This is a genomic window from Flexithrix dorotheae DSM 6795, from assembly GCF_000379765.1.
Lineage (GTDB): Bacteria > Bacteroidota > Bacteroidia > Cytophagales > Flammeovirgaceae > Flexithrix > Flexithrix dorotheae.
This window is the reverse complement of sequence record NZ_KB903454.1, coordinates 173,014-230,684: the sequence shown is the minus strand read 5'-3', so window position 1 is coordinate 230,684 and position 57,671 is coordinate 173,014. Positions and strand designations below refer to the sequence as shown.

The 57,671-nt window shown below is 35.8% G+C and carries 41 protein-coding genes (2 of these 41 only partly in view); 18 read left to right on the top strand and 23 right to left on the bottom strand.

All coding sequences use genetic code 11. From position 1 onward, the window contains the following. Nucleotides 1-542, top strand: partial view of a metallophosphoesterase gene (locus tag A3EM_RS0123095; protein WP_211212009.1) — the end only. 3,253 nt of this gene lie to the left of the window's left edge; the window shows 542 of its 3,795 coding nt (coding positions 3,254-3,795); the start codon falls outside the window, past its left edge; it ends in the stop codon at nt 540-542. 193 nt (nt 543-735) lie between these two features. On the opposite strand, the gene A3EM_RS0123090 is transcribed toward A3EM_RS0123095, so the two are convergent. Then, complete coding sequence (locus A3EM_RS0123090; RefSeq protein WP_020530629.1) at nt 736-1,704, bottom strand: c-type cytochrome; 969 nt, start codon at nt 1,702-1,704, stop codon at nt 736-738. Between the two features lie 289 nt (nt 1,705-1,993). Next, nucleotides 1,994-2,755 carry a TatD family hydrolase gene (locus A3EM_RS0123080; protein WP_020530628.1) on the bottom strand — a complete coding sequence of 254 codons (762 nt, stop codon included), beginning with the start codon at nt 2,753-2,755 and terminating at the stop codon, nt 1,994-1,996. 235 nt (nt 2,756-2,990) lie between these two features. Here A3EM_RS0123080 and A3EM_RS43415 point away from each other — a divergent pair, with 235 nt between their 5' ends. Next, nucleotides 2,991-3,809, top strand: coding sequence for a DUF3108 domain-containing protein (locus tag A3EM_RS43415; protein ID WP_020530627.1), 819 nt, complete (start codon nt 2,991-2,993; stop codon nt 3,807-3,809). A 75-nt stretch (nt 3,810-3,884) separates the two neighbouring features. Here the strand turns inward: A3EM_RS43415 and A3EM_RS0123070 are convergent, their stop codons facing one another. Beyond that, on the bottom strand, nt 3,885-4,583 hold the full coding sequence (locus A3EM_RS0123070; RefSeq protein WP_020530626.1) for a mechanosensitive ion channel domain-containing protein: 699 nt from the start codon (nt 4,581-4,583) through the stop codon (nt 3,885-3,887). A gap of 3 nt (nt 4,584-4,586) precedes the next feature. After that, a complete protein-coding gene (locus A3EM_RS46150; RefSeq protein ID WP_020530625.1) occupies nt 4,587-9,698 on the bottom strand; it encodes an APC family permease in 5,112 nt (1,703 codons plus the stop codon). Between the two features lie 296 nt (nt 9,699-9,994). Between A3EM_RS46150 and A3EM_RS43405 the strand changes: the two genes are divergently transcribed. Next, nucleotides 9,995-11,275 carry a cation:proton antiporter domain-containing protein gene (locus A3EM_RS43405; protein WP_020530624.1) on the top strand — a complete coding sequence of 427 codons (1,281 nt, stop codon included), beginning with the start codon at nt 9,995-9,997 and terminating at the stop codon, nt 11,273-11,275. A 78-nt stretch (nt 11,276-11,353) separates the two neighbouring features. On the opposite strand, the gene A3EM_RS0123055 is transcribed toward A3EM_RS43405, so the two are convergent. The 3 genes from A3EM_RS0123055 to A3EM_RS0123045 all read right to left on the bottom strand — a co-directional run bounded on the left by A3EM_RS0123055 (nt 11,354) and on the right by A3EM_RS0123045 (nt 16,362). Then, nucleotides 11,354-13,780 (bottom strand): TonB-dependent receptor, encoded by a 2,427-nt coding sequence (locus A3EM_RS0123055; RefSeq protein WP_020530623.1) that lies wholly within the window; start codon nt 13,778-13,780, stop codon nt 11,354-11,356. A gap of 317 nt (nt 13,781-14,097) precedes the next feature. Next, on the bottom strand, nt 14,098-15,066 hold the full coding sequence (gene hemB / locus A3EM_RS0123050; RefSeq protein ID WP_020530622.1) for a porphobilinogen synthase: 969 nt from the start codon (nt 15,064-15,066) through the stop codon (nt 14,098-14,100). Nucleotides 15,067-15,075: 9 nt separating this feature from the next. After that, nucleotides 15,076-16,362, bottom strand: coding sequence for a hypothetical protein (locus tag A3EM_RS0123045; RefSeq protein ID WP_020530621.1), 1,287 nt, complete (start codon nt 16,360-16,362; stop codon nt 15,076-15,078). 182 nt (nt 16,363-16,544) lie between these two features. Here A3EM_RS0123045 and A3EM_RS0123035 point away from each other — a divergent pair, with 182 nt between their 5' ends. Further along, nucleotides 16,545-18,482 carry a CocE/NonD family hydrolase gene (locus A3EM_RS0123035; RefSeq protein ID WP_020530619.1) on the top strand — a complete coding sequence of 646 codons (1,938 nt, stop codon included), beginning with the start codon at nt 16,545-16,547 and terminating at the stop codon, nt 18,480-18,482. Nucleotides 18,483-18,780: 298 nt separating this feature from the next. Here A3EM_RS0123035 and A3EM_RS0123030 read toward each other — a convergent pair whose 3' ends face one another. Continuing rightward, on the bottom strand, nt 18,781-19,161 hold the full coding sequence (locus A3EM_RS0123030) for a hypothetical protein (RefSeq protein WP_020530618.1): 381 nt from the start codon (nt 19,159-19,161) through the stop codon (nt 18,781-18,783). A gap of 184 nt (nt 19,162-19,345) precedes the next feature. Beyond that, the gene (gene purH, locus A3EM_RS0123025; protein ID WP_020530617.1) at nt 19,346-20,884 is read right to left on the bottom strand and encodes a bifunctional phosphoribosylaminoimidazolecarboxamide formyltransferase/IMP cyclohydrolase; all 1,539 of its coding nucleotides are present in this window, start codon (nt 20,882-20,884) and stop codon (nt 19,346-19,348) included. A 332-nt stretch (nt 20,885-21,216) separates the two neighbouring features. On the opposite strand from purH, the gene A3EM_RS0123020 reads away from it, so the two are divergent. Continuing rightward, the gene (locus A3EM_RS0123020) at nt 21,217-22,110 is read left to right on the top strand and encodes a hypothetical protein (RefSeq protein ID WP_020530616.1); all 894 of its coding nucleotides are present in this window, start codon (nt 21,217-21,219) and stop codon (nt 22,108-22,110) included. 15 nt (nt 22,111-22,125) lie between these two features. Here the strand turns inward: A3EM_RS0123020 and A3EM_RS0123015 are convergent, their stop codons facing one another. Continuing rightward, nucleotides 22,126-23,766, bottom strand: coding sequence for an alpha-L-fucosidase (locus A3EM_RS0123015; RefSeq protein WP_020530615.1), 1,641 nt, complete (start codon nt 23,764-23,766; stop codon nt 22,126-22,128). A 389-nt stretch (nt 23,767-24,155) separates the two neighbouring features. On the opposite strand from A3EM_RS0123015, the gene A3EM_RS0123010 reads away from it, so the two are divergent. Further along, complete coding sequence (locus A3EM_RS0123010; protein ID WP_020530614.1) at nt 24,156-27,452, top strand: WG repeat-containing protein; 3,297 nt, start codon at nt 24,156-24,158, stop codon at nt 27,450-27,452. A gap of 61 nt (nt 27,453-27,513) precedes the next feature. Here A3EM_RS0123010 and A3EM_RS0123005 read toward each other — a convergent pair whose 3' ends face one another. Beyond that, nucleotides 27,514-28,197 (bottom strand): 3-keto-disaccharide hydrolase, encoded by a 684-nt coding sequence (locus A3EM_RS0123005; RefSeq protein ID WP_020530613.1) that lies wholly within the window; start codon nt 28,195-28,197, stop codon nt 27,514-27,516. A gap of 213 nt (nt 28,198-28,410) precedes the next feature. On the opposite strand from A3EM_RS0123005, the gene A3EM_RS0123000 reads away from it, so the two are divergent. From A3EM_RS0123000 to A3EM_RS0122980, 5 genes are all read left to right on the top strand, one after another. Beyond that, nucleotides 28,411-32,196, top strand: a complete 3,786-nt coding sequence (locus A3EM_RS0123000; RefSeq protein WP_020530612.1) for a hydantoinase B/oxoprolinase family protein — start codon at nt 28,411-28,413, stop codon at nt 32,194-32,196. A gap of 11 nt (nt 32,197-32,207) precedes the next feature. After that, nucleotides 32,208-32,429 (top strand): hypothetical protein, encoded by a 222-nt coding sequence (locus A3EM_RS0122995; protein ID WP_020530611.1) that lies wholly within the window; start codon nt 32,208-32,210, stop codon nt 32,427-32,429. Between the two features lie 183 nt (nt 32,430-32,612). Then, a complete protein-coding gene (locus A3EM_RS0122990; protein WP_020530610.1) occupies nt 32,613-33,008 on the top strand; it encodes a hypothetical protein in 396 nt (131 codons plus the stop codon). Between the two features lie 2 nt (nt 33,009-33,010). Further along, on the top strand, nt 33,011-34,666 hold the full coding sequence (locus tag A3EM_RS0122985) for a hypothetical protein (RefSeq protein WP_020530609.1): 1,656 nt from the start codon (nt 33,011-33,013) through the stop codon (nt 34,664-34,666). 37 nt (nt 34,667-34,703) lie between these two features. Next, a complete protein-coding gene (locus tag A3EM_RS0122980) occupies nt 34,704-35,045 on the top strand; it encodes a hypothetical protein (RefSeq protein ID WP_020530608.1) in 342 nt (113 codons plus the stop codon). Between the two features lie 51 nt (nt 35,046-35,096). On the opposite strand, the gene A3EM_RS0122975 is transcribed toward A3EM_RS0122980, so the two are convergent. The 5 genes from A3EM_RS0122975 to A3EM_RS43400 form a co-directional block, all read right to left on the bottom strand. Next, on the bottom strand, nt 35,097-36,875 hold the full coding sequence (locus A3EM_RS0122975) for an energy transducer TonB (RefSeq protein ID WP_020530607.1): 1,779 nt from the start codon (nt 36,873-36,875) through the stop codon (nt 35,097-35,099). 93 nt (nt 36,876-36,968) lie between these two features. Then, complete coding sequence (locus A3EM_RS0122970) at nt 36,969-37,592, bottom strand: hypothetical protein (RefSeq protein ID WP_044239482.1); 624 nt, start codon at nt 37,590-37,592, stop codon at nt 36,969-36,971. A 90-nt stretch (nt 37,593-37,682) separates the two neighbouring features. Continuing rightward, complete coding sequence (locus tag A3EM_RS0122965; RefSeq protein ID WP_020530605.1) at nt 37,683-40,376, bottom strand: TonB-dependent receptor; 2,694 nt, start codon at nt 40,374-40,376, stop codon at nt 37,683-37,685. After that, on the bottom strand, nt 40,367-41,386 hold the full coding sequence (locus A3EM_RS0122960) for a FecR family protein (RefSeq protein WP_020530604.1): 1,020 nt from the start codon (nt 41,384-41,386) through the stop codon (nt 40,367-40,369). The genes A3EM_RS0122965 and A3EM_RS0122960 overlap by 10 nt, the downstream gene beginning before the upstream one ends. A 127-nt stretch (nt 41,387-41,513) precedes the next feature. Continuing rightward, complete coding sequence (locus A3EM_RS43400) at nt 41,514-42,125, bottom strand: RNA polymerase sigma-70 factor (protein WP_020530603.1); 612 nt, start codon at nt 42,123-42,125, stop codon at nt 41,514-41,516. A gap of 245 nt (nt 42,126-42,370) precedes the next feature. Here A3EM_RS43400 and A3EM_RS0122950 point away from each other — a divergent pair, with 245 nt between their 5' ends. Further along, nucleotides 42,371-44,068 (top strand): SpoIIE family protein phosphatase, encoded by a 1,698-nt coding sequence (locus A3EM_RS0122950; RefSeq protein WP_020530602.1) that lies wholly within the window; start codon nt 42,371-42,373, stop codon nt 44,066-44,068. Here the strand turns inward: A3EM_RS0122950 and A3EM_RS0122945 are convergent. The 3 genes from A3EM_RS0122945 to A3EM_RS46145 form a co-directional block, all read right to left on the bottom strand. After that, a complete protein-coding gene (locus A3EM_RS0122945) occupies nt 44,042-45,718 on the bottom strand; it encodes a DUF4836 family protein (protein WP_020530601.1) in 1,677 nt (558 codons plus the stop codon). The genes A3EM_RS0122950 and A3EM_RS0122945 overlap by 27 nt on opposite strands. 6 nt (nt 45,719-45,724) lie before the next feature. Continuing rightward, complete coding sequence (locus A3EM_RS0122940) at nt 45,725-47,539, bottom strand: DUF4836 family protein (RefSeq protein ID WP_020530600.1); 1,815 nt, start codon at nt 47,537-47,539, stop codon at nt 45,725-45,727. Between the two features lie 64 nt (nt 47,540-47,603). Next, on the bottom strand, nt 47,604-48,239 hold the full coding sequence (locus tag A3EM_RS46145) for a hypothetical protein (protein ID WP_169513398.1): 636 nt from the start codon (nt 48,237-48,239) through the stop codon (nt 47,604-47,606). A gap of 270 nt (nt 48,240-48,509) precedes the next feature. Between A3EM_RS46145 and A3EM_RS0122930 the strand changes: the two genes are divergently transcribed. Then, on the top strand, nt 48,510-49,628 hold the full coding sequence (locus A3EM_RS0122930; protein ID WP_020530598.1) for a hypothetical protein: 1,119 nt from the start codon (nt 48,510-48,512) through the stop codon (nt 49,626-49,628). Between the two features lie 24 nt (nt 49,629-49,652). On the opposite strand, the gene ppk2 is transcribed toward A3EM_RS0122930, so the two are convergent. Further along, a complete protein-coding gene (gene ppk2, locus A3EM_RS0122925) occupies nt 49,653-50,456 on the bottom strand; it encodes a polyphosphate kinase 2 (protein WP_020530597.1) in 804 nt (267 codons plus the stop codon). A 79-nt stretch (nt 50,457-50,535) separates the two neighbouring features. On the opposite strand from ppk2, the gene A3EM_RS0122915 reads away from it, so the two are divergent. From A3EM_RS0122915 to A3EM_RS0122900, 4 genes are all read left to right on the top strand, one after another. Continuing rightward, a complete protein-coding gene (locus tag A3EM_RS0122915; RefSeq protein WP_020530595.1) occupies nt 50,536-51,654 on the top strand; it encodes an acyloxyacyl hydrolase in 1,119 nt (372 codons plus the stop codon). Between the two features lie 204 nt (nt 51,655-51,858). After that, entirely contained in the window at nt 51,859-53,511 is a 1,653-nt protein-coding gene (pgi, locus tag A3EM_RS0122910) for a glucose-6-phosphate isomerase (RefSeq protein ID WP_020530594.1), read from the top strand. An 86-nt stretch (nt 53,512-53,597) separates the two neighbouring features. Then, entirely contained in the window at nt 53,598-54,473 is an 876-nt protein-coding gene (locus tag A3EM_RS0122905) for a hypothetical protein (protein WP_157638039.1), read from the top strand. A gap of 15 nt (nt 54,474-54,488) precedes the next feature. Next, on the top strand, nt 54,489-55,121 hold the full coding sequence (locus A3EM_RS0122900; RefSeq protein WP_063745033.1) for a GDSL-type esterase/lipase family protein: 633 nt from the start codon (nt 54,489-54,491) through the stop codon (nt 55,119-55,121). A gap of 5 nt (nt 55,122-55,126) precedes the next feature. Here the strand turns inward: A3EM_RS0122900 and A3EM_RS0122895 are convergent, their stop codons facing one another. Further along, the gene (locus A3EM_RS0122895; protein WP_020530591.1) at nt 55,127-55,678 is read right to left on the bottom strand and encodes an acyl-CoA thioesterase; all 552 of its coding nucleotides are present in this window, start codon (nt 55,676-55,678) and stop codon (nt 55,127-55,129) included. A 244-nt stretch (nt 55,679-55,922) separates the two neighbouring features. Here A3EM_RS0122895 and A3EM_RS0122890 point away from each other — a divergent pair, with 244 nt between their 5' ends. Beyond that, nucleotides 55,923-56,159 (top strand): hypothetical protein, encoded by a 237-nt coding sequence (locus A3EM_RS0122890; protein ID WP_157638038.1) that lies wholly within the window; start codon nt 55,923-55,925, stop codon nt 56,157-56,159. Nucleotide 56,160: 1 nt separating this feature from the next. On the opposite strand, the gene A3EM_RS0122885 is transcribed toward A3EM_RS0122890, so the two are convergent. Together A3EM_RS0122885 and mpgS are read right to left on the bottom strand one after the other, a co-directional pair. Continuing rightward, nucleotides 56,161-56,973 carry an HAD-IIB family hydrolase gene (locus A3EM_RS0122885; protein WP_020530589.1) on the bottom strand — a complete coding sequence of 271 codons (813 nt, stop codon included), beginning with the start codon at nt 56,971-56,973 and terminating at the stop codon, nt 56,161-56,163. 81 nt (nt 56,974-57,054) lie between these two features. Further along, nucleotides 57,055-57,671 carry the end of a mannosyl-3-phosphoglycerate synthase gene (mpgS, locus tag A3EM_RS0122880; RefSeq protein ID WP_020530588.1) on the bottom strand. Its footprint extends 682 nt past the window's final position, so the window shows 617 of its 1,299 coding nt (coding positions 683-1,299); the start codon falls outside the window, past its right edge — the gene reads right to left on this strand; the stop codon is at nt 57,055-57,057.

Below are 57,671 nucleotides of genomic sequence, written 5' to 3'. Positions count from 1 at the left end.
TTAGAGGATTTTATTTTAACCTGGTTGGAGGAAGTATTCGGGAAACTGAAAATGAGGAAGGCACACCTAACGAAATTAATTATGAACATTTAAGGGCGAATCTTGCACTGTACTTAGGAGTTGGTCACCGATTTAGGACTGTTTATGCCACCAGAGTAGGAACGGCCTGGAATTTTGGTTCTTATCAGGATATTTACCAATCCAATAAACTAGGTGGATTAAGAAACCTTAGGGGGCACAGAAGAATGAGGTTTTCGGGTGATAAAAGTTTCTATTGGAATAATGACATCAGGTTTAAGTTATTCAATCTCAGAAGTTTGATTATCAACGCTCAGGTGGGAATAAATGGATTTTACGATCTAGGAAGAGTATGGGTAGATAATGATCCTTCTACCGAAAATGGAAGTTCCATAAAATGGCATAATGGCAAAGGTGTAGGGCTTTGGATGGCTCCCTTCGATAAAACAGTAATTGCCTTCGACTTTTCATTTTCAGAAGAAGAAAGCTGGTTACCCTTCCTAAGGTTTGGGTTTTTATTTTAATTTAAGTAATGATTCAAAATTAATCGTGTTTTTTTTGCTATAAAAGACTGATAGAGAGATTATTGTTTCTCGGTAATAATAGTTCCCGGTGCTCCACACCCGGTGTGGAGCACGGGTGCTTATAATGCCAAAAAAGCCAACAGCTTTTTAATATGAAGAACTGTTGGCTTTTATATTTTCTTAGCCTGTATATTTAGTTAGCAGTGAACTTTTCTACTTTATTTTGCACCGGGTTGATAGTTTGCAAATAGGTGAAAATTGCTCCGAGATCTTTTTCTGGCAAACTGGCATAGTAAGTCCAGGGCATGAATGTATTGTATTCATTTTCAGGGACTTCATAGGCAACGAATCCAGAATCTGCATAACTTTTAAATTTTTGAATAAACTGTGCTTTAGTCCACTTTCCTATGCCTGTTTCCAGATCAGGAGTTATATTAGAAGACCTGACAACTCCACCGGTTTCCAAGGGAAATTCCATTCCCCCGGCATAGGCCATTTCCTCAATGTATTGCCCTTGTTCTTGTTTGGTATGGCAATCGTAACAAGCTGCTGCAGTTAAAAGGTATTTTCCATATTCCACCTCATTTCCCGGATCGAGCTTTAGTTGGTGTTGGCCTTCAGTAGGCATGGTATTCACGATGATATTTAGCGGGAAATCCAGCTCTCTTTCAGGAACTTCATTTTCTTGTGGTTCTAGTGTTCTCAAATAGGCAATTACTGAATAAATATCTTCTTTTTCCAACTGACCATAGGTGAGATAAGGCATTATGGGAAAAAGTGGTGAGCCATCTTTGCTTACTCCATTTGTAATTGCCCTGTAAATTTCCCCATCAGACCAGTCTTGTAATTTGGTAATATTTGGAGCATATAATTCTCCGGGAAATCCCATGGAATGTGACCATTTTTCACCACCACCACCTCTGGTGTTCACAAAAGTTGGTCCGGTGAATTTACTCCAATCCCGCTGGGCATGGCAGTCCATGCAGCCCATTAATTTATTTGCCAGATAATCTCCCCGTTCAATTCTTTCCGGGGTAAGTTCTACTTTAAGCTCTGGGGGATCAATGGAGGGAAGAAATATTAAGAGGTAGCCAATAAAAGCTAAAATCAGTAACAGCAACCCTGCAACTACCGATAAAGTAATTTTGATTAGTTTTTTCATAAAAAATTGATTAGCAGTTAGTTTTTCGTAATGTAGCAAATTTGGCTAATAGAAAGCAAGGAGTCACCCCCAAAAAAGGGGATAATTTGTAGGTTGATGCTTTGTTTTTACTGAAAAATGAGGCTTCCCTGGGGGAGAATGTTCTTTGAAAAACAAAATAGAATGGGATTTGGAATAAGCTTTATAGCCTATGAAACTAAATAATTTGTAGAAAAGAGCTTTCCCAAATAAAAATTATTTGGGCGAAGCGGCAAACTTCGCCCAGCTTTGTTCACGGAAAATGAAACTATTATAATTTAAAAAGCTTCAAACAATTTTCATCAGTTACCTGGCTTACTTCCTCAACACTAATATTTTTTAAAGTGGCAATCCTTTCTGCGATTATTGGAATGTAAGATGGTTCATTTCTTTTACCTCTGTGTGGCACTGGAGACAGGTATGGACTATCCGTTTCCAGCAAAAGGTGTTTCAAATCAATTTCGGGAAGTACTTTGTCCATTCCCCCATTTTTAAAAGTAGCTACACCGCCAATACCAAGATAAAATCCCATTTCAGTAATCCTGTTGGCATCTTCCACTGTCCCCGTGAAACAGTGTACCACACCTGTTAACTGATCATCCTTAAGCTTTTCCAATAACTCGATGGTTTCCTGCATGGAATCCCTGGTATGCACTACAATGGGCAGCTGATGCTTTTTAGCCAAATCTACCTGAATCGTGAACGCCTCCTTTTGTTGCTCGAAAAATTGCTTGTCCCAATACAGGTCAAGTCCCATTTCGCCTACAGCCGTAAACTTTCTTTTGTCAAGCCATTCTTCTACCAGATACAATTCCTTTTCAAAATGTTTATCCACAGAGCAGGGGTGAAGGCCCATCATGGAATGGCATTGCTGCGGGTACTTCAACTCCAGTTCCATCATTTTATCAATAGACTTATGATCAATATTGGGCATGAAGATTTTATGTACATTCTGATCAAAAGTTCTGGCTAAAACATCGTCAATATCTGCTTTGAATTTGTCTGAATATATATGAGCATGACTATCTATCATGGTTAATTTTTTTTCTGATTATGGATTAATTTTAAATTTTGGCAAAAGTAATACAAGAAGGGGACTATACGAATTGAAAAGGTGTTTGATAAACTTTTGCAGGTAAATACTCGTTTAAAGACTGGTAATTTACTTTTTAGATTTATTCAATTTTTTAAATAAATTTGGGTTTGAGAATCCAAAATGAATTTTTTTATAATCATTTATCCGTCAGCCAGACACAACAACTAAACTTATGAAAAGAATCTCAATATTATTAGCGGTTCTATTTACCGCCACAGCCTTTGTGCTTAAACAGGATAATGGAGGGAAATTTCGTAGCTTAAAAAATAATGATTTTGCAAGAGGGGAAAGATTTAAATATGTAGCGCATTATCTTGGAATTAATGGTGGGGAAGCGGTAGTAGAGCTGGATAAAAACTTATATGATGTTAATGGAAGAAAATGCTACAGGGTAAATGTGGATGGAAAAACAACCGGAGTAGCTTCATGGCTTTACAATGTAAATGACCGATGGGGCTCTTATATTGATACCGGTGCAGTTACTTCACATAAATTTTACCGAAATATTGAAGAAGGCAAAAACTATAAACTGGATGAAACCATCATCTTCGATCATAAAAACAAGATTGGGAAATTAGTGCAAACCATGCCTGATAAGGAAGAAAAAAAACAATTTGAATTTCCCGATTATCCTCAGGATATGGTAAGTGGGTATTATTACCTGAGAACTATCGATTTTGATAAGAAATACGAAGGTGATACCATTCAGATGTATGGGGTTTATGAGGATTCTGTTTACGATATGAAAGTTCGCTATCTGGGTAAGGAAGTTTTGAAAACCAACTTTGGAAAAATCAATTCTTTTGCACTTTCCCCAATTATGCCAGAAAATGAATTGTTTGATGGTGGGGATGCGATTAAATTCTGGGTATCGGATGATAAAAACCGTGTGCCTTTATTAATTAAAGCCAAGATGTTTATTGCCAATGTGAAAATTGAATTGGTAGAACACGCTGGACTTAAGCACGATTTTAATTTTGCGGAGGACTAAAGTTTTATTCTTCAATAATAAAAACAAAAAAGCCACATGAAATAGTGGCTTTTTTGTTTTCGGATGAAAAGAAAATTATTCAAACTTCTCTCTGAGTCCGGCTTCAAGATAATTGGAGTGTTTCTTTAAAATGGAGTGTACTGTTATTTCAAATACGAACTCTTTTTCTGTTTCCTCTTTAAAAGAAATTACAGGTGGTTTTTTAAACGAACTCCAAGGAGAGTTTAAAATAAAAACTTTAATATTCCTGCTTGTTTCTTCCTTTGAGTATTTCTTCCTGGCTTTTAAGTGTATTTTTGAATGTTCTGAACTTTCAGCTTTGGAAACTTCTGTCACAATGCTGTTGGCAATCCTTGAATAGGGAATACTTGCAATATCACCACCTAGGGTTTCTACCTTTAAAAAAGTGTGGCCAAATCGGATTATTTTTCCTGATACCTCACTAGTTTGGATAATCTGGTTAAGTTTTAAATCATTTTGAAGACGGAAAATGACCCCGGCAATAAAATCCTTAATTAAATAAAGGGAAATAAAAATGGCAAGGATTAAAATCAGGGTAAAATTGAGATAAGGATAAAAAGGTTTTTGGCCCATGGTGAATTGACAAGCCCAAAAAAGGTAGCCAACCAATAATACAAACTGTACGATAAAAACAAACTGTTTTGCTTTTTTCCATTTTCGGCTGAGATAGGTAAACTTTCTCAGTAAAATTTCCAGTAATTTTCCGATGAGGAAAAGTCCAATTCCCACTAATATCAAAACAATTAGATTCATGCCTTAAATAATTCCTTTTTGTTTTAAAATTTTGATGATTAAGAACTCCACATAGGGATTAATAATGAGAATTTCAGATTTATTCTCCTCCACCAGGCCTGTCCTTTTAATGTTTTCAATTAAATCTTTAATTTCTTCCTGTGGTATGCCCAAAATTCTCCTTAATTTCGGATAGGTGAGTCTTTTGTGCAGGATAAAGTTTTCCAGTATGATAAGCCATTCAGGTTTCATTTTATCCAGTACATCTATTTCTGGGCTTTCAGGAGGTACAATTTCTATGGTATTGAGATAAACCTTTTCTATGGCAGAAATCCAGGTATTGAGGGCAACTCCCGGATTTCCCTGAGAATAATTGAAAAACTTATTGAATAAATTCGCCATTTTTATTTCAGAAATATCCTCTTCTGATTTTTCATTCAGGCTAAATTTAATCCCACTGGATTGATGACGGGAAATGACCAGGTTTTTCAGGCTTTCCGCATCAAATGGCGTAAAACGCATAACTTCCGTAAAACTCTCCTGAAAGGTGCAAAGTTGATTTAATAGCTCAAAAGTGAAAGGATTCATATTCACCAAAAAGAAAAACTTGTGGCCATAATCATAAATCAATTGCTTTACCAAAAGGACTACTTCCAATCCTTCCTGTTGTCTTTCCCACCACATTTCCATATCGTGGATAATGAATGCCGAGCCTGCAGGAACCCGGTTGAGGATTAGCTCCAAAGGTCCGTCAATCTGGGTGACTTCCTGAATGGTATTCACAAAATCCTTTGAATGTACTGATCCTGATTTTGGAGGAAAAATGTGAAATGTTTTTTCTTTTTTAAACAACTTTGTGCTGATATGTCGACAAAAGGCCGTCTTACCAGAATTGCGCTCTCCCAATAATAATACTCCTCCGGGAACACCTCTTTGCAGGCGATTGAAGGATTTTTTCAACAACTCTTCTTCCTTTTTTCGGGAGATCCAAAAATCGTCACTGATACTGGACCTGCCACTGAATAGATTTTTGTAATAATGAGGAAGGTTAGCCAACACTTCTGCATCCGGACTGACCACCTCTACTAAATCCAGAATTTTGCCATTAAGTGGTCGAAGTTGTTCATCTTCAATTAGTTTTTTGGCCAGCAAAATTCCCCCGCTTCTGGAATATAATAATTTTGCAGAAAAATTTCTGATAGTTTCCTTAATCTCCTCCCTGAAAGCTCCAAATTTCGAAAGCACTCTTTTGCTTTGATAGTCTCTTAAGAACTGCACAAATTCCCCTGCACTTTCTACAATCGTATAAGATGTTAAAGGCTGAAAAGCACTTTCAATATTTTCCTGTATTTTTTGATGTAGTACACTTTTGATTTCCTTCAATTCATTTTCTTCTGATTGAATTTTTTGGAGTGTTCTTTCTTTAATATCGCCATTGGTTTTTCCGACATCATCATTTTCAGCATCAATGTTTTCCATATTAAACCTCATCAGACTTAAATGGTCTTTAATGCCCAGCATTTTATTTTTAATGCTTTCATTTACATCTTCAAAATAATCCTGAGTTGGCCCAAAAAACCTGGATTCCATAAAATGATTGGTGATTCTGGCCGCTGGAATATTGGCCACTTCATCCATTTGGTTCTCGGATTTTTGTCCTGTAAGGGAAGTGTGCTCAGAAATTGAAGGAGACGCGATGGTAATAGATTCCGGAAGTGACTGGATTAATTTTCCAATTTCTTCCTGTTTTTCAGCAAAGCCATGTAGCAGGTTAATGGATTCACTTTCAAAATCCAGTTTTAGTTCCGGCAAAGATTCATTCGAGCTCTTTTTTACCGTTTTCTTTACCGCCTCAATTTCCTTAATTACCTTATTATCAAGAAGCATATTCATTTCCCTGAGGTAATCGTCCATTTCTTCCTTTATCCTGCTTTTTGTGCCTGCCATCACAGTTTCCAGGAAGATTTTATTGGTGAAATTGTTCACCTCCTCATACCATACCTCGGGAAAATCAGTGATGTCGGTTTCCAGTTTTTTATAAAAGGTTTTTCCCTTACGTTTTTCTTGGATTAATGTATTGATATTCAGTTGTTCCATACTGCTTACCATAAGTTGGAGGTTTTTCCTAAACTCTACCTGTAAGCGGTTCTGAAACAATTTCATATCTTTTCCCTGATTTTCAATCAGGTTTTGAGTAAGGCTTTCAATGGCTGCTTTTTTCTCCTCCAAAATGGAGGTGCCACTTTCTGTAGAAAGTTTCTTTTCCAGTTCATCAAAAAGATCATTTATCAGATTATTGAACTTTTTAATTCCCGATAAATATTCCATCGAAAGTCTGTCGAATTCTTCAAGGAAGGCATTAAAAAACAAAAATCTATTGTCCTGCAAATAATATCTGGCTATTTGCCTGTAACTAATCAGTAAATTTATGCTGTGCTTGGCAAAAGGATTACCTGCTCTTTTTCGTATTTTAAGGGTTTTTAATCCAAATGGATCGTCTTTTTTCAGCATAAAATCCTCTTTATTAAAAGGCACATTGAATCCTTTCGGAAATCTTAAAATATCACTTTTCAACCTGGAAATATACCAGTTAATTCCGTTTGTTAAGGCTTCCCTCTGCTGTTCTAAGGCCTGATTCTGCAAACTTTCTAGCAATTTCCTTGACCTGAAATAGAAATCATTTTTGGCTTTGTAAAATGCCCGGGTTCTTCTGTAGGAATCTTTGTAGGCGATTGCTTTTTTCAACAAACCAAATAAGGCAGAAGTTACGGTTTCCAGCTCTTTATTTAACCTGGCATTTTCCTGAAAATAGGGAACAAATGTTTTCTGAAATAAGAGTTCCAAAACTTTTTGACCATTGGTGTCAATTTTTTTGACTTCGTTATTGATCACTGGATATTTGGATTGCTGGAGTTCGGGCAAAACCAGTATTTCCTGGCCAAAACTATCTGCCAGATTTAATAAGTTAGATTCTTTTTCAAAACCAAGGGAATATTCCTCAAAAGAGCTGGATGCGTGTAGTATTAGGGTAGTTCCCAGATGATTGATCAGGTGATTGATTTCGGCAATGGTTTCATTTATTTTTTGGTAATGTTTATCCTGTATCCCAATTACCGTAAGGTCTGTGTTTCCCGATTCATTTAAAATGATTTCAGGTTTCGGTAATTTATCTACCGCATTATTAATGATTTTTATTTCCATATCTACCCGGTAATTATCCAGGATTTTTTCAATAGATTTAAATACAGTATCTTTTTGAAAAGAGACATTGGCTATTACCAAAAGTCGAATTTTTACGGATTTCCATTGGTCTCCGGAAGTGATATGCCTGATGAGGTTGATGCTTAAAGCCAGGTTCCTTCCCATACCACTCCACCAGATATCTATGGTTTTGTGTGCCCCAAATTTCTTTTCAGGCTGGTAATGTAGGAAAATGGCATTGTAATTATTGAGCTCGAAACTTTTAACTGCACTCACGAACTTTTCCTTATTTTTTTCCTGTTTGCTCCAACCCATTAATACGGTGTTAGGTTGTACTCCGGAAAATCCGTAGAGCCGGGATACTTCATCAATCCCCGAATAAATGTCTTTGCAAAAATGCTTGTGATTAAAGTATCTTCCTTTGGTGGCTCCTTCGGTAAGAATTGGCTTAGCCTTAGCCAACATTTCTCCATCAGACTGAATGAGTTCGAATCCTGTTAAAATGCCCAGTTTCCCTGCTACAGCCTGTCCCATTTCTACCAGATGAGGCCTGGCTTCATCCTTTCCCTTAAACATGATGATATTTGGCCTCCAGTTTCTGGCATGCAGATTAGTCTGATCAAGGCGTTCCAGACCGGTTTTTACCAGAGAGGCCCAAACTCCACTCCAAGCATCTCCCGATTCCAGGTTCAGTTCCCTTCTTTTTAAGAAAAGGAATAAAGCCCCCAGAATTAAAGTTGCTCCCAGCATAGCCAAAAAGTCCAGTTGAATCATTACAATGATACAGGCAACTGCACCAAGTAAGCTAACCCAGATAGGGGTTTTAAACTCCGGACGAAAATCGGCACTGGTCCAGGCCTCAAAAGCGCAACTGAGGTTTAAGAATCCGTAAGTAGTAATGAAAAATATTGAAACGATTCTGGCGATTACATCCAGTTCTCCTATCAAAATTCCGAACTCGGCAATAGCAAAAGTGAGCAAAAGTGCATTTCTGGGCTCATTGGAAGCACCAACACCTTTTGCAAATATTTTCCAGCTAATTTTATCCACTGCAGTGGCCTGCAGGATTCTTGGCGCTCCCAAAATACTCCCTAATGCAGATGATAAAGTGGCGCCCCAAATTCCGGCTACCACTAACTGGGGAATCCAGGAAATTTTCAATAAAACCTGAGAATCATTGGCCAGTAAATTGGCATCCACCGTGTATGAAAAGAAAAAAGCCAGGGCAATGTAAACCACAAATCCTACTATTATGGCACTGATCGAACCAGTTGGAATAGATTTTTTAGGATCCTGTAAATCCCCCGACATGGAAACTCCTGCTTCAAACCCCGTTACTGCCGGGAAAAAGATTCCAAATAAAACCATTAGGGGCACTGTGGATGAATTAGAAGAAATTAATGGTTCGGTAGGCTGATATTCGTGCTGCCCAAAGATGATGGATATTAAGGATAAAATAATGGCAGCCATAATGAAGTACTGTGTTTTTATGGCCAATGAAGTACTTATAAAAGTAATGGTAGTTACTGCAATCAGTATTAAAGTTCCTGTTATCCGAATGGCATCCTTAGTTACTTCAAAATCGAAATAATTTAAAAAACTCTCCGAAAATCCTATCAGGTATAAACTGACACTGAAGGAAAGCCCAACAAAAAGTGCAAGTCCTAAAGTGCCTCCAATGGGCAATCCTAAACTCCTGGAAATCATGTAGTAAGTACCTCCTGCTTCAACCTTTTTATCGGTGGCAATAGAGGAAACACTTAGCCCGGTGGTGGCAGAAATAATATGTGCAATTACAATAATACCAATAGTAGCCATTAAGCCTGATTCCCCAATAATCATGGGCAGCCTTAAATACATGATTACCCCCAGAATGGTAAGAATAGAGGGGGTAAAAACGCCACCAAATGTTCCGAATTTTTTTAGTTTGCTCATTAATGAAATCCAGCTTCTATACTAATTTATCCTCTAAACCTCATGTTTTAAGGTTTGTTTAATTTAAAATACTTTTGAGCCAGAGGATTAAAAAATCTTCATCTAATTTTAAGTGCTCAAATTACAACATAATTTGTGAGTGCTAATAATAAAAAAGTTACTTTTTTCTGAAAATATTCTTTAAAAAGTGACAATTACATTAATTTTCGTCTATATAATTAGTTTGATTTTTTACCTTAAAATACTTCTTTAAAATCAGATTAGCCTTTATTATACTTTTTTAAAATTTTGTGGAAATGGTTGTAGATAATTCATATTTGTTGGTTATTTCAGTTTGCGTGATCATTATTCTGTCATACATTTTCAACCAGGTGGCCAAAAAAACCAATGTGCCCAGTGTGCTTATGCTGATTGCCCTGGGGGTGGGGATAAAGGAAGCCTTAAAATATTTCAATATTTCTTTGGGTAATCATGTTTTCGATATTTTGGAAATCATAGGGATTGTAGGGTTGATAATGATAGTATTGGAAGCAGCTCTCGACCTGGAATTGAAAAAAGAAAAAGCACCATTAATTATTAAGTCTTTTTTGGTTGCTTTTTTTGCCTTAATTGTGTCCTCAGGATGCATTGCCTATATCATTCACAGGGTTTTACTTTATGATATTTTTATTTCTCTTTTATATGCTGTTCCGCTTTCCATTATGAGTAGTGCGATTATTATTCCCAGTGTGGGCTCACTGGTGGACAGCAAGAAGGAATTTCTGATTTACGAAAGCACTTTTTCGGATATTCTGGGCATTATGGTATTTTATTTTCTTCTGGGAAGCACAGAAGCAAGTGGTACAGGTTCGATTGTAGTGGGAATTGTAGTGAATATTTTAGCCACAGTTGTTTTGTCAGTGGTAGCGAGTTATGCCATTGTTTTACTTTTCCAGCGGATGGAGTCTCAGGTGAAATTATTTTTGCTGATTGCAGTTCTGGTGTTGCTTTATGCTGTGGGGAAAATGTTCCATTTATCTTCCCTGGTAATTATTCTTGTTTTTGGGTTGTTGCTCAATAATTACAAGGTCTTTTTTAAGGGAAAACTCAAATCACTTTTAAAGGAATCTGCTTTAAAATTGGTAATTCATGAATTGCATATTGTGACCTTTGAAACAGCCTTTATTGTACGTACTTTCTTTTTTGTAATATTTGGAATTACCCTGGATCTGCTTTCTCTTCTGGATGTTCAAACAGCTTTAATTAGTTTGTCTATTGTAGCTACTTTATTTGTTATCCGGTTTTTAATGCTGAAAATTTTTGGCAATAAAAGTATTTTACCAGAGCTGTTTGTGGCCCCTAGGGGATTAATTACTATTCTTTTATTTTTTGCCATTCCAATAGAATTTCAGCAGGAAAGCTTCAGTTCCGGGATCTTGTTATTTACCATTTTACTCACCAGTTTAATCATGACCATGGGATTGATATTTAAGGGGCGTGAATCAGAATATGTGGAAGAATTAAACTTTACTGATTGGGAAGAACTGGATAAGGAAATAAAAGTAGTTTCTGCTAAAAATATGGAAGAAACTACTTGAGAGTTGGCTAGAGAAAATGCTTCAAAAGTCATTACAGGGGTTCCCCATGAACCCTGTGATGACTCTAAAACTTAAGGATTAAAAATCAATTCGGTAATAAAAAATTGGTAAAAAGCCCAATTGATATTCCTCCCGAATCGGACTGGCGGTGGGATCACTTTCATCTGGAGCATAAGTAAGTTTCAGGATATTCTGAGTATCGAAAATATTGACAAAATCTATAGCTATTTCATGGGAAACTTTTGGGCGATCAATTTTGTAATTGATTTTTAAATCTGCCCGGAAATAATCATCAAATTGAAGGCTGTTTCTGGTTTCATCCACATACACAATTTCCCTTTGCTTTTCAGAGGCTTCCTCATCTACAGGACCATATCTTCTTCCACCAGATAGTGTAGCCTTACCGCCAAGGGATAATCTTTTATTCGTCCTTAAGACAAACTCTTTAGTAAATAATCCATTTAAAATGTAATTGCCATTAAATTCAGTATCTCTTTCTATGCCATCGCTTCCTTTATACTTGGCATCATATAATGATCCGGTGACCATGAATAAATAGTGATTGCTGAAGAATTTTTCCAGAGTGATCTCCAGACCATAATTTTTACCCGTACCTGTATTTTGAAGGGTATCTGGAAATAATCTTGAAAAGCCCGAGCCTGTGTTCAGATATGAAAGAGAGGACGATTTTTTCTCAACCGGTATTTCATATAAATCCTGGAAATAGGTTTCCACTTTCAATCTGAAATTACTGCCCAACAATTTATCATAGGAAAGTACATAGTGGTTACTTTTGCTGAAACCGATGTCCAAATTATGGGGAAGAGGATTGCCGTTTGCATCATTTTCCTGTCCATAAAAATAAGTGTAAAGTGGCTGGTGCTGACTGTGTTTTCCAACCCCAATTCCGAATCTGTGACCTCCTGTCAATTCCCATTTTAAGCCCAGTCTTGGCTCAAACGCAGAAAGGGCATTACCAAGTGAAAAATACTGGGCATGAATTCCGGCCACCACATAAAAATTATCTGTAAACTTGTGTTTCCATTGAATATAGGGTTGGACTAAATATTCTGTGGATTCCGAATTCCACCGCATTCTCCAGCTATAGTAATCAGGAGAATCTTCATCGAGATTTCTGAGACTATCAATATAAAAAAGTCCATAGATATCGGTATTTACCCCAATATCCAGCGCGTTTTTATTGTCAAATTTTTTATAGAGATAAATTGGTGCAGATAGTTTGTTTTCCCTGAATTTATAATCTAGCATATCTGTCAATGAATCCAATATGTACATCCCGTTTTCCACATGTCTATAGACCAACTCATGGTGGGCCACTACTTTTTGATGTGAAGCGGCTAAAGATGCCTGGAGGTAAGTATTTTTATTTATAGGATGTTTATAGGTAAGTCCTGTAATTCCCATATTGGAAGTGAAATACTGGTCCCGGTCATTATCTCCATAAATGTTCACTTCTGGTTCTTTCTGATCGCTAATCAGGATGTCTACATCACTCAACCCGCCCATTCCAAAGAAAGATAGCGAAGCTCCGTTTTTTAGCGGGAAATTCATTTTAAAATTAATGTCCTGGTATTTGGGAATGGCTGAGGTTCCTATATTAAATCCTACATTTCCAAAAAGTGCCAGGGTAGAATATCGGTAAGAAAACATCATGGATGATTTCGATTTTTTAGATAACGGCCCTTCTGCAAAGACTTCTGTTCCCAGGAATCCCAACTGGAAGCTGTATTCCCATTTTTCGTTATTGCCATTCCTCATTTTTAAACCAAAAACTCCGGCAATACTATTTCCAAACTCGGCCGGAAAAGCTCCGGTATAAAAATCAGAGTTTGCAAGCACTTTGTTATTTAGAATTGTGACCGGCCCACCAGTGGTGCCAGGTATATTGAAATGGTTGGGGTTGGGGATATTGATACCATCCAATTGCCACAATACGCCTAGTGGGGAATTTCCCCTGATTACAATATCATTTCGGGAATCGTCTGCCCCCTGAACTCCTGCAAAATTAGAGGCCATTCTGGCCGGATCTCCCCGGCTTCCGGCATATCTTTCCGTTTCTTCTATTGAAAATTCTCTGGCACTTACGGTTACCATTTCATTGCTTATTTCCCCATCTCTGGTGGCGGTAATTTCTACTTCCGCAATGGATAAGGCAGACTCTTCCAATTCCACATTAAGTACTACTTCTTTGGCTGAGCTAACTACTATATTATTGAGAACAGCATCTTTATACCCTATGGAAGTGATTTTAAAAGTATGCCGTCCTATGGGTACATTACTGATTCGGAAATCTCCATTGATATCGGCAGTGGCTCCTTTTAATTTTCCTGTAGTAGAATCTGTAAGTACCACAATAGAAGCCCCAATAAGTGGGAATTTGGTGTCTCTATCCAACAGAGTTCCTCTTACGGTTTGTGTAAGGCCTTGTGCCAAAGCGGCCTGGAAAAGACACCATGGAATTAATGTAAGTAATAATTTTTTCATGAAAGTAAATCTTCAGAATTGAAGCAGTTTAAAAAGTTTAAATTCATTCAGTTTAAAAAGCAAGCTAATTTCTACAACTTCCATTTTCAGTAAATCTTGTTTTAAATCAAAAGCTGTTTTATTAATTCACCATATCAGTTGTTGTGAAAGGAAGGATAAAGAGGTGAGTATTGTAGATATTTATGCTGATTCCATCTGTTGGAAAGAGCCCCTGGTTAATAGTATTTCTTTTCAAATTAGTATAAATCGGATGAAAATCCAATCCCGGAAGTAAGTATAAATACTTGTTGATCGGGATTGGGTTTCAACCAAAATATTTACTGTTGCAACATGGCAAATTCTTTAGCGAAATAGGTAAGGATAATTTTTGCCCCGGCTCTTTTTATACTGGTTAGCATTTCCACCATGGTTTTTTCTCCATCGAGCCAACCCATTTTATCGGCCGCTTTAATCATGGCATATTCTCCGCTCACATTGTAGGCAGAAACGGGCAAGTCAAAATTATCATTAAGCAACTTTATGATATCAAGATAAGACAATGCCGGTTTCACCATTAAAAAATCAGCTCCTTCCTCAAAATCAAGTTCTCCTTCAATTAAAGCCTCTCTGGAATTGGCAGGGTTCATCTGATAAGTTTTTTTATCCCCGGCTTTAGGGGCAGAATCTAAAGCATCCCTGAATGGGCCGTAAAAAGCACTGGCATATTTAGCCGTATACGACATAATGGATACATGAGAAAAACCTGCCGCATCCAGGATTTCTCTTAAAAATCCAACTCTGCCATCCATCATATCGGATGGACCCAGGATATCCGCTCCGGATTTGGCTTGTTCCAATGCCATTTTTCCCAAAATATCCAGTGTGGCATCATTGAGAATTTCCCCATTTTCGTAAATCCCATCATGCCCATCAGAACTGTAAGGATCCATAGCGATATCAGTCATAATACAGGATTCTGGAAACTTGTTTTTTAGCTCTTTTAAGGCCACATTATATAAACTATCAGGGTTGTAGCCTTCTGTAGCATATTTGTCTTTTTTTGCATCCGGAAGGCTTGGGAATATACAGAAGGAATTGATACCCAGGTCAATAGAAGCTTTTACTTCATCCATTAAATTGTCCAAGGAATATCGGAAGATCCCAGGCATTGAAGTGACTTCTTCTTTTTGTTTTTCCCCTTCTATCAGAAAAAGTGGATAAATTAAATCGTTTACAGTTACCTGAGTTTCTTCTACTAAAGATCGGATCACTGGTGATTTTCTGTTTCTTCTTGGCCTTCTTAACATCTTTTTATTTTATTTTTTTGATAACTTAACTTTTACGATAATGGGCTCAGCCACCAAATCTTCCTTAAGGTTTTTATCTTTATCATAAGCTGCCCATGGACTATTTGCCACAAAAATAAAATCATTTTTCACAATTACCCCTAAAGTAGGTTCTTCATAATGCTCAACTGCCCGAACCAGCGGAACAGCCTTTTTTACCTTTTCAAATTTATCATCCAAAAAGAACTGGCTTACTCTTTTGGGTTTAATGCCATTTTGAGTGATGATCAGTGCGTTTTTATAGAAGTAAAGCCCGTCAATTCCCTTAAGAGACAGTTCTTTCGGGCAATTGATACGTTTTAGCGCCTCGGGGTTTGAAATGGGAAAACAGAAAATTCCATGAAGGTAATCGGCCAGGAATATTTGTTTTCCATCCTTCGAAAAAGTTAAGCCCTGAAGAGAAACCAGGTTTTTAAAGTGATGGTATAGTTGCAGTTGATTTCCTTTTGATTCTAATTTATAAATGGCAGGAGTACCACTATCAGATACATAAACATCTCCGTTTGGATGTAAAACCAGGTCACCGAAATAATGTGTTTTTCCATCATTTTTTAAATGATAGGTGGCAAGTAATTTTCCCTTATCCAAATCATATTTCAATAGTTTTGCCTTGCCTTTATCTTCCTCCATATAATTTTCCATTTCGGGAAATGCTGCGGAACAGGCCCAAAGCAAACGGTTTTTTTTGTCTATTTTCATTCCGGAAACTGACAAGAGGCTATCCTCAGGATGGGAAAAATCTTTTGTGTTTCCATCTTTCGATCGAACCACAATTTTTCGTTTTCTTATACTACTGATAAAGTACCGACCCGTTTTCGAATCATAGGCTACAGATTCCGGATGAAGGAATTTATCTGGTAATGTAAACAGTGTATTTCCCTTATTCTCAGGTTTGTTGAGTGAATCAATCTTCTGAAGAATGGTGTGGAATTCAGGTAATTCTTTTAGAGTATTAAAATCCTTATCCCTGGCAATTTCCGGGTTCGCATTGATCACAATAAGCTGATCTAAAGTTTCCAGTGCTTTTATTGAAGAATCATTTAAGGCAAATGCTGCAGCAAGGTTGTATAAAATGGTTGGATGATTAGGCCTGATCTCATGTGCCTTTTTAAAACTTTTCAGAAATCTGCTGAAATCTTTTTCTTCGTAAGCTCTCATCCCATCCTGGTAAAATTGAACTAGATCGGATTGCTGAGCAAACAGGAAATTAAAATTAAACAGTAAGAAAGCTGTTAAGTTGAGTTTTATTTTCTTCATTTTTTATGGTAGCAGAAACTCCGGTGATCGGATAAATTCAGGATTTGAAATTACAGTTTATTCTTATCACATTCTAGCAAAGGAGGAAGAAAAAAACAGCCTTTTGTGTAAAAAACAATTTAACTCCACCAATAATTAATTAAACTTGGGAAAACACAACTACAACATCAATTAAAAACATCATGAAGAGAAAAACTTTATTGCCCTATTTTCTGGGGCTACTTGGAGTACTTTTTATAGCTACTGCCAGCCTGAACCTCCAAAGTTCAGGCAATCAGCATTTACTGATCAATGAGGATTCGGTTTTTATTGCTAAAAATTATGATAAAACAGAGTATCAGATTCCCATGAGGGATGGGATTAAGTTGCAAACAACGGTTTATACTCCAAAGGACAAGAATGAAAAATATCCTTTTCTTTTAAAGCGTACTCCTTATTCGGTTAGGCCTTATGGGGAAAATGAAATGCCAAAAAGGTTAGGGCCGTCCAGTTACCTGATGCGTGATAAATATATTTTTGTTTACCAGGATGTAAGAGGACGGTATATGTCAGAAGGTCTGTATGATAATATGAGGCCTCATATTCCCAACAAAAAGAATAAAAAGCAAATTGATGAAAGTTCGGATACTTATGATACCATAGAGTGGTTGCTGAAAAATGTAAAGGGAAATAATGGTAAAGTAGGACAGTGGGGGATTTCCTACCCTGGATTTTATACCATAGCCGGAGCAGTTGAGGCACATCCAGCCTTAAAGGCATCTTCTCCTCAGGCCCCTATTTCCGATTTCTTTTTCGATGATTTCCACCACCACGGAGCGTATTTGCAAAGTTATTGGTTTGCTACTCCAGTTTTTGGCTATCAGAAGGATGCACCAACTGCCGACAACTGGTTTGAAATGGTAGATCCGAAAACCAACGATGGTTACGAATTTCATATGAATTTAGGACCATTAAAAAATGCTGACAAATATTTTGGGGAAGATAATTTCTTCTGGCAACAATTAAAATCTCATCCCAACTACGATGAATTTTGGCAAAAAAGAAGTATTCTACCGCATTTGAAAGATATTGATCATGCCGTGATGACCGTGGGTGGTTGGTTTGATGCTGAAGATTTATACGGGCCATTAAATATTTATAAAACGGTGGAAAGAGAAAATCCTTCCGCTTATAATACCATTGTGATGGGGCCTTGGAGTCACGGAGATTGGGCCAGAGATAAAGATCCGCAGGTTGTTGGAAATGTTGATTTTGGTGCTGGAATTAATGATTTTTATAGAAAGGAAATCGAATTTAATTTTTTTCGTCATTTCCTGAAAGGAGAGGGTGATGGAAAAACAGGCCTGCCAGAAGCTTACCTTTTTGATACAGGATTGAAAGAATGGAAAAAATTACAGGAGTGGCCTTCAAAAGAAATTCCACAGGTCAATCTGTTTTTTACTAAAGATGGAAAAATCGAGTTTACTAAACCACAAAACAGTGAGGATTACAACTTCACTTATTTATCTGATCCGGCAAAGCCTGTTCCTTATTCAGAAGATATTAAAGTGGTCTTTACACCAAGGAAGTACATGACAGATGATCAGCGATTTGCATCCAGAAGACCTGATGTATTAACTTTTGAGTCCGAACCATTGAAAGAAGATAAATTGCTGGCCGGGGAAATTTTAGCTGCTTTGAAAGTTGCTACTTCAGGAACTGCGGGAGACTGGATTGTAAAATTAATTGATGTCTATCCCTCTGATCATCCGGAATATGCCCACAATGAATCAAATATTAAAATGGGAGGTTATCAGCAAATGGTAAGAAGTGAGATGTTTAGAGGGAGGTTTAGAAATAGTTATGAGAAACCGGAACCTTTTGAACCTGGAAAAATCACGGATTTAAATATTCCCCTACAGGACATTTTCCATACTTTTAAAAAAGGGCATAAAATAATGATCCAGATTCAAAGTACTTCATTTCCACTGATAGATAGAAATCCTCAGAAATATGTAGATAATATATTCGAAGCGGACGAAGAAGATTTTATAAAGGCAACCATTACTGTGTATGGGGATTCTTATGTAAATATTGGAGGAAGTAATGGCATGCAAAATCTGGAGATTCCAAAAAAATAACCAGACTTACAGATTATTGTTTTGGTAATGAATGAAAGGAAAATATAAAAAAAATTTAATAAAATATTTGATTTTTTATATTCCGTTTATAAATTGCAGTACTTTAATAAACGTTAACAGACGTTCGCTTCATAGACAGACAAACAACTATCACTTACTCTATTAAACTATACAAACTGACTTCGGTTAACAGTACGCAACTTTTAACTGAAACATTCGGATTTGGTTTTGCTTAGGCGAATCTTTAAAGAAGAATGAAGAAACTTCGAATGCCCAACTTTTAAAAGTTGGGCATTTTTTATTGCATTACTTTTTTCAAATAATTGCCATTAAAATCATAATAATTTACGTAATTTCTGCTATCCTTTATTAGAATATTTTTATCAGTGATTTTAATTCCTTTCGTACCGGAAGGCACAGCCATCTTTTTGCGGAACTTTCCACTATTGTCATAAATAGACAGCTCTTTTTTATTGTCAATCACCACATACCTTTCATTAAATCCCGTAAGTTTTACATCCCCAGCCACTTTAAATTTCACATTGTGTGATGAGTTCTGGTTGTAGACAAAGGCAGTTCCATTTTGTATTTTCACATTGGTAATCTGGGCATTTGCGGATAAGTTAAATCCTAAAAAGAATAGTAATATGAAGGAAAATGGCAAGATTAAGTTTTTCATCTGGTTTATTTTTGATTATGTAAACAATTGTTAATGAGCGTCAAGACAAAAACTATACAAAACCAGCATTATGCGATTGATTTTTAGAAAAAACCTTTTAGGCGAACGCTGTTATTTTCAGGGCATAAAAAAATCCCCAGGCTTTAAACCCGGGGATTTTCTTTTTATTCGTTTCAGGTAAATATTAATGCTTAAAGTGTCTTACACCAGTCATTACCATAGCTACCCCGTTATTATCACAAAATTCAATAGAGTCCTTGTCTCTGATAGAACCACCTGGCTGAATTACAGCTTTGATTCCTTCCTCGTTGGCAATTTCTACACAATCCGGGAAAGGAAAAAATGCATCAGATGCCATTACCGCTTCCTTCAGGTCAAATCCAAAACTTTTTGCTTTGTGTATAGCTTGTCTTAAGGAATCAACCCTGGACGTTTGTCCTACACCACTAGCGAATAATTGTCCGTCTTTTGCCAATACGATTGTATTGGATTTGGCATGTTTCACCAGCTTGTTTGCAAACAAAAGGGATTTAATTTCTTCAGCAGATGGCTGCCTTTTGGTTACTGTTTTTAAATCTTCCTCAGTTTCAGTTTTCAAATCTTTATCCTGTGCAATTACCCCATTAAGTAAAGTTTTGTAGAGTACTTTGGGCATTTCAGTTTCCTTCTGAATCAACAAGATTCTGTTCTTTTTGCCTTTCAAAAGTGTTAAAGCTTCTTCATCATATGAAGGCGCAATTAATACTTCAAAGAAAAGTTTGTGTAATTCTTCTGCAGTAGCCAGATCAACTTTAGTGTTGGTAATAATTACACCGCCAAAAGCAGAAACAGGATCAGCTTTTAAAGCATTTTTGTAAGCATCAACAGACGTTTCTGCGGTAGCCAGACCACAAGCATTATTGTGTTTTAGAATTGCATAAGTAACTTCCTTGCCGGCTGGAAATTCATCCATCAATAAAACCGCAGCATCAATATCTACAAGGTTATTATAGGATAATGCCTTTCCATTTAATTGTTCAAAAAGATCATCGAGGTTGCCATAGAATACACCTTTTTGATGAGGATTTTCTCCATACCTCAGAACCTTGCCATTTCTGATACTTTCCTTATAATTTAAGATGTTTTGTTCCTCAGGCAATTCACTGTTGAAATAGTTGAATATTGCCGAATCGTAATGACTGCTGATATCGAAAGCTTTGGCAGCAAATAGTTTTCTATCCTCCAGTTCAGTTGCACAATTTTTTTCATTTAACAAGGTCTCAACCTCCCCGTATTGTTCTCTTGAAGAAACAATTAATACATCCTTGTAGTTTTTGGCCGCTGCTCTGATAAGTGATATTCCTCCAATATCAATTTTCTCGATGATATCTTGATGGGCGGCATCTGAAGCTACTGTTTCTTCAAATGGATATAAATCTACAATTACAAGATCAAAGGCAGGAATTACATATTCTTCCACATGTTTTTGATCGTTTTCCTCATCCCTTCTGTATAGAATTCCTCCGAATACTTTTGGATGAAGGGTTTTCACTCTTCCTCCAAGAATAGAAGGGTATCCGGTTACATTCTCCACTGCTTCTACAGGAATGCTCAGGTCTTCAATAAACTTTTGTGTTCCTCCAGTGGAATACAATTTTACTCCATTTTCGTGAAGTAATTTTACAATTGGCTCAAGATTATCCTTGTAAAAAACTGAAATAAGGGCGGACTGAATTTTCTTCATCTTAATTATTTGTTTGTACCATTTTCACTTTATTAAACCTCAAGGTTATGGTAATTGAAAGTGAGTGAACGGAAGCTTTAAAAAGGTGATTCTTTTTGAAAGTGCGAAGGTACATTTTTTCATTAAAATCTATAAATAAACCTGACCCTTTTTATCAATAGAATAATTATTTAAATTCTTTAACTCAGAATTATCCAGTAAGGAGACAAGATTACCCCCCGGGAATCGTTCATGAACCGACATTCCTATAGTATTCACAGGTTTGTTTTCATTTTTTTGATTTTTGAAATCGGTAAATATCAGGTAATTAATTAGCGAAAAAACAAGTTCATATGCATATCCGGGTTGCCTTTTACATTTTTATAGCATTTATAGTGGTAGCATTTGCTACAAATCAAAGAAACACAGCCAAAAAAAGACAGTTGGTTCATGAGGCATTAATTGCCATGGCGGAAGAAGAAGAAGCCGATGATGAAATATTCACGGTTTATCAGGATAGCCTCGAAGCTTATTTTGGCCCGCTTGAAATTAGCTTGATTAAAAACTATAGGAAAAGTTATAAAAAATTAAAAACAGATCAGGATTTCCAGGAATTTCTTAGAAATGCCAATACTTTAAAAACTTCAATTGCAGGCATCTTCCAGAAAAATGCCGAAAAATTGAAATTGGAGCAAAAGCCCATTTATGAAGTAAAATGGTTTAATGAAATTACTCCGGGTATGGAAGTGAAAGTAGTGGGAGAAGGAGATAATTATAATTTGTTTTTTGATTATAAAACCCTGAATCAAAAAGCAGGTGAAACCATGGGAAATGCTGATAATGAATATTTGAAATTGCTTTCAATTTGCTACGATGAAAAAAATTATTTCCCTACCTGGCTTAGGAAAATAAATGGGAAGCAGTTTTGCAGTTTATTGGGAACTGGTAAACATTTCGAAATTCTTAGCCAAATGGATAAAGCCCTGGAACATGGCGAGGTATTCAATAAAGAAATCCACAAAGTAAAAAGTCTGGTAATGAGTGATATTTTGTTTGCCAGATTTTATTATAAGAAAATTCCTTCGGTAATTGGGGAATTAAAAGATATCAAAAAGAAAATTAACCTGAATGATGAAGAAGTTAAACTTTTGGAAACCAGAATAAACTATTTTAACCACGATTTAACTTCTCCAAAAATTCAGTTTGGTCTTGAAGAACTGGATGCTACGTTACTCTCTTCAAGGTAATTGTAATTTAAAATTTTAGAACTTAAATCTTAACACATCCCCTGGTACTACTATCTGGGGATGTATTATGATAGCCCTAAACTCATATTCTTTCCCCTTTTCCAATTCACTTAATTCTACCTGGAAGGTTTTTTTATTCTTAGGATTTAATAATTCGGTTTTTTTCCATTCTCCTGCATATAAGGCTTCTGCAAATCCTAAGTATGGTCTGTATTCAAATCCCACACTTATTTCCTCAGCATCACCGGTTTTAAGTACTTCCCCATTTAAGACAACCATTCCATTATTTTTTGTCTCTTTGAGCGTTTTTACAAACGGAGGATCTAGAGCCTGTTCCACATTTTCAAGCTTAATAACAATTGGATTATGCCATTTATGGTTGTTATAAATCCTATGGGCCCTTACACAAGAAATATGTAATCCATTTTCCTTTTGTTCGAAATAGGTTTTTCCATCAGCATCAGGGTTATACTCTACGACTTCTCCAGTTTGTCCTAATATAGATACTTTTGTATTCTTGGTCGCTTTCACCGATTTTAAGACAAATTCTTTTCTTTCACCCCTGGGCCAATCAGGCAACTTTGTGATATAGGCATATACAGTACTAGCATCTTTTTTTCGGGTAAACCAGATGTTTTCTTCATTGGTAATAATCCATGGCCTTACACTCTCTATAGATTCCCTGTTAATAAATGTCCAGGCAGCTACTTCTCTAATTCTTTCTTCCTGTTCATCAGGAAGCTCCCCGTTGGGTTTTGGGCCAACATTTAACAATTGAGTACCACCCTTAGCTCTGGTTTCAATTAAGACTTCAATGAGTCGGGTACCCGATTTATAATTATCATTGGTTGGTTTATATTGCCATTGGGTTCCCATGGTTAAATTTCCTTCCCAAGGTTCGTCTATGGCTAAACCAGGTACAAATTGCTCCGGGGTGAGCATGGCTCCTCTTGTGACCAAAACATCCGGCTGAATATCCCAACAAACTTCTTTTGACTTTTCCTGTAAGGGACCTTCACCACCATCAAAAAACAGTACATCAATTTTTCCATAATTACTCATGAGTTCGGTTAGTTGCTTTTCTGTTAGGTCCAGATATTTTTCCATTATACTTTCTGATAGGGGTTCTGGAAATCTTCTTCTAACTGTTTGTTTTTGTTCGTGTAAAAAATTGAAATCTTCCGGGGAAAAGTAAAAACCAACTCCCAACCCCTGTGCCCTAACTGCTTCTACATATTCATTGACTAAATCCTTTCCGTAAGGGGTATTCATGATGTTGAAGTCGGTAGTTTTGGTATCCCAAAGGCAAAAACCCGAGTGGTGCTTTGTGGTAAGGACGATATATTTCATGCCTGCAATTTTGGCCAGCACAGCAATATCTTCAGCTGAAAAATTTTTAGGATTAAATGTTTGTGGTAATTCATTGATAAACCTGTCGAGATAATCTTCTGAGGCTCCAACCATAGAATGACTAATGACTATGCCCAATTGGCTGTCAAAACTAAAATGGATGAACATTCCAAATCCGGCATCCTGAAACCATTCCAGTCGTTCTGGTTTGTTTAAGTTTAGGATTCCCGTTCCGGATTGATCCTGGGAAAATAGAGGGTTAAAATAAAAAAGGGCAATTATGAGTGTGATAAACTTTGTTTTCATTTTCAAAATAGATTTTTCTTCTAATTTCCCTTGAAAAACCCGCTTATACAAGTTAAACGATGTCCCCGAATTTTTTTCCTTTAGTTTTTATGGTGTACAGACATTCCATGGCAAAGAAATTGAGTCTTAACTACTTTTTTGAAATCATACATTAAATTCGTTTGTAAATTCTATTAATTTATTAGTATTATCTCAAAAAATTAGCGTTATAGCGATATACTTTTAGTCGGCAAAAATCTTCGTTTTGCCATTTTTTCAATATTTCAATGGAAATAATTTTTTGAGTTTAGTTTACAGTACTATTTTTTATTCAGAAATATCATCTCATTATCATACACTTATAGTACAATTGAATGTATTTAATTTTGTCCAAATACTTAATGCCCGCAATGAACCAATTAAAATTCTATTTATCTTTTTGCTTCTTCTTTGTTTATTGTTTTTATGCTCAATCCCAAGATCTTTATCCGGTAAAAAAGGACAATAAATGGGGAGCTATCAATAAGGAGGGAAAGCTAATAATTTCACCTGAATTTGATTTTATCAGTGATTTTAAGAATGGTTATGCCATATTGAAAAAAGACGGAAAATCAGGTATGCTGGATGCCTCTGGCAAAGTTTTATTCCCGCCAACTTATGATAAAATAAAACCTGTTGGAGAAAAACACTTTGTGGTGTGGAAGGGTTTTAAGGCCGGCCTGATCGACTCTGAAAATAAGGTGATGATTCCGGTAGATTACGATAACCTGATTCAACTCAACGACAAAGTTTTAGCTATTATAAAATCAGAAAAATACGGAATTGCCAGAATGGATGGTCAGGTGGTTTTGGCTCCTGAATTGGATAAAATAGAGCTGTTTTCTAAAAATTCTCTTGCCACCAAAATTATTAAAAATGGCAAACAGGGATTATTGGGAAATGGTGGAGATATATTGCTTGATCCCAAATTTGATGAAATAGAGGTAAATGGTCTTCAGGCCATTGGGAAAATCGGATATGCCCTGACAGTTGTAAAATTCGATGGCAAGGGAGAATTGATCGATAAAAAAGAGTATCCCAACAAAACAGCTTTGGAAACAGCCCAAAAAGCTGAATTCAGGAAGCTCCAAATGAAAGAATTACAGGAAAACCCAGAGGCTAAAAAGCCAAGATGGGTCCAAACCAAGTTTAGATATACTCTTGAAAATGGCGTTGGAAAAAATTTACTTGGTGGAAAGGAATTTTATGAAATTGGTATTGATGAAAAACTAAATCTTACCCTGGCCAAGGAAGTGATATTACCCAAACAAAAAGGGGAGAAGGAGATTATAAAAACCTATCTGATTGATCAGGAAAAAGCCAGCATAATCTTCCAATCCGATCTGAAGGATATCATCATCAGCGATTTTAATGAAAGTGAATTTGCCCGGGCCACTCAGGATACACTTTGGGATGCATTGGTAAATAAGGCAGGGGAAATAACTAGTGCTATTGAAGGAAAAACCATTACAAATATTGGTAATTTCAATTCAGAAAGGGCTTTGGTAAGATCGGGAAATTCCTTTGGGTATATCGATACAAAAGCCAATCTGGTAATTCCCTTTCAATATGAGGTTGGAAGTGATTTTAAAGCTGGTTATGCCATTGCCCGAAAATCGGGAAAGTTTGGTTGTATTGATCAATCCGGCAAGGAAGTTCTGCCATTCATTTATGATGGTATTGATGTGCCTTCAGATGGAATTTGCAGGGTGAAAAAAGGTAGAGGACGAGAAGGTAAATGGGGAGTGGTTAATCTTCAGAATAAGGAAATTGTTCCTTTTGAATATGCATTGATTTATCCTTTTAAAAATGGAGAAGCCAGAGTAAGAAAGAATGGGAAATGGGGGTTAATCAGTAAAACCGGGAAGCTAGTACTTTCTCCATCCATAGATGCAGATTTCCTAGAGGATTTTAATGATGGAATTGCGGCCATTAAATATGATCGCTGGGTGGAGCAAACCGGGGTAGGGCCAGTAACACGATATAGAAGAATTGGGTATATCAAAAGGGATGGTCAGGTATTAATTGAACCGGAGTACGACAAAATTTTGGGCTTTGAGGAGGCTTGGACAAATAAGCAGGGAATTGCCACTTTGATAAAAGGAGGAAAAATAGGTTACGTAAATTATAAAGGGGAAATTGCCCTTCCTGCCAAATATGATGAGGTGGCCCGCTTTGATACCATTTGGAGAAATAATTATGGTATTTCCCGAGCAAAAATTTCCAATCAATTTGGTTTTATTGATCATCATGGAGATGAAATTGTGCCGGTAGTATATGATTTCATAGATACAGCTTTTGTGCAGGCCTGGAAAGACAGTACTGGCTATGCTTTGGCGAAAAAGGAGGGAAAAGCCGGTTACATTGATTATAAAGGAGAAATTGTAATTCCCTTTCAATATGATGAACTCAGCGAAATTTCGAAAGAGGTAGTAATTGCCAGAAAAGGGGAAAAGTGGGGAGTGCTAAATCTGGATAAGGAAAAGGTAATGGATTTTGAATATGATGGCATTCGTTATTTGCCTCAATCTAAAAATCAAATTCTTGAAATTTATAAAAAGGATTCTATTATTCATGAAATAAGCGCTGATGGTGAAATCCAGGCCACGCATACTGAGTTTAATGCAGAAAAAAATCAAGTGGCTGGAAATTTTACAAAATCTTCAAAACTGGTATACAAATCGGAATTTGATACGGAAGGATTTGCCATTGTGGAGAAAGGCGGGAAATTGGCCATGGCTGACGGGAAGGGCAATTTAATTACCAAATACAAATTCAAAGAAATTAAGCCATTTAGTGACGGTCTCGCTCTGGTTCGGCTAGATGATAAGGACAGAAGTAAACAGCTATATGGATATATTAATAAGAAGGGAGAAGAAGTAATTGCGCCTAAATTTAAACTGGCAAAAGATTTTGGTGATGGAAAAGCTGCAGTTTTACAGAGGAGCACCTGGGGATATATCGATAAATCTGGTAAAATGATTATTCCCCAACAGTATAAAAGTGCAGGTGCATTTTCTGGTGGGTATGCCATTGTAAATGAAAATCAGATTATTGATAAAACAGGAAAAGTAGTTGGCTCATTTACCCTCAATGGGAAAGTTGAAAAAGGTTTTTCCAATGAAAGAGCAATAGTCTCTTCTACCACAGGCTCATTCCATATCAAACCGGATGGTTCTCCTGCTTATTTTAATAAATACGATGAAGTAACCGAATTTTATGGAGCAATTGCTTTTGTAAAAAAAGGGGAAGTCTGGGAGTTAACCCGAAAAGCGGGAGAACAGGAAATAACCATTAGATTTAATCTGGCCAACAAAAACCGCTATATAGAAAAATATACCAATAAGCGGAAAGAAAAACTAATGGATGGTACCGTAATTCAGGATTTGAAATGGACTAAAATTTATGATGGAAAATGGAGAATGATTGATAAAGAAGGCAATTTAATTGGGGATATAATTTACGATTGGGTGAAAGTTTTACCAAGTAAAAACTTTATGGCTAAGATGGAGAAGATCAGAGGGTTGGCCGATTTGAATGGAAAATTCCTGACTGAGCTGAAATATGAAAAAATTACCACCCTGGGTGGAGGAATAATTAAACTTGAATCGGGGGGAAAAGTTGGTTATCTGGATTACAATGGAAAGTGGATTTGGGAAGTCCAATAAACTAAAGGGAAAAAGCAGATATTGAAAACATTCAAGTCTGCTTTTTCTGTTATCTCAAAAATTAAATTTCAGTTGCTTTAATGTTTTTATAGTCAATGGTCATGTCTCTGTTTGGATGGAGTTGAATACCAATTTTTCCTTCTTCCAAGGCATCTTCAGAGTGAAACTCCAGAACTTGTTTGCCATTTAGCCAAATGGTATAATCTTTCCCTACCGCTTTTATTTTAATGGTATTCCAATCATCCTTTTTAAGCAAATCGGCTATGCCTTCTGCTTCTGCAGGATAGCCTTTTCCCGGGATATATGGAGAGCAGGTCATGTCTCTTTTTAAGGACCCGGATTCTCCTATCTGAATTTGTTGTTTTTCATCTCTAATAAAAATTCCTGAATCAACCCTGCCATCACCTAATAGAAAATCTGCCTGGATGATAAAGTCTTTATAAACCTTTGAAGTCCATAGAATGGTTCCGGTTTGATTTGGTCCACTTTTCACTTTTAAAATACCTTTCTCCACTGACCACCAAATGTTATTTTCCGGGACATCCCAGCCTTTTAAGTTTTTCCCATTAAAAATTTTCTTTAATTTGACATTGTCATTTTGAGCCCAGCTATTTCCAGCCATAAGTAAAATAGCAATTAAAAAGGTAGTTAACTTTACGTTTTTCATAAGTTCAGAATTTTCGAAACTTCCTTTCCAATTTCCCAGTGAATCTCTTTCTCTGATCAATTTGTTAGTACGTTTCATTTTCAATTTGTTAGATTTATTATTTGGCCTAAAAATAACTATTTGTTCAGGGAATCAAGGGTTTTGTTCAAAAATTAATCAATACCATTTTTACACAAAGCCTCAATTTTTTTATCCATCGAATACTTCCCGGGTTGAGAAATTAATAAAAGGAGAATAATTACTAATTTTCCATTTTTAAAAAATTATTGAGGATTACAAGAGGAAAACAATATGTCGAACTGGAAAATTTGGGTGGATACGGGAGGAACTTTTACAGATTGTCTGGCTTATTCCCCAAAGGGCGAATTAAAAAGAGTTAAGGTGTTGAGCAGCAGTGCTCTCCGGGGGAAAGTTATTCAAAAAACAGGACCGACTACACTAAGTTGCCAATTTAACTGGTCCGTAGAAAAAGATATTTTTGAGGGATATGATTTGAAAATATTAGGTGAGACGGATTTTCATTTCAAGGTGGCATCAATAGATCTTGAGGCCAATACAATTGAGGTAAACTCAACCATAACAGAAGATTTTGACTATAAGGAATTTGAGATTTTTGCTAATGAAGAAGCTCCTGTTTTAGCGGCAAGGTTAGTTACTTCAACTCCTCTTTATAAGCCTTTCCCCTCTATGGAAATGAGACTGGGTTCTACCAAAGGCACAAATGCATTATTGGAAAGAAAGGGCGCTAAAGTAGCCTTTCTGGTTACCAGTGGTTTTAAAGATTTATTGAAAATTGGTACACAGGCCAGACCAAATATTTTTGCACTCAATATCCAAAAATCACCGGTTTTGTATGATGAAGTTTTTACCGTAGAAGAAAGGATAGATGCCAATGGCTCGGTATTGAAAAAGATTGATGAAGAAGCGCTTGAAAATTCGATTTCAATAATTAAAAGTAAAGGGTTTGAAGCTGTGGCTGTTGCTTTAATGCACAGTTACCTTAATCCGGCTCACGAAATTCTCATAAAAAGAACCTGTGAAAATGCGGGTATGGAATTTATTTCTCTTTCTGCAGATTTATCACCTAATATTAAAATCCTGCCAAGAGCCGAAACGGCAGTGGTTGATGCATACCTGGCTCCAATAATTCATAATTATTTGAATAAAATAAAAAAAGTATTGGGAAATGGAAGTCTGAAAATAATGACAAGTGCCGGGGGGTTAATTGGAGCAGATTTTTTTCGTCCGAAGGATAGTCTGTTGAGTGGGCCTGCAGGAGGAGTAGTCGGTGCAGCTGAAATTGCCAAAAAGTCGGGGTATCATAAAATCCTTACCCTGGATATGGGAGGCACGAGTACGGATGTTGCCCGATATGCGGATGAATACGATTACCAATATGAATCCAAAGTGGGAGATGCAACGCTTTTAAGCCCTTCTATTGCCATTCACACGGTGGCTGCAGGTGGAGGGTCCCTGTGTTCCTTCGATGGGTTTAAAATAACGGTTGGTCCTGAAAGTGCAGGGGCAAGTCCCGGACCTGCCTGCTATGGTGCCGGAGGAGGCTTAACCATTACAGATGTCAATTTATTATTGGGAAGGCTGGACCCTGAAAATTTTGGAATTCCGGTAATCAGGAAATTTGCCGAAAATGCATTTCAGGATATTTTAAATGAGCTTCATGAACAGGATGTTTCCAGTCAAAAATTACTTTCCGGATTTCTTGAAATTGCCAATGAGAAAATGGCTGAAGCTATCCGAAAAATATCGGTTGCCAAAGGTTATGATCCCAAAGAATATGCTTTACTGGCTTTTGGTGGTGCCGGTGGACAACATGCCTGTGCAGTGGCCAGATTATTAGAAATAAATGAGATTATTATTCCTTATGATGCCGGTCTGCTAAGTGCTTTCGGGATGGGACAGGCTTTGGTTGAAAGATTTGCCACTCAACAGATTTTAAAATCTTTACCTGAAATAACCACAATTCTTCCTGACATTATTTCAAATCTAAAGGAAAAAGCTATCCATGAATTGCTTCAGGAAGGATTTCGAAAAGAGGATACCCAATTGAAACTAATCCAGTTTTATCTAAGATTTAAAGGACAGGACAGCCCGGTAGAGGTTGAATTCAGTGAAGGGGAATCGCTGGAGAAGCTTTTTGAAAAAAAGTATCAACAAATCTACGGACACTGGCTTGAAGGAAAGGTAATTGAAGTTGAATCTGTGAAGGTAATTGTATCTTCCAAGCCAGTCCAGAATGCTCGAAATCTATCTAAAGTTGAAAATTACGTACCAGAGAGTTCCCGAAACCTTAAAGCATTTATAAACGAAAAATGGAAGGAGATACCAGTATTTAGATGGGAAGATTTAAAACCGGGTGCTTTAATTCACGGGCCTTCATTATTGGTAAGTATAAATAGTACCACTGTAATTGAGGAAGGCTGGAAACTGAATATTGATGAATATAATACTGCGATTCTAAAATATCAGCAGGATAAAAAGAACAGTCTGACAAAATTGGATGAAAAACCTGAAGCTATTCAATTGGAGTTATTCACCAATAGGTTTAGTGCCATTGCAGAAGAAATGGGTGCATTACTTCAGAGAACATCCTTTTCAGTTAATATTAAAGAGCGACTTGACTTTTCCTGTGCGCTATTAGATAAAAATGGTGATTTAGTGGTTAATGCACCCCATATTCCTGTTCATTTAGGAAGTCTTGGGATTTGTGTTCGTATGCTGAAAGCACATATTTCCATGGAAAGGGGAGATGTAGTGATTACCAATCATCCTGGGTTTGGAGGTTCTCATCTTCCTGATATCACTTTGGTTTGTCCAGTTTTTACAGCGGATAATCAATTGGTGGGCTATCTGGCCAACCGTGCACATCATGCTGAGTTGGGTGGGAAAAGTCCGGGGTCTTTTCCTGCCGATGCGAAGTCTTTGGCAGAAGAAGGGGTGGTGATAAAACCGATTTATTTGGTGAAAAATGGAGTGCCGGACTGGAAGAAAATTGAGGAAATCCTAACTTCCGGGCCTTATCCTACCAGATTGCTATCAGAAAACCTGGCTGATTTAAATGCTGCGCTTGCTTCCTTAGAAGCTGGGAATAAAGCATTGCTTTTTTTATGCCAGTCTTTTGGGGTAAGTCAGGTGCAGCTTTATATGCAAAAATTGAAGGATTATGCAGAAAAGTTGATGGAACAAAAACTCTTATCCCTGGAAAACCGAAATTATGTTGCCAGGGAAAAACTGGATGATGGAACACCACTGGAAGTTAAAATTAAGCGAGAAAATAATAAATTACTGGTGGATTTTTCAGGCTCTTCTGAACATTATGTGCGGAATCTGAATGCCAATCCTACTATTATTAGAAGTGCGGTGATTTATGTCCTTCGCTTATTTTTAGATCAGGATATTCCATTGAATGAAGGGATTATGCAAAATGTGGAAATTAATATTCCTAAAGGTATTTTAAATCCTGTTTTTCCTGATAATCCTGCCGAATGTCCTCCTGTGGTAGGAGGAAATACTGAAACCAGCCAAAGAGTGGTTGATTTGTTGTTGAAAGCTCTGGAAATGGCTGCATGTAGCCAGGGAACTATGAATAATATCCTTTTTGGAAATGAAAAATTTGGCTATTACGAGACTATTTGTGGAGGAACTGGAGCCGGAAATGGATTTCATGGAGTCGATGCGGTGCACCAGCATATGACTAACACCAGGATTACTGATCCGGAAATTTTAGAATTCAGGTATCCTGTGAGGTTGGAAAAATTTGAGATAAGAAAAGGATCCGGAGGAATTGGGAAATGGCATGGTGGAAATGGCATCACCCGGGAAATTACCTTTTTAACAGCTATGGACCTTACTGTTTTAACCCAGCATAGGGAAGAAAATCCTTATGGTTTGGAAGGAGGAAAACCTGGAGAAACCGGAGCACAATTTATCAAAAGGGAAATAGATAAAAAAATTATTAAACTGGGTGGAATTGATTCTCACAAGTTAAACCCTGGGGATAAACTGATTATCCATACGCCTGGTGGAGGAGGATACGGGGATCCTTATGGAAAAACGTAATTATTTTCAGCATGGAATTGTTTATCAGGAAAATCTGGAAAATCTGGTTGTTGGCAAGCCTTTCTTTAGGGCTTGCACCATTTTTACCAGAACCCCATGTTTGGGGTAAAATCAGGTGGATTGCAGGTGGTGCAGTAGGAATGTCTACTTTAGACTGGCTTGATTTTTTATTTCATGGAGCCCCCTGGGTTTTACTGATCACTTCTATAATTTTAATAGCCACCAGGAAATAAAGAAAGCTACTGGGAAGCTGCAATGGCCTGAATGCTAGGAATTAGTGGCTTAAAAAATATAGAATGGGTACTTCATAATCTGAGTTTTATTTTTATATTTAGGATAAATAAGTGATTGGGACCTTCTGTAATATTTTTTATGGTCACTTATCCTAAACTTCCAAATTTTTTAAACTTAAAAGAATGGCTGACAATGACAAGGTAAATACCGGGTTTGGTAAATTTAAAGACAAGATTGCAGCAGCAATCGAAGATCTTTCTTCCCTCCAGGTATCCACTTATACAGGGGATTTGGTAATTGAAGGGAAAGATCTGATAACCACCGGAGATGGAAAGCCTGTAAAATTCAATACCAAGAGTATTTTGGATCATGTTCAAAAACAAGGGAACATTAAATTTAAACTGGTGGGCTATACATATATTGATGTAGATAGCGATACTGTAAACTTTGTGAAGGAAGATTTGACAGAGGATGATAAGGTTTTAGTAGAAGCGCACAAAACGATGGTTCAGGCTTCTCAGGAATCCAGAATGGCCTTCCTAAACCTTGTAAAAGAATTGATTAAGGGTAAATTTTAGAGATGGTTGAAGAAATTCCCGGATTTGCTAAGGTAATTCCTTTGGAAAAACTTTCGAAGTTGGAACAGGGAAGGGAAGAGGAAGTGATCCAGCCTTTGATAGAATTAGGCTATTTGCAGGCAAATGCTGTTGCGGATTTAAACATTGCAAGTGCAATAAAACAATTCCGGCTGGAATATACCCTTGCTGGTCTCCAAAGAAGCTTCTTGAACTATTATTATGAGGGGCATGATGATGAAATTGATCTTTCTAATTCACTTTCGGGTTTTGAACTTAAGTTAATTCATCAGCTGACTAACCTGGATGGGGAATTTAATATTCGGCTTCAAAATGGCATTGGAGATTTAAACATATTCACCAGAGTAATCCATTACAGACTTAACATTCTGGGCTTGTTTCCCTTTCCTGTAGAGGAGCCATTTTCCTACCATACCCAAAAAGGACTGGAGAAATTGAATTCCTGGGTGAATGCTTCCAATGTCCTGGATTTAATTAATATGGCTGGGGATATTTCAAGGCTATCAAAAGCGGTTTATTTCAATCCAAATTTTGAAGAAAAGATAGTTTTTTTTGAATACCAACATAAAGGACATGCGGAAATTTTTGAATTGAAACAGGACTTTTTGAAGAAACTTGATGATGTACTTCCCCGGAAAACTGAAGCTTTCAAAAAATTTAAAAAAGATATTTATAACAAAAGGGAAAAGAAACGGGATTATGCCTGGATTGATCTGCAAATAGCCGATGAATTTAATAGTTTTTTATTGCGTCTGTTACAGGTAAATCAATGGATAAAAGGGTATTACCTCGGTGCTTTGGATAGTGAAATTCGGGAGCTGACATTTGCCAGCATCCTGGACTTTTTCAAAATTGAGGTGGAATCAGGTAAAGTTCATCTTCGGTTTTGGGAGTTTGTGGCACATTTGGGAAAAGGTTACTGGGCATTTAATATTTTGTATTTTTTTCAGGAAATGCTTGAAATTGAATCAGAAGAACCTACGGAAGAACAAAGCTTTTATCTGCTGGAAAATGAACTGGCCAGACAGGATGATAAAAACAGGGCTGAACTGGAACAGAAAATGGATATGGCCTGGGATGAAATAAATTTGGAGGTAAAAAACAGGTTGTTGATATCCAATAATTTAGGCCTCAGAATTTACATGGGAGCTAAAAGTATCATGAAAACTATTGGAAAGAAAATCCATAAACTGTTTTCTTGGATAAAAAGTAAGGTGGAAGCGGCTTTCAATTTGATTAAAAATCTTGTAAAAACTTTATATAAGGAAATTCGGGAAGGTATTAAAATGTTTCGACACGGAATGGAATTTCTTTTTGGAAGGAGAAGAATAATTACACCGGATTATAATAATAAAAAACTGGCTATAGCTGATTTCGATATTGACTGCGATAGTGTTTTTATTCTTTCCAATGGGATTTCAGCACAGGTAATTGGAGAGCACACTGAGAAATGTCTTTATTATGCTAAAAGTTTGAATTTTAGTTTGAAATTGGTTGGGAAAGTGATGAATTGGGCATTAAATTTATCTAATCCCCTAAGCTGGTCAATATTATCGGTAAAAATAGCCTGGTTATTTAAAGATTTAGTAAAGGAAATTTTCAATAAAATAAGCCATACAAAAAAATACCAATTTGTTTAAGCCTAATTTTTTAAATTATCAATAAATACCATCTTATATGAGCCTAAAAGACGATTTTATAAAAGAAGCAAGTAAACTGAAAACGCTGGAAATTCAAACTATCGTAGGAGAATTTGATATCAATGCCGGTAAGGTAGCTTTTCAGAAAAATTACAAAAAACCAGATGCCATTTATAGTGAAATAGATTTGCTTACAGGAGATATCCGGACTGGGATGACAGCCAAATTTTTGGAAGAACCTTTCGAGAAATTAAGAGAATATCATGCTTTGCGGGAACAACAGGCTCACGATATTATGGAAAGGAATATTGGAGTTTTACAAAAAGTTTTTGCACTCCTAAAAGAAGTAAATGATGAAGGTGAAGAAAAACCTGCCTAAGTGTGAATAGAAAACTGAGGATTTAATGTAAAAAATAAAACGAATTATTTATTAATTAAACCAAATTGGAATGGAAGTCTGCGTATTGACCTGCCTTCCTTTAAGTTCACCTGGTGTCCATCCAGGATAGATATTTATTAATCTGACAGCCTCTTCCTCAAGCCCAAAACCCAGGTTTGTGGTGGTGGTTACATTATTGACATTTCCATTTTTATCCACTACAAATTGCACATAAACCACTCCGGAAATATTGTTTGATTTGGCTTTTTCCGGATAGTTCAGATTTTCCTTTACAAATTTCCCGAACGCCCGATAACCACCCTCAGGCTGAGGTCTTTTGTCCACCGCCAGGAATGTTTTGGTAGAATATTCTAGTTCCTCATTTAGTTTTTTAGACAGCTCCTCTTTTACTTCCTCTTCCACAGGTAAATCTGCTAGTTTTAGGTCCAGGTTCTTGGGATCAATTTCAGCAATAGAGGGAATGTCTTCCGGAACCGAATCCATACTTCTTTTTAAGGAGTCCAGTAGATTTTGTTCCTCAAGTTTTTGCACAGGATCATCATTGAGACTGTCAGGTTGTGAGTGAAGGATGTTTTTTGCAATTATTATTTCTGTGGATTCTTCTTCCACGGCAGGTTCTTTAGTAATTTCTTTTTGAGTTTCTTCTATGGGTTCTTCCTGTATTAAAGTATTGTTATCCTCAAAATTTGCACTGGTATCTGCTGGAATGGAAATTGGATTGTTGACAATGATGGCCTCGTTCGCTTGCTCTTCCTCCATCGGGATATCAATATTTTCCGTGATTTTTTCAGTTGAACCTTTGAGTATATTGGCCTCATTTTCCGTAGCTAGGCTTTGTTTAATGAGTAAATTACAGACTTTTATTTTATTTGCAATTTCTTCATTATCAGGCCGAAAGGCAATAGCTTTATTGTATTCGATAAGGGCTTTGATGTAATTCCCATCATCGTACAACTCATCAGCAGCATTTTTAAAGTCCCTAAAGGTTTTTGGTTTGATTTTCTCCTTGAACATGGCATTGTACTGCCTTTCAATTTCACTCTGAAAACTAAAAGTAAGCAGGGCAATTGAAGCTAAAACCAGAAAGCCTACAAATAAAGCAACTTCCATTTTTTTTGAAAGCTTAAATTTCTTTGCCTTTTTAGGTTTTTTATAATTTTTAATACTGAGATTAAAATTCAAAAAGTAATCTTTTCCAGGGAGTTTACTTGTATTTTTATTCTCCTGAAAATGACCATTCAGCAGATTTTCCTCTACCCATAAATCATCCTCTTTTTCCTTTAATTCGTGTTGCCTTTCGGCATTTATGATGATATCATGAAACTGCTCCTCCTTTTCTTTTTCCTCTCTTATTAATTCTAAATCCTTTGTGATCACTTCACATTCATCTAGCCTGTAGGTAACATAAGGGTTTTCAGGATTAATCTTTTTCGCTTTTTTATAAAGTATAGTGGCAGTGTGGTATTTCCCTTTTTTAAATGCATTGTCAGCTACTTTCACTAACTCCGTGAAATCAATCTCTTCCTTTTCTATCTTTTTGTAAAGCCTTTCATTGGAAGTTAAAATTTGGGAAATTTCTTTTTCAAGGGTTTTATGGTCAAGTTCCTTTGATTCCTTTTTCTTTATTTGTTTGTAGGCTTGTTTGTAATTGGCCAAGGCAACTAAATAAAGCTCCTTAAAATGATCTGATGAGGCATTTGCAGCTAATTGTTGATAATCTTCAATATAACCCTTATACCTTCTTTCCAATTGTTGGAGAGAGGTATTCTCTTTTCCTTCGTACAATTCCAAAGCTTCATGCAATGTCATTATTCAAATAGATAGATTCAGGTTATAAATTTTAATTATCTTGTGTCAAAGTTATACAAATTAAATGAAAGCAATTTCATCTATTTTGGGTAATTACGTACTTATTTTAGGAGTTTTAACATTTAGGAAATACTCAAAAGCACCTACCAGAATGAAAAAATACCCTAATAATTCAACGCCCTCTTCTGCACCATTGGCAATAGCTCTTAAATAACCATCCATTACTGAAACCCAGAAGTCTAACCTGCCTAAAACTGGTGCAAATACAAAGGTGGTTAGAAATCCGCAAAGAATAATTCCAAAACTTGGTTGTTTGATAAAATCCTTGATTGAAAATGATAATAAATCTCTTTCCCGATAGCTGTTAATCGCAAAGAAAGTAAAAATAATTAAGGCAAGAATTTGCCAGGAACCATAAAAGATATAGGATTCAAAGAACCAATCCACTTCTCTGATAAATACAATTAGGGTAACTCCAATTAGGATATTTACAAAGGGTTTTCTTACCTTGGATGCGTTTCCGGCCAAAAAGAAAAAAATTAAAATAAATGCCAGGAAAGTAAGCTGCATCCATTCCGTCAGGGTTGCTTCCTGTACTTCCTCCGGGTCGTAGGTGATAGAGGTATCCACAAAAAGTAGTTGTGTAAGTCCCAGAACAAGAATAATATAGATCAAGAACCTGACGATTACATAAAAAATAGAACTTGAATTATTCATATTATACCTTCAATTTATCCTGCAAACTACTATTTAATTTGCTAATTTCAAATTAAGGTATTGTACCTGTTAAGAATTGTTATAAGTATTTTACTTCCTTTTCCTGTATTTAAAATTCCAGGTAAAGGAAAATATGGCAGCATCAAAAAATGATATTTTTTGGGGAGTCAGCTTATTGGGATTTTGATTATCCACTTCGTAAAATACTGAGAATACATTTTGACGGGAATACAGATTGTATATAGAAACTGTAAAACTGCTGTGTAATCGTTTGGGTTTACCTTTGTTCTTTCCTTTCTTTTTTATAGTACCGCCTAAATAAGTTCCTGATAAATCAACTCTGTGATTGGCTGGCAACCTTTCCTGATTCCTGTATTTATAATTTGGAATTACTATCCCGTTGTAGTCGAACTTAGTATATGGAACGGAGTAGGGGCGGCCTGAATCAAAATTGAAACTAGCAGATACATCCAGTCTTTTGGAAATCTGGTAAAAGCCTACAATCCTCAAACTATGGAGTGCATCAAAATTGGTTGGGAAATAATTTCCTTCATTAATAGTTTCCTCTTCGAATTTACTATCATATTTTTTTTCAGATCTACTTAGTGTATAACTTAACCAACCGCTTATTTTTCCCAGATTTTTTTTAGCAAAAAACTCAATTCCATATGCCCTGCCTTCGCCCTGAAGAATTTCCGTCTCAACTTGAGGGTTTAAAAGCAAACTAGCTCCATCTTTAAAATCCAAAAGGTTATTCATCTTTTTGTAAAATACTTCAACTGAAGATTCAAAATTGAACATATTGATGTTCTTGTAATATCCCAGGCTTATCTGATTACTTACTTGTGGTTTAAGGTAAGGGCCGCTAAGTTTCCACAAATCGGTAAGTAATGGGGTATTGGTATTTGAAAGGAGATGGATATACTGGTTGGTTTTGTTGTAATTGAATTTTAATGAACTTTCCTCACTAAGGCTGTATTTTATGGCCAACCTGGGCTCCAAGGCATTATAGAAATCTTTGAGTTCGAATTTATTAAAGCTTTTTACCCCGGTGGTGGTTTGTTGGGTTTTAGGAAGATCTTCCATGTATTGGTAAACTTTTCCTGGTCCGGTCAAGGCAAAAAAGGAATATCTCATACCATACTGAATGGTAAATTTTGGACTCAGAATATCTTCTTTTTCAAAATAAAGGGCCCCTTCCAGGCCTTTTTCTCTATCCAGTTTTACATTATAACCGCTGCTTGCACCCTCAACTGAAATTACCTGTCCCGGGTTTATTCTTCTAAAAATTAAATCTATTCCAAAATCCATTTTAGTAACTGAAGATTTAAAGAAGGAAAAGTTTGATTTTATATTGTAATTCTGGATGGAGGCCTGGATTAATGAAAGCTCGTTGCTTTGAAAGCGGTCAAGGCTATATTCATAATTGCTAAAAATGGCTGAAAAATTTGAAAATAGTCTTTTGTCTTTGAAAAGATGATTCCACCGAAAAGAACCAAGGTTATTGCCCCAGTAAACTTGTTCATTAAATGCCTCAACGTTATCTTCACCGAAATATCCGGAAAGAAAAAACTGATTGTTATCATTTAACTGGTAATTAAATTTGGTGTTGATTTCCGAAAAAGTATTGTAGCCAGAGGAAAAGGCAGTGTTTTTTAAGGTGAATGAAGAAAGTCGTGGAAATGATTGTCTGCCTGAAATTAGGAAGGAACTCTTATCCTTAATTATTGGAGCTTCAATGGTAAGCCTCCCGGAAATTGCCCCAATTCCTCCACTAATTAATAATTCTTTATTGTTTCCTTCCTTTTGTCGAACTTCTGAAACGGAAGATAAAAAACCTCCCTTGGAGGCAGGTAAACTCCCTTTGTTTATTTTTACATCTTTGACTACATCCGGATTAAAAATTGAAACCAGGCCATAAAGGTGGGCAGAATTAAAAATAGGAGCTTCATCAAGCAGCAAAATACTTTGGTCTATATTTCCTCCCCGTACATTTATCCCAGGCGTGCCTTCCCCCATGGAATTTATACCAGGAAGCGTTTTTAATGCTTTTAACACGTCTTCTTCTCCATAAATAAATGGAATCTGTCCTAATGTTTTCTTGTCAATCTGATAAACTGAAGTTTCAGGAGAACTTACATTTTTACTCTCTTCTTTACTTGAAACCACTATTTCCTGTAATTCAGCAACATGAATTTTTAATTCTTTGTCAATTTGAATATCATTTGTCAGATTAACTTCTATGGTGTCGTTAAGATAGCCGATATAAGAAAAAACAATTTGATTTCTGCCTTCAGGAAGGGAAATAGAGTAAAAACCATAGGGATTTGTGGTAATGCCAAATTTCACTTTACCCTCATTTTTTTCAAGCAGATAAACACTGGCTCCAATCAGGGTTTCTCCGGAATGGGCATCTGAAATAATTCCATTTACAACAAAAGTTTTCGGTTGTTCTTGCTTGGGTCTGGCAGGGGTTAGAATGATATAATTTCCCTGGACCGTATACTTAATCGCGTTTGGAGGGAAAAGAATATCTAAAATTTCCTGAAGGCGATAATATGTTTTGTTCAAGGTAACCTTTTTGGAAGTATCAAGAATTTGCGAACTATAGGAAAATTGAACCCCACAATCCCTTTCCAGTTTATTCATGACTTCTCCAATAGAAAGGGAGCCTTTGAAGTTATTTACAGGTTTTTGTAGTATTTCATTTTGAGAATATCCAAACTTTATGATTAAGATTAATAGGGCAAATACAAGAGTTATTCGCTTTAAATCTACAGACATTTTCCACCTTTAAATATTATTTTATTCTCCTCAATTGCCAAATCAAAACCATAACTCTTTTTGATAATATTTGCCACTTCCTTTAGTTTGAGATTGTCAAATGAGGAATTATACTGGCAGTCTTTGAGTGCAGCATTTTCAAGAATAAACTTTTTGTTATAATGTTTGGATAAAGTTAAGAAAACCTGATTTAAAGGCGTGTTTTGAAAAGATAATTTACCAGTTCTCCAGGCAAACACGTTAGTGTCAAGTTCATTTTCTAAAGAAAAGGTTTGATTTTTAGCTTTGTAAATTCCCTGGGTTTCTTTTTCAAGAATCACAAACTTTTCCTTGTCCAGTTTTTTTCCAAACTTAACTTTTCCGGAGGTAACACTCACCACAATCTTTTCTGAAGGACTGTTGGCATTTACATTAAAGGAAGTTCCTAATACTTCAATTTTGGTTTGATTTTCCAGATGAATAATAAATGGTTTTTCAGGATTTTTGGTGATCTCAAAATAACCTTCTCCTAATAGATGAATCTCCCGGGAATTCCCACTAAACTTTTGTGGAAATTTTAAGGTAGATTGATTATTCAGCCAAACTTTTGAACCATCCGCCAGGGTAATGGTTTTCCTTTCTTTATGGTTAGTTTGTTGAATGGATAATTCCTGGGGAAAAATATTTGAATCTTCAATATAGGAGTAATAGGCAAAAGTAGCACCGATTAATAATAGAATTACTGCTGCAATATTTCTTACATTAGAATAAAAGGAAATCCTTTTTTCAGGAACAAAAGGTACAACTTTGGGTTCTTTAAAATTAATTTTTTGATTTACCTGTTCCAGGGCCTGATTTACATCAGGATTGAAAGATCGGGGATCATTTTCTGAATTTTCCCACACCTTTTTGATTTTTTTCAAAACCTGGCTATTCGCTGAACTTTCCTTTTCCCAGTTTTCTATTTGGGTAATTTCATCTTCAGAGGCCTCTCCGGCTATATATTTTGCGATTAAGTCCCATTTTTCCATAATAACTCCTTGTTGGGTTGGATCTAATTTTCTTCTGGTATCTAAATTTTTTCATGTTTGGGGAAAATGTCTGTTTTATTCATTTACACCATATACACATAGAAGTCAAAATTTAAGCTTGATACCCCTAAATTGGGTTATTTTTTTTCATAATTTCAAAAACAAATAGGATAAACAGAATTTTATCCCAGTGAATTTCGAGAAATGACCGTAGTTTTTTTAAGGCTATGCCCATTTGTGCCTCCACGGTTTTTTTAGAAATATTAAGTTCTTTTGAAATCTCTTCATAGGTAAGTCCTGTATGCCGGCTCAATTTAAATATTAATTGACATTTGTTGGGAAGTTGATTTATCCCCCTTTTTATAATTAGTTCCAATTCGCTGTTTTCAATTTCTGAGTGGCCTGAAACTTCATCTGACATAGTATGTGGCTGAATTTCCTCAAAATGCTGATTGGCCAACTGGCTTTTAAGGTAATTGATGCTGCGGTTTTTGACTGCCTTAAGCAAATAACCCTTAAGGTTCGTTTGGATATTTAACTGATCTCCCTTTTCCCATACATAAACAAAAATATCCTGAACTATTTCTTCTGTAACTTCTTCATTACCAGTTATTTTTAGTCCATATCTACACAGTTCTGTATAATATTTTTTAAATACATAATCAAAAGTACTTTTCTCTTTTTGAAGAAGTTTTTCAATTAAACTGGATTCATTTAGTTGTTCCGGTTGGTTTTCCATTTAATTATTTTTCAATAATAAAATCTAGCTAGTAGCCTTGAGTATTTTGGTAATTATTAGGGTTTAACTTTGAGGTAAAAATAGAGTTAAAATTAAAACTTTCTAATTTTTTCAAAAACAAAAAATGTGTTTGAGAAATTCTGAAAAATAACACTTCTAAATTCACTTTAAAATCCTAATAAACCATCGTTGTTTGCGTTATTAAGCCATTAAAATACAAAGCCATTTTTTAATTGCATTCCGAAATGGAAAATAATATTACCAATCCAAAAAGGAAATTAACCATATCCTATGTTGCAGCGCTTGTTGTAATTGGGGTTTTAACTATCCTTACCCAGTTAATCTTTCACTATGTGATTAATATGCATTCTATTGACGAAAGTATAATTGACATCACAAGGGAACAAATCTTTTTGACAGAGCGGATTAATAATGAAGCCAACAGGTTAATTGGGATAGAAGAGGAAAAAGAGTTCTCCAGAGAAATGGATAATTTTAAGGTGCTTTCTTCCACCTGGTCGCAAATCCAGGAAAATTTAAAAGATCTGGAATATTCACCAATTTTTCCGGATGCTCATATAGCAGAAATAAGAGGAACATTTCAAAAAATGGCTCCACATTATAATTCCATAAAAATTTCGAATGATGAAATCTCAAAATTTTACTTTGATCAGAGAGAAATAGACAAGGAATCATTTGAATTGAAAATAAACACAATTGCAGCGCACAAAAATGACTTCCAGGGATATATGGAAGAAATCTCAGGACTTCTAAAGACTGGTTCGGAATTGCATAAAGAAACAGTGAAAAAATTCCAGATTGGTATTTTTAGTGCAAATATTCTGGTCCTATTGGTTTTGGGACTTTTTATTTTCAAGCCGGTAGTATCAGATATTTCAAAACATGTAAATCTGATTGATAAACAAAATGAAGAATTTGAAAAATTAACTTCTGAGTTAATTGTTACAGAGGAACAAACCGTGGAAGCTAGTCAACTTCTTTTGGATAAAAACAAGGAATTAGTTTCCCTTAAGGAACAGTTGGAAAGTTCTTTAAAAAGTGAGCAGGCCAGTAAGTCCGAGTTTGAGTTTGCAAATTCTGAACTTACTTCAGCCTATGACGAAATCCAATATAAAAACAAACAAATAAATGCGAGTATTAACTATGCTCAGCGAATTCAGAGCGCTCTTTTACCTCAATTAGGATTTGTGGAGAAGGCTTTTCCGGATTCTTTTATTCTTTTTAAACCAAAAGATGTGGTAAGTGGAGATTTTTACTGGTTTTTTCAGAAAGATTATAAAACCATTATAGCTGCGGTTGATTGTATGGGACATGGTGTGCCAGGAGCATTTATGTCGTTGATTGGAGAGCGATTACTTTATGAGACGGTTTACATCAGGGGTATAACTGAGGCAGATATTATTTTAAATGAATTACATGAGAAATTCAAAATCACGCTTAAAAAAGATATTACTCATAATGACGATACTTTGGACATTGCTCTGTGTGTAATCGATAATCACCCTCAGCGTCTTGAGTTATTTGGAGGTTTACCCAAAGTGGAATTTGCCGGTGCAAGGAACCCTCTTATTTATATTAAGGATGGTGAAATACACGAAATAAAAGGGGAGAAGCTTTCGATTGGGGGGAATTTACGGTCTGGTACAGAAAAGTTTACTAAACACGTAATTGAATTAGATACCCCGGCAAGGTTTTACATATTTTCTGATGGTTATCAGGATCAGTTTGGAGGGCCGGGACCAAGGGGTAAAAAGTTTACAAAAAAACGTATGATGAACTTATTATTGGAGAACAAATATATGCCAATAACCCAACAAAAAGATTTACTGGAAAAGACTTTGGCTGATTGGATGGCTGAAGCAAAAGAGGAACAACAAGTTCAGATTGATGATGTACTAGTAATAGGTTTTAGTGTTGGCTGAGGTGAGTTTTTGTCGGTTTTTCTCCTCTCTTTTTAAAATGATATTAATAAATTTAACCAGACCGATAAAACCATTTTCATTTTCATTGTCAAAATCAATTTGAATTCCGGAATTAATTTCAGTTCCGGAAATTGGATAAGTATAAAATGAAGTGCTTTTTAAAACCTCCGACAAAGAGGTAATATCCTTCCTTCTCAATTTTGAATAGCTAATATCAGGAAACTCTTCATTAAATTTATCAAAATCTAAATAGGCAGAAATAGGAAATTTGGAGGCCAGCTTTTGAAAGTTATTGAGCTTAGGCGTGAGGTTATCATCATTAAAATTCTTTACCACCACAGTATCAGTTGTAATGAGTAATTTACTGCCTTTATGGGTGATATAAGTATTGTATCCCAGGATTTCTTTTAAGTTGTACACATCTCTATCTTTTAATAACAAGCCGTCTTTTTCAAGACGGGCAAGGATATGAGACATTTTAGGCCCCGTTGAAATACCAATTACAAAGTTGGGTTGTGAAGTCTTTTCGATTTTAGTAACTTCTGTTTTCTCGAAATTATCATCAAATTCATACGAGATTACTTCCTTCTCAACGATTGTGTTTTCAGAATAGCTGATAAACAAATCCCCATCTGAAAGTGTATAAAGGTCTTTTTCCGGAATCCCGGTAATTATGGATAGTGCCTTTACTGCCAACTTCAGGTTGTATGCTTTCACAAATTCCGGTACAACCCCTTTATTGTATTTAAAATTTATAAAACCTATTAATTTATCTCCATCAATAGATTGGCATAAATCAATATGAGAATTCCCATTTAGTAAGTTTTCATAATATCCCACACTGTTTTTTTCCAATACCTGAGTAATGTCACACTCAATGGTACCTTTTTCAAAACCAACAGTAAAATTGGCATATTCGATATCGTCACTTAGAAATTCCGTTGGAAAAACTTCTTGGGTAAATCTGGTTATGTTTTCAGGTTTGATATGCAGGGTCAAATCTTTTTCATTTACAGTAAGGTTTGCATAATTTGTATCCGCTAAAATGGATTTATCTTCCGATAAGGAAAAAATTGATGTGATTTTTTCTTCGATGTATTTTGACTGGGTTTTTTTATGAAGTGGGAAAAAAGTTACCAAAATATCTTCATTCCATGCAAACCTCATTTTTCTTTCCCCTAGTTCTCCAATTTTAAAATCATCTTCATTGGTTATTTTTAAGTCAATAGAAGGAGGGATTTTGTTTTCCAAAAAAGATTCAAAATGTTTTGCATTAGACATTTTCCAATAAATTCCTCCTACCCATTCTTTTGGTGAATTATCATTCCCAATGTATAGATAAACATTGTGCATTAAATCTATCCCCAAATCTGTTGGGTTTTCCAAAATGGCATTCCCCAGAGGATATTGATTGGCCGAATCAATCTGGGTACCAAAAAAGGATTCCAGTATACTTTTGAAATCCAGATCATTTATGTTTTCAAAAAGGAGCTTTGTGGCGATATTCTTATTGTTGATTATCAGAACTGCACCTGCATCGGAAGGGATGTAGGCGTCAACTGTATTTTTAGATTGGCAGGAAAATATTGCCTGGAGGAACAATATTATTCCTGCTAATTTTATAAAATTCCGAAATGAAGTATCTGCCATTAAAAATTAATTTCCACTAGCGGAAAGATAAACACTATTAAGCATTTCGAGAAATGCGGTAAAACTATTTTTATTTTTGTCCTTAAAATTACTAATAAATTCCGACTCAAAAGATTTATCTCCAACTTTCACTCCTTTAAATTCCCAGTTATCCAAAGTAGTGCTTAATTGATCCATCGTTTCCAAATCTTTTGGCTTCATGTTGTCTTTACCTTCCTCCTTCACTACCTCAATTATATTACCCAAATTCATAAACATTGAAATACTGTTTTCAGTAATCAGGGGCTGTAAAGATTTGTCCATTAAATCTTTTTTCTTGATGCCTTTTTTCAATCTTTTGGAAACCAGGGAGGCATCGTTGGTCACCAGGACCATATCATCAATGATTGCCAGGTAAGGATTTATGGGTGCTTTGGGAATGATTAAGTCATAATATTTTCCTTTGGAATTATATCTGGCGATCTCAAAATTTTCTAATCCTTTAATGATTTTATTAAAGTTTTCTTTGTTGCCAATAGTGGCCAGAGCGGTAAAAATTGGCTGGGTTTCTTTTTTTGTTTTTTGCGTTTCATTTAAATTGAAGTTGTCATCATATTCATAATCTGTGTATGTAATTTCTACTTCCTTCAGGTCAGTTACTGCAAAAAGGATATCTCCTTTAAAAATTTCGGTTATGGCATCTTCATCAAGAATAATTCCCAGTAAATCTTTCCCTGTGGTGGCATACTTTCCATACTGAGGAGCTGCTTCAATTATTGGCATATACATTTCAATGATAGCATTAAAAAGCGCTTTTTGGTCTATGGAAAGAGCCATGAATCCTAATAAATTTTTCCCGTTTATGTATTTTACAAATTTAGGATTCACACCTTCTTTATAAATATCCTTTGTGATGTTGAACAGTTTATCACTTAAAAATTGTTTTTGGGCCAATCTGATTTGTCCGTTTTCAAAATACATATTAATATGGTAATAATTATTCTCTAACCATCCATTAGCCCAATCTTTCAATGCTTCCGGATCCATGGCCATAGGAGAGCCTTCCAGTGAATTAAAAGCTGAAGAAAGCTGACGAGAAAATCCCTCAAAATTAACCCATAACCCGATATCAGAGTTATTTTGTTGATGAAGTGAAAAATTTGCATTCTGGGTAATATTCTTTTTTTTGTTTCCGGAGAAATGTGATTCTATTTCGGATCTGAGCAACCTGGCTTTCATAATTTCCTGCTGTTCTATTCTTGCTTCATAGGCTTCATCACTCTCTTCATAATAGAGGTAATTCGGTTTTGAATTACTTTCTTCTACCACCATAATAATAGCATGATCACTGTTCCATCCTATGCCGAATGGTCCGTTCGTAATTATAGAATAATTCCCTTTTGTTTCTATTTCTCTTTGTCCGGTTTGAGGCAAAATGACTTCCTGTGCAAATTTTTGAAACTTATTACCATCTTTAATTTTGATCAGGTATGCCGTAGAAATCATACTGTCCAAAAATTGTAGGTAACCAAAAGAGGACGGCTGGAATGTAATCCCGGATTCATTCGGATTTTTATATAAATTGATGATAAGTTCCTGATTTTCAGGTTGTGATCTCTTTATTTGTGCATCGAGAAAACTGAAAATATCTAATTCCAATAAGTGGGGGATATCTGCCTTTTCTGAAATGGATTGGGAATTAAGTGACAATACCACCATAGCCTCTGAAGGTATATATTCCTCAAGTTTTTGGCTAAATGATACTGAATTGAAACCTAAAATCAGACTGAGTATCAGGAGGTTTTTTAGATTGAATTTTTGAGTAGATTTTATCTTAATCATTATTCTCTTTTGATGTTATTAAATTAAAATAGTAGGGTTATATAAAATTCACCATAGCAATTTACTATTCCAGCATAATGGTGTTTTCAATACTTTTATTACCAGTGGCAATTTCCATTAATTTATATCTAAGCATTGTGGCACTTCCGTTTTTGGAAACTTTACAATCGGGATTGGTTACTTTTTGTACCGCCTGAGGAAATCTGTAAATGGCAATAAATTCTCCTTCTTCTAATATTTCCTTTTGTTGTTGTTTGATTTTTTGATAGTCGTTGGAAATATTGTAAGGGATATTTCTTTTAAATTTATTTCCTGAGAACATAAAGTTATTTAATTGAAAAATCCGGGATTGTTTATCATATCGTTGGACTATTTTTAAAACTCCTTTGTCAAAATTTTCGATTTTATCGAAATCACAGGACATGGAAAAAATAAATTTTTCGAAATCGAGGTGTGGAGTTACATTAGATATGCCTTGGTCACTTTCCAGCCAATTTGTGATTTTTTGAGTTTCTTCCGTGATAAATTTTTGACTGGGCACCTTAAAACCATTGATGCTATCAAGCGTCATTAGGGTTTTTAGCTTGGTTTGGCTTTGACTTAAGTTGACCGTAAGTGAAAATTTCCCCGAACCGTTTTCATAAAAAGTTATTTCTTCAATTATTTCCAGACAGGATGTCATTGGTAGAAAAAATACCAAAAAAAGACCTTTTAGAAATAGTTTGCTGAAATATGAATTGTAGAAAAAATTCCTTTGAAAGGGATTCAATTTCATTGATTTTATATTAGGTATCTGGATTATTGAAAGCGCAAAAAAATAGAATAAAAAATAATATGGTGATTTAAATGTCAGATAATTCTTACATGATCTGTCCTTTGACTAACAAATTAAACAATTAATTATTTCAACAATTTTAAGCATTAGTTTACATTTTTTAGGTAAGGATTTTTTAAAATGACCATCCAACGAATGAAAACTATTTTTTTTAGCCTGATTTCCGGGATATTTTTTCTTTTTTCCGGGTGCCAACTGGAAGATACCATCAACCCTGATATTCAACCAGAACCCACTATTGAAACAAAGGAAAGTGAGGAGCTTACACGGGCTATGTCAAAGAAAATGATAGAAACTAATTCATCTATCCAGTTAATTAGCGGAGATTTGCCTGGAAAGTCAAATATTTCTTCTGCTCCAAAATTAGTGGATTGGGCTGATAGCGATACCCTACATACCATGAATGGGAAAATAACGGGTATGCAATTGGATTTTGAATATGAAGGTCATGAAATTGCCGGATATTATTTAAAAGTAGGAGATGCTTCAAATTACCTGGATATTCCAGTGGAGTTAGCCAAGGATTTTAAAAAGCAAAAAGGAAGTGGAAATTTGGGCATACTTAATCAGTTCCAGACAAATACTGAAGATGATTATATTATTACCTTTTACATTCCTGCTCAAATTAAACCGGGATCTTTTTCAATATCTATTGCTGTGTATGATTCAAAGGGATTTGTGAGTAATACCACCACCAGAATGGTTAAAGTGGTACAATTGGGTGGATTAACCGAAAGTGCCTTTTTATTGCAAAAAAGCTGGGATTGGAAATATTCCTTAAGTTTTTATGGAGAAGAGAAAATTGAAAAAAGGGCTGGTGAAGCATGGAACCATCATTATAAACTGGTAATTCCATGCCAGGAAGGAAAACTTCAGGAAATCGATGTCCAGGAAGAATTCAAGACAGATTATCTGAAATTGGATTTTGCCCCTAATGGTGATTTTACTATGTTGGAGGAAGGGGAAGAGAAAAGGTTTGATTTCAAAAATACCAATTGTAATGAGGTGGCCTATTTGCGAAATTCATTTTATGATAAACGAAAAGGTTCATGGAGCTACGATCATTCCCATAAAAATCTGATCCTGATTTTTGATCCCAAATATTCCGATGAAGAGGAATTATTTCAGGAAAGTTCCATTTTATCTTTTTCCATTGAAGGCACAAATGGAAAAGAAATTATTTTTACAAACGAGTCCTACAATGTGAAGTTTGCCCAAATGGTAAAAACAGCCAATATTTTTTCATTTGAGTAGATTTTTCATGCCCCTGATTTAGATTTAATATACTTCAGGTACAAAAGTCTGGTCTGACATTGGGGGACGAATATAGTTCTCTTCATCATTTCTTTTACTCAACACTACTTTCTTTCTTGGAATGACTTCATAATGAATCATGGAAAGTAAATGGGTAATACAATTAAGTCGTGCTCTTTTTTTACTATCAGACTGCACTACATACCAGGGGTTTTGCTTTGTATCGGTAAAGGAAAACATCTCATCCTTTGCCTTGGAATATTCCCCCCATTTCGTTCGGGAAATTAAATCCATATCGCTTAGTTTCCATCTCTTTGTAGGGTTGTTTAAACGCTCCACAAAGCGTCTTTCCTGTTCTTCCGGACTTACTGAAAACCAGTACTTTATCAGAATAATGCCAGATCTAGTGATCATCCTTTCAAATTCAGGACAAGACCGAAGAAATTCTTCGTGTTCTTCTTCAGTACAAAATCCCATTACCCTTTCCACTCCGGCTCGATTATACCAGCTCCTGTCAAACAAAACCATTTCCCCTGCAGCGGGAAGATGTTCCACATATCTTTGGAAATACCATTGTGTTTTTTCCTTATCAGTAGGTTTGCCCAAAGCCACTACCCGGCAAACTCTTGGGTTAAGCAGGTCCGTAATTCGTTTAATAGTACTTCCTTTTCCTGCAGCGTCTCTTCCCTCAAATATCACCACTACTTTCAATTGTTTTTGAACAATCCATCGCTGGAGTTTCACCAATTCAATTTGAAGTTTGGGAAGTACCTTCTTATATGTTTTATTTATTTCATTTTTTGAAAGGTTATTCTCCTTTTTTGCCATTATTTACAATATTTAAGTGATTTTTTCTATTTGAATTAAAGATCGGCATTTGTTTTTTACCATTCGGCAATAGAACCAAATGAATTTTTTTAAATATACTTTTTTTCAGGTTTTTATCCTCATTTTCTCCCAATATACATGTGCACAGGACCTAAAGAAATCCAAAACCTACCTTGAGTATGGTTTAAATGGGTATTATGGGGCTTTATTTAAACACCGACTTGATCAGGAAAAAATTTATTTTCCCGGAGCATTTGGAGTAGAAGCAAACATCCAGAAATTTACAGATGGGCGGAATAATTGGGAAAGGTTTTATAATTATCCAAAGGTAGGCTGTGCGGTAATGTATTTTAATTATAATATGCCAGATGAATTGGGAAAAGCTTATAGCCTGATTCCCTATATGGATTTTACCTTATCCAAAAAAGGGAAAAGGAGATTCAGAATAAAATCCGGATTTGGTGCTGTGTATTCCACCAAAACCCATGAATTAATTACCAATGAAGAGAATTCTGCCATCAGTAGTAAGGTGAGTATCGCAGTTACCCTTGATTTTCAATATGATTTTAAGATTTCTGACCATTTTTCTATAAATGCCAATGCCGGTTTCAGGCATTATTCTAATGGCAGATTAAGGGCACCCAATAATGGGATCAATTATTTGATTGTTGGTTTAGGGGCAAGGTATACTCCTCAACCAATTCCAAAGGAAAATTTTTATCTAGGACCACCTGACAAAACTTATGAAAATAAACTCTATTTCAATGTAATGGGGGCTACTGCCTGGAGACATGTCAGGCCCCTGGAAAATGGGCACCATAATGCTTACATAATTTCTGTTTATGCCAGCAAAATGGTCGGTCCACTAAGTAATTTGGTTTTAGGGATTGATGGGTTTAAATATCATACAGAAAGCATGCGGCAGGAATATTTAAACAGGATGACCTCCCCTGAAGAAAATAATCTGGATGGCCGACAGGCAGGAATAACTTTTGGACATGAGTTATTGTTTGGAAAGCTTGCCTTTGTAACTCAAATCGGTATCTATTTCTATCTTCCGGTTAAGTTCGATTTGCCCTATTACCAAAGAGTTGGGTTTCGCTACTACTTATGTAAAAATGCCTTTCTTAACACCACTCTTAAAGCTTATACAAGTAAAGCAGATATGCTGGAATTTGGCCTAGGCTTTAGATTGTAACCATGTTTAAATAGTAAAGTGAAAACAATATGGAGTTTGTTTTTGGGCGAAGAAATCCATTTCTTAAGTATGAGCTACCAAATTCACAAGTCATTCCCTATTTTTTATAACCCAAAAATTCCAATTAGTTATTTTTTGGCTTAATTTCACCCCAACAATTTAATTTGTAAATTAACTAAGTAGTACTACTTAAATATTTCATAAATGTTACCCAAAATAAATCCTACACTTACTCATGCCTGGAAGGAACTTACTGTTGATCATGAAGTTTTAAAAAGGGCTAATATTAAAAACCTTTTTGAAAACGATCCGGAAAGATTTAAAAAATATAGTTTAAAGTTTGAAGATATTCTTGTTGATTTTTCAAAAAATATTTTAGATGAATCCGTATTTGAGCATTTGCTTGAGCTGGCCGGTGAAATAAGGTTGATTGAAGCGATTGAAAAGATGTTTTCAGGGGATAAAATTAACATGACTGAAGACAGAGCCGTGCTTCATGTAGCCCTGAGAAACAGATCCAATACCCCAATTCTGGTTGAAGGGAAGGATGTGATGCCTGAGGTAAATGCAGTGCTGGATCAGATGGAAAGTTTTTCAAATAAAATTATTAGTGGAGAGTGGAAAGGATATACCGGAAAGCCAATTACGGATATTGTGAATATAGGGATTGGTGGTTCTGATTTAGGCCCGGTAATGGTAACTGAAGCACTTAAACCATACTGGAAACCAAATATGAATGTTCATTTTGTTTCCAATGTAGATGGTACTCATATAGCTGAAACACTTAAAAAGGTAAATCCGGAAACTACCCTTTTCATGATTGCCTCCAAAACATTCACCACCCAGGAAACCATGACCAATGCACATTCGGCAAGGGATTGGTTTTTAAATGCAGCTGGTGATAAAGAGCATGTCAAAAAGCATTTTGTGGCATTATCTACTAACAAAAAGGGAGTAGAAGATTTTGGTATAGATCCTCAGAATATGTTTGTTTTCTGGGATTGGGTAGGGGGAAGATATTCTCTTTGGTCGGCCATTGGGCTGTCTATTTCCTGCACTATTGGCTTTGAAAACTTCAGCGCTTTATTGGAAGGTGCGCATGCAATGGACAATCATTTCAAAAATGAATCCTTCGAAAAAAATATTCCGGTAATTCTGGCATTGTTGGGCGTTTGGTATGGAAACTTTTTTGATGCTGAAACTGAAGCTATTCTTCCTTACGATCAATATATGCACCGGTTTGCGGCTTATTTCCAACAAGGAAATATGGAAAGTAATGGTAAATATGTAGACAGAACAGGTGAAAAAGTCGATTATAACACCGGACCTGTAATTTGGGGGGAGCCTGGAACAAACGGACAACATGCATTTTACCAGTTAATCCATCAGGGAACCAGAATTATTCCCTGCGACTTCCTTGCCCCAGCCATAAGTCACAACCCTTTATCGGATCACCATCCAAAATTGTTATCCAATTTCTTTGCCCAAACCGAAGCTTTGATGAAAGGAAAAACAAAAGCTGAGGTGGTGGAAGAACTTGAAAAATCTGGTGCAAGCAAGGAGGATATTGAAAAAATCACTCCATTTAAAATATTTGAGGGTAACAGGCCTACTAATTCCATTCTTTTCAAAAAGCTTGACCCTAGAACTTTAGGTGCTTTAATTGCAATGTATGAACACAAAATTTTCGTGCAGGGTGTGATCTGGAATATCCTGAGTTTCGATCAGTGGGGAGTGGAGCTGGGTAAACAACTGGCAAAGAAAATTCTTCCTGAATTGGGGGGAGATGAAGATATTTCTTCGCATGATTCCTCTACAAATGGGTTAATTAATGCCTACAAAGCATTCAGAAAATAAAATTTAACTATTTTCAAGAGCATTTTCCTTTGGTTGCCCTAGGGAAAATGCTTTTTTTGTATCAAAAAAGTACATCATCTTTTACCATGAATAACTATCAGAGAGGATTTAAAGGAGATATTTTTAATGCTATTTTTAACCTTACTGGAAAAATTATTATGAAAGTTTCCGGAGTTTATGCATTGAATATGTTGGGAATGATACTGATTTTTGGTGGAGTAATAGTAGGATTAATCGGGATAGACCAGGAAATGCTTCAGGGACTGCAGGATCCGACAGAGGTGCAAAAACTATCTGAAGAGATGGCTAAAGTTTTTGTGGATCCTACTAATTTGGTTTACCTGTTTCTGGCACTTTTTGGAATTGGCCTTATTTCTTCCTGGGGATATTATTTCGCCTTTATCCTTGCCGAAATGCAAGTGAAAAGTGGGGTGGCAAATTTCAATACTGCATTGGGGTATTCATTTAGAAAAGGTGTAATTGAATTGTTTATAATAGGAACTTTACAGTATATTATTTCAGTAATTTTGCTTACCTTAAGCATTGTTTCCTATCTGCTTTTACCTTTTTTACCATTCATACTTTTTCCAGTGGCTTTACTCTTTATTTTCCGGTTTACCTTGCTAATTCCGGCTGCTGTAGTAGGTGGTTATTCCTTTGTAGATTCAATTGAATATAGCCTTAAGCATATTAACTGGATGAGAAGTTTAAAGCTAGTAGGCATAGCTTTTCTGTTTTTTATGGCTGTATTTATGGCTTCATTCCTTATCGGTTTATTTTCTGTAGCTTTTGCCCTAATTCCTGGAATAGGTCAAATCATTCAGATGATTATTCAAATTGCCTTAGGCAGCTTTTTGATGGCATTTACTGTTTCTGCTTTAACTGCACTTTATTACAGATATGAAGAAGATATTTCTGGGGAAGATGAAGTAAGTCTCGAAGATCATTTAATAGCTGATTAATTATAAAATATGAAAATGAAATTGTTTAACCTTTTATTATTTTTGTTTCTTTCTTTACAGCTTTTTGCACAAACTAAAGTGGCTTGTGTGGGAAACAGTATTACTTATGGAGCCGGTATTGAAGGTAGAGATTCACTTGCCTATCCACAACAATTGGGAAAAATCCTGGGTGAAAGCTGGGTGGTTAAAAACTTTGGAAACAGTGGGGCAACCATGTTAAAAAATGGAAATAAACCCTATTGGTCTTTGCCGGAGTTTAAAAAGGCCAAAAAATTTAAGCCTGATGTGATTATCATTTTATTGGGTACTAATGATTCCAAACCAATAAACTGGGAAGCGCATTCCAATGAATACAAAAAGGATTTTGCTGAGATGATAGGGATTTTCCAAAAATTAAAATCAAAACCAAAAATATGGCTGGGAATTCCTCCACCTGCCGGAGAAAATCCCTGGGGAATCTCAAAAGAAATAGTAGAAGGGGTAATTACCGATCAGGTTAGGGAATTAGCCAAAGACCATGATTTAGGTACAATTAATTTTTTCGAAGGATTTGAGGGGCAAATGGAGCTCCTGCCTGATAATATCCACCCAAATGCTAAAGGAGCGAAAGTTATGGCTGAGCTTGCAGCAAAGGCCATTAAAAATTAAAATTTTCACTCAAATTTCACAATACATCTCTGGCTCTTGATCGTTTCAAGGGCCTTTTGTAAATCCTCTATATTTTTAGTTTTGTCCATTTTTTCATTAAAGTTTCTTTTCAATTCCCTCCTTTGCATGGCTTCCCAAAATCTCCTGACTTCCTTGGTGCTTTCGAGTATTAGAGGAGGAACAGGAGTTGGTTTATCGTCTTCTTTAGCTACCATGGTGAAATAGGAGGAGTTTGTATGCTTCACCAGTCCCTTTTTCACATTTTCAGCTATTACTTTTATCCCCACTACAAGTGATGTTTTTCCCACAAAATTAACCGAAGCATGCATGGAAACCAGATCTCCCACTTCCACCGGTTGCAAAAACTCAACATTATCCACCGAAACGGTTACACAGTAATTTCCTGCATGTTTACTGGCGCAGGCATAAGCCACCTTATCCATCAATGACAATAATATTCCACCATGTATTTTTCCACCAAAATTGGCATATGAAGGTATCATTAATTCTGTAATGGTGGTTTGTGATTGCGCCACTTTTTTCCCAGTTTCAACCATGCTTATAGTTTTTTTAATTGAAGTTATCAGAATGCAAAATTAGCAGCCTAATGTTACTATAGCAAAAAAGCTTAAAGGAAAGGGGTGAGCTAAGTTTTTTAAATTATATAATTCCACTCTAAGACCAAATTATCAATTGTCTTTCAGGTTGTTTTTAGGAAATAAGAATTTTTTATTGACAACAAGCCAAAAAATGCTTAATTTAAATGGACTGTAAACACATACCCAAATATTCTGAATCCAAATGGCGACCACAACTAGATCTCAATTAATTAAAAAGTTTGATTATTACATGAGAGTGTTTTCTATATTAACACTTGCCTGTATCAGTATTTACTTCTTTTTGGAATTGATTCTTAAAAGTAAGTCCGGTATTGGTGGGGTAATATTAACTCTTTGTCTGGCTTTCTCCATTACCCAGATTGTGTTTTTACAATTAAAAGAAAGTGCTAAAAGGAAATATAGAGAATTGGGAAAATAACTTATTTAACCAGAAGTGGGCTTGTGGCTAATACCCAGCCTTCCGGGCCAATACCATTTATTTTGTTTAATCCATCAATATCCATGTCTTCCCAATAATTTCCGGGTTTTTGCACCAAATAACCCTGGTCAACAACCTTTAGTAAGGGCTGATCATTGGCACTATCTCCTAAACCAATGGTGAGCACTTCTCCAAATGCTTTTCGGTAAAGCGAGGCCAGTTTTTCCACTGCTTTTCCCTTATCACTTTGCTTTCCCATTACGGTATGGTATTTCCCTCCGGAAACACATATCAGGTTATTTTGCAAAAGCTCTTCCTTAAATTCCTCAAATGCAGGTGAGGTTACATCTCCTTTGATAATGGTTTCTGTATAATCTCTTGTAGATGCTCTTTTGGCGGCTTCTGGAGCTAGTTTGATAATTGAAGAAATTTCTTCCAAATCCAAGTCTGCATATCCAAAATTTGCCACTTTTGTTTTTTCTCTGGCAGATTCAATTGTTTTCCTGATGGTTTTATAATCTACTCCCAACTCAATTACCTTATAGTTTTCAATCTCCTTTTGATAATCAAAATCAAAGTTAAAATAACCGGAAGGAACAAAAATAGCACTACCATTTTCCGTAATAAATGGGTGTTCATTTTTTAGAGCTTTCCGGTAATAGGCCTGTTCTACCCTGGTTTTGGAGGAACAAAAAACTATGGGAATACCTTTTTGGGTTAATTTTTCTACTGTATCCTTAGTCCTTTCAAAAGAATAGGTTTTAAAATCGATAAGTGTACCGTCAAGGTCTGTAAATATGATTGGTTTGGCCAAAATGTCAGAAGATTAAAATGTTTAAAAAAGAGCATGTTTAATTTAATAAACATGCTCCGGATTCATCAGATTCAATAAGAATTATTTCATTTCGAGCTTTCCTTTTTCCGGGAGTACACTTTCCTTTGCCAGTTTGGTATCTCTTATTGGCTTTGAAACTTTGGTTTCTTTAAATTCTGGTAATTTAGCCTTAAATAATCCGGCATATTCCTGATTTTTCAATACTTCCTTAAATTTCCTTAAATCAAAATTCTCGAGTGCAGGATAATATCTTAGCGTATTGCCAATTTTTTCGCCTTTTGGCAAAATCTTTCTGGTAACCAGGTCCTCCATAATATTTTCCTTCAGAGCATCCGGACAAATAGGAGAATTGTAAATACACTCCATAGCTGCTTTACTCATGTCCTTCACATGCTGATCCCCTTTTACTTCGTGAAGATGTGGATTCCTGGATTCAATCTGAAAGAATTCTACCTGCTGGTTCATAACATCTTCTGATGGATTGGCAATAATACCCCCAAATTTTTCCAATACATTAATATAATGATAAGGTTCTATAGAATATCCTGAAGAGTAATCCAGTTTCATGGCCAAATCCATTGTCATGGCGTGTTCTCCTGCATTTCCTGTTTTAATGGTTTCCGTACCATACCCTGTAAAACTACTGATCAACCGGTTTAAAATTCTATTGGTATGTT

What these genes read in the sequence shown, in the direction of transcription:
- A3EM_RS0123090 (WP_020530629.1), bottom strand. Translation starts at nt 1,704, where the DNA reads ATGAAAAAACTAATCAAAATTACTTTATCGGTAGTTGCAGGGTTGCTG.
- A3EM_RS0123080 (WP_020530628.1), bottom strand. Translation starts at nt 2,755, where the DNA reads ATGATAGATAGTCATGCTCATATATATTCAGACAAATTCAAAGCAGAT.
- A3EM_RS43415 (WP_020530627.1), top strand. Translation starts at nt 2,991, where the DNA reads ATGAAAAGAATCTCAATATTATTAGCGGTTCTATTTACCGCCACAGCC.
- A3EM_RS0123070 (WP_020530626.1), bottom strand. Translation starts at nt 4,583, where the DNA reads ATGAATCTAATTGTTTTGATATTAGTGGGAATTGGACTTTTCCTCATC.
- A3EM_RS46150 (WP_020530625.1), bottom strand. Translation starts at nt 9,698, where the DNA reads ATGAGCAAACTAAAAAAATTCGGAACATTTGGTGGCGTTTTTACCCCC.
- A3EM_RS43405 (WP_020530624.1), top strand. Translation starts at nt 9,995, where the DNA reads ATGGTTGTAGATAATTCATATTTGTTGGTTATTTCAGTTTGCGTGATC.
- A3EM_RS0123055 (WP_020530623.1), bottom strand. Translation starts at nt 13,780, where the DNA reads ATGAAAAAATTATTACTTACATTAATTCCATGGTGTCTTTTCCAGGCC.
- hemB (WP_020530622.1), bottom strand. Translation starts at nt 15,066, where the DNA reads ATGTTAAGAAGGCCAAGAAGAAACAGAAAATCACCAGTGATCCGATCT.
- A3EM_RS0123045 (WP_020530621.1), bottom strand. Translation starts at nt 16,362, where the DNA reads ATGAAGAAAATAAAACTCAACTTAACAGCTTTCTTACTGTTTAATTTT.
- A3EM_RS0123035 (WP_020530619.1), top strand. Translation starts at nt 16,545, where the DNA reads ATGAAGAGAAAAACTTTATTGCCCTATTTTCTGGGGCTACTTGGAGTA.
- A3EM_RS0123030 (WP_020530618.1), bottom strand. Translation starts at nt 19,161, where the DNA reads ATGAAAAACTTAATCTTGCCATTTTCCTTCATATTACTATTCTTTTTA.
- purH (WP_020530617.1), bottom strand. Translation starts at nt 20,884, where the DNA reads ATGAAGAAAATTCAGTCCGCCCTTATTTCAGTTTTTTACAAGGATAAT.
- A3EM_RS0123020 (WP_020530616.1), top strand. Translation starts at nt 21,217, where the DNA reads ATGCATATCCGGGTTGCCTTTTACATTTTTATAGCATTTATAGTGGTA.
- A3EM_RS0123015 (WP_020530615.1), bottom strand. Translation starts at nt 23,766, where the DNA reads ATGAAAACAAAGTTTATCACACTCATAATTGCCCTTTTTTATTTTAAC.
- A3EM_RS0123010 (WP_020530614.1), top strand. Translation starts at nt 24,156, where the DNA reads ATGAACCAATTAAAATTCTATTTATCTTTTTGCTTCTTCTTTGTTTAT.
- A3EM_RS0123005 (WP_020530613.1), bottom strand. Translation starts at nt 28,197, where the DNA reads ATGAAACGTACTAACAAATTGATCAGAGAAAGAGATTCACTGGGAAAT.
- A3EM_RS0123000 (WP_020530612.1), top strand. Translation starts at nt 28,411, where the DNA reads ATGTCGAACTGGAAAATTTGGGTGGATACGGGAGGAACTTTTACAGAT.
- A3EM_RS0122995 (WP_020530611.1), top strand. Translation starts at nt 32,208, where the DNA reads ATGGAATTGTTTATCAGGAAAATCTGGAAAATCTGGTTGTTGGCAAGC.
- A3EM_RS0122990 (WP_020530610.1), top strand. Translation starts at nt 32,613, where the DNA reads ATGGCTGACAATGACAAGGTAAATACCGGGTTTGGTAAATTTAAAGAC.
- A3EM_RS0122985 (WP_020530609.1), top strand. Translation starts at nt 33,011, where the DNA reads ATGGTTGAAGAAATTCCCGGATTTGCTAAGGTAATTCCTTTGGAAAAA.
- A3EM_RS0122980 (WP_020530608.1), top strand. Translation starts at nt 34,704, where the DNA reads ATGAGCCTAAAAGACGATTTTATAAAAGAAGCAAGTAAACTGAAAACG.
- A3EM_RS0122975 (WP_020530607.1), bottom strand. Translation starts at nt 36,875, where the DNA reads ATGACATTGCATGAAGCTTTGGAATTGTACGAAGGAAAAGAGAATACC.
- A3EM_RS0122970 (WP_044239482.1), bottom strand. Translation starts at nt 37,592, where the DNA reads ATGAATAATTCAAGTTCTATTTTTTATGTAATCGTCAGGTTCTTGATC.
- A3EM_RS0122965 (WP_020530605.1), bottom strand. Translation starts at nt 40,376, where the DNA reads ATGTCTGTAGATTTAAAGCGAATAACTCTTGTATTTGCCCTATTAATC.
- A3EM_RS0122960 (WP_020530604.1), bottom strand. Translation starts at nt 41,386, where the DNA reads ATGGAAAAATGGGACTTAATCGCAAAATATATAGCCGGAGAGGCCTCT.
- A3EM_RS43400 (WP_020530603.1), bottom strand. Translation starts at nt 42,125, where the DNA reads ATGGAAAACCAACCGGAACAACTAAATGAATCCAGTTTAATTGAAAAA.
- A3EM_RS0122950 (WP_020530602.1), top strand. Translation starts at nt 42,371, where the DNA reads ATGGAAAATAATATTACCAATCCAAAAAGGAAATTAACCATATCCTAT.
- A3EM_RS0122945 (WP_020530601.1), bottom strand. Translation starts at nt 45,718, where the DNA reads ATGGCAGATACTTCATTTCGGAATTTTATAAAATTAGCAGGAATAATA.
- A3EM_RS0122940 (WP_020530600.1), bottom strand. Translation starts at nt 47,539, where the DNA reads ATGATTAAGATAAAATCTACTCAAAAATTCAATCTAAAAAACCTCCTG.
- A3EM_RS0122930 (WP_020530598.1), top strand. Translation starts at nt 48,510, where the DNA reads ATGAAAACTATTTTTTTTAGCCTGATTTCCGGGATATTTTTTCTTTTT.
- ppk2 (WP_020530597.1), bottom strand. Translation starts at nt 50,456, where the DNA reads ATGGCAAAAAAGGAGAATAACCTTTCAAAAAATGAAATAAATAAAACA.
- A3EM_RS0122915 (WP_020530595.1), top strand. Translation starts at nt 50,536, where the DNA reads ATGAATTTTTTTAAATATACTTTTTTTCAGGTTTTTATCCTCATTTTC.
- pgi (WP_020530594.1), top strand. Translation starts at nt 51,859, where the DNA reads ATGTTACCCAAAATAAATCCTACACTTACTCATGCCTGGAAGGAACTT.
- A3EM_RS0122905 (WP_157638039.1), top strand. Translation starts at nt 53,598, where the DNA reads ATGAATAACTATCAGAGAGGATTTAAAGGAGATATTTTTAATGCTATT.
- A3EM_RS0122900 (WP_063745033.1), top strand. Translation starts at nt 54,489, where the DNA reads ATGAAATTGTTTAACCTTTTATTATTTTTGTTTCTTTCTTTACAGCTT.
- A3EM_RS0122895 (WP_020530591.1), bottom strand. Translation starts at nt 55,678, where the DNA reads ATGGTTGAAACTGGGAAAAAAGTGGCGCAATCACAAACCACCATTACA.
- A3EM_RS0122890 (WP_157638038.1), top strand. Translation starts at nt 55,923, where the DNA reads ATGGCGACCACAACTAGATCTCAATTAATTAAAAAGTTTGATTATTAC.